This window comes from Streptomyces sp. NPDC026500, from assembly GCF_055567635.1.
Genome location: NZ_JBVHQB010000029.1, coordinates 1 through 56651 on the forward strand (window position 1 = coordinate 1; position 56651 = coordinate 56651).

A 56651-nucleotide genomic window follows, 5' to 3' on the forward strand; every position below is an offset into this window, starting at 1 on the left:
GTGGACCGGGGCACTCCGATCGAGGCCGCGTGCCGCATCGTCATCCTCGAGGACCAGCTCGAAGAGGCCCAGCAACTGAACGCCGCATACCGCCGTAAGGCCGACTCGGCGGACCCGACAACTGCGGTCTGAGCTGGGGCACTAGGCGTTCTGTTCGGAGTGATTTCCGTGGCGCGCCAGGGGCGGGTGGTGAACATCGGCCGCCTCCTTCACGTGGATGGCGTCAATGAAGATCACCGGATAGACGGGGCGGATTCCACTGGTCGTTGCGAATCAGCGGTAAGCGAGCTCTCTATACCAGCGTCTCATGGCCTCGGCCGGGGTGCGGTCTCCGAGGACACGGCGGGGGCGTTCGTTGAGCTGTTGTTCGACTTGTGTGAGGTCGCGGAGGCTGTAGTGGGCGAGGCTGGTGCCCTTGGGGAAGTACTCCCGCAGCAGCCCGTTCGTGTTCTCGTTGGTGCCGCGCTGCCAGGGTGAGTGCGGGTCGCAGAAGTAGATCCGGAAGCCGGTCAAGTCCTCAATTTCCTCGTGGTGGTAGAGCTCTCGACCCTGGTCCCAGGTGAGCGTGCGGCGCAGGGAAGCGGGCCAGTGGCCGGTCTGCTCCACGAGCGCGTCGCGGACCTGCGGAGCCTTCCAGCCGCCGGGCAGGTGGATGAGCCGGACGTAGCGGGTGGCTCGGTCGACCAGCGTCCCGATCGCGGGCCCCTGGCCCTTGCCGACGATCAGGTCCCCTTCCCAGTGCAGGTCCAGGCCGCGGCCGACGCGGCAGGCGAGAGCGACTGGGACATCGCGGTGGACTCCACCATCGTCCGCGCACATCAGCAAGCGGCCGGTGCCCGCACCGAACCACCGTCGGCACCTGCCTCAAAGGGGGGCGACGGGGTGGAACACCAGGACGAGACGCCGTGGCAGAGCCTCGTCGGCCGCCTGGCGGAGGTGGTGCTGGAGGTGAGGGCCTGGGTCGCTCGCGTGGCGGGTTCACCAGCAAGCTCCACCTGAGCGCGGATGGCCGATGCCGCTTACTGTCCGTGGTCGTCACGCCAGGTCAAGGGGCGGACTGCACCCATTTCAAGGTGGTCCTGGAGAAGATCCGAGTACCCAGACCCCGCCTGGGACGACCACGTAGGAAGCCAGACAGTCTCGCTGCCGATAAGGCCTACAGCAAGGGCCCCATCCGGAAGTACCTGCGCAGGAGGGGAATCCGTCACACCATCCCGGAGAAGACCGACAGCCAGGCCGCCCGCCTGCGCAAAGGCTCACGTGGCGGTCGGCCACCCGGCTTCGACGAAGATCGCTACAAGAAGCGCAACCCCATCGAACGAGCGATCAATCGCCTGAAACAGTGCCGAGCGGTCGCCACTCGCTATGACATGCGCGGCTACGTCTTCCTCGGCACCGCCACCGCAGCGGCCCTCGCCATCTGGATCCGAACGTGAACTCCTGTGCGACCCGGCGGTAAACGCCCCGGCGACGGGCGCTGCCGACGAGAGCGGCCCGGTCACTCACGATCGCGTCGGCGATCTCTGCGTCGATGATCTCGGCCTCCTCCGCCCGGAGTTGAACCCACGTAGCAGCCACGTCACGACCCGCCCCGCCCCGCCATGCGACAGCGCTGCCAGACCGGTGGCCGGACACGGCCCAGCGTCAGGACGCGACACCGGCCCGCAGGTCTTCAGCCGTCAGCAACGACAACAGGCTGATGCCCTCTGCCTTGAGGGCCCCGGCACCGCCCTGCTCCCGGTCGATCACACAAAGCGCCGCATCCACCTGCGCGCCCAGGTTCCGCAGGTCCGCGGTCGACAGCACGATCTGCCCACCGCTGGTCACGACGTCCTCGACGACCAGCACGTTCCGGCCCGCAACCTCCGCGCCCTCAGCCAGACGGCACGTGCCATACGGCTTGGCCTGCTTGCGCACGAACGCGCACGGAAGGCCCGTGTGTCGGCCGAGTGCGGTCACTACCGGGATGCCGCCCATCTCCAGGCCGGCCAGCACCTGCGTGTCTGACGGCACCAAAGGGGCCATCCGCCGGGCGATCTCATCCAGCAAGAAGGGATCCGCCTCGAACCGGTACTTGTCGAAGTACTCCGTGGCAGTACGTCCTGACCGGAGCGTGAACTGGCCGGTTAGATGAGAGGCGGCATGGATACGGAGAGTCAGATCAGAATGAGTCACAGGCAATCACTCTCCCAGCCACCTCGCCTGACCCGCACACCGGCTCCCCCTCCACGACTCCACTACAAGATCGCCCGGACACCGCCTAGCGGTGATCGCGCTGGTCAGCGCACCGGGCTATGAGTCCCAAGTCCATGACCTTGAGGCGCCGTCCGGGATCGAGCCCACCAGGGCCGAGCGGTTGTGTGGAACGTGCCGGGCAGCTGCCGCTTCGAAGTCCTCGGCCGCGCCGAGCCAGATCCGCCTCGGCGCGGGCTGGCCTCGTCCAACGCACCAAGAGTCCAGACGCCCACTCCATGCCCGGTGCGGCAGGCTTCCCGGCTGCGGACCTATCAGCACGCTTGCGTCAACAGTGCTCGCGCAATTCCGGCCTTTCCGGCTTGTCTTCGGGGGCTCCACCATTTCCTGTCGTGTCCTCACGGATCTGGAACGTCGACGCCGTCAGCAGGGCAAAACCGAGGGCGAAACCGAGCATCGTGAACACACCCCGAGGCCAGAAGATGTGACTGTCGAGAAACGACCAACAGGCGGCGAGCAGGACCACGGCCCCCGGCAGCACCCGGATCCCGTGCCGCCGTGCGAGGACGACGCACGTGGCGAGACACGCCACGGACAGCGCGTACACACCCGCGCGACCCAGTTCGCCGCCAGTCACGAACAGCCGGCCCGCAGCACCGCGGATGCCGTGGTCCACCACCGTGCCTGCAGAGATTCCCGCCACCGCATCGAGTCCGGAGTAATACGCCGCATAGACGAGGCAAGCAGCCCATGCGAGTACGGTCAGCGCTCCCTGGGCATCGCGACTCGGCCTGCCCCACAATGGCACCACCAGGCCGAGCACCAGGAACGGAAACACGGGCAGCAGAGCTATGTGCAGCCCCGCCCAGTCGCCAGCCGTCGCTGCCGTCAGATGCCGGGGATGCATTAGACCGGCGACAGCCAGTATCAAGGGGGCGGCCGTCACCACTGACGTCGTACGAAACGCACGCATGGATTTCATCCGTTCACGGTAAAAGGCCCCAGGTTCTTCTGTTCGCCTGCGAGGCAGGCGTAAGACACCTGTAAGACGGTGCGTCGTAGGACGTCCGGCCTCACCAGCGGCGTTCTCCATACCTTTGGATCCGGCGGGTCACGGCCCCCAGGAGCCCCTCCTCGAAGCGAGCACCGTCATTCGGCGCTGCCTCCATCGTCCTCTTCTCCTTCGGATCCCTTCTCGCGGTCCTCCATGACCGAGCTGCTGACCGACGGAGACCGCGCGAACGGATTCATCGAAGGCCCGGCTGCGCCGTTGGCCGCAGCGTGGCTCACCGGCCTTGCGAGTGGCAGCAAACAAGCGTCCCTGACCAACGGCACCACCCAGCGGTTCCACGACCTGCTACAGGACAGGACCCGCCGGGCTCGCGGCCGCAGCGCGGACCCCACCGCGGCCGTGGTGGACGAGCAGAGCTTGTCGGCGAACCTCGCCGAGACCAGCCAGGGCTTCGACGCTGGCAAGAAGATCAAAGGCCGCAAGTGGCACCCAGTCCCGCGAACTGAAACCCCCGGCTGAGGAGCGGCCCTGACGCCGGGTCCTTACCGGACCTGATGCGCTCGGCGGGTCGTGAGAGGCACCGACGAAATGCGCCTCGTGAGGTGACGGAATGCCTGCGTGGTGGGCTCAGGGGCCGGGCGGGTGTCACCGGGCTGGTGGCGCTCGTGCTGCAACGGGTTCCCACACGGACGGGGCTGAGCCCCAGCACGTGGGCCGCCCGCTCCCCGGCGAGGCGGCCGTCCCACTGGAGCGCGGCCACCGGCCGCTGATCCATGAGACTCAGTACGGAATCCGCCGATACACACGCCATGAAAGCAAGTTCCGCCCATTCCGTCGCCGTCCGGAGCCCATCTCGCGGACCGCGCCCCCAACATGGATGGCATCCACTTCGCCTCTTCCCTGACGCGCGTCAGCGTCGGCGGACCCGCGCCACGGAAGGAGCACCCTTTGATCCTCGACCCATGCATCTGCTTCCCCGGCCTGATCGACCGACCGTCGGTACCTCCAGGGCCGCCACCGGTTGCCTTGGAGCGGGCCTGCCGCGGTTCTCAGAGCACCTCGAGTTCGACGGCAGCCTGAGCGGGTCGGGGCTTGATCGACATGGACGAAGATTCGCACTCACAGGAGTCAGGATGAAGATCTCTCGGCTGGCCACAGCAACCGTTGCAGCCGGTGTCGTTGCCGCCATCGCTGCTGTGCCGGCAGTCGCCGCGGTCAACCAGCACCAGGACCGCATCGCGGCGGTCGCCCCGGCGAACTTCCACAGCGACGGCGTGCCGGCGGTCGCCCCGGCGAACTTCCACAGCGACGGCGTGCCGGCGGTCGCCCCGGCGAACTTCCACGCCGATGGCGTGCCGGCGGTCATCCCGGCCAACTTCTACACCGATGGCGTGCCGGCGGTCGCCCCGGCCAACTGGACCCCGAACGTCTGAAACCGGCGCTGAAGGCGTTCCGTACAGCCTTCCTGGTTACCGTCTTGCTCCCCTCGGCAACGCGGTGTCGGTCCGGCTGCAGAGACGCGCCGTCGTTGGTGACAACTATCGCCGCGAGGCACATTCGCCGGGAATCTCCACGCCTCAACGCGGGACCTACGCACGTCGTGAGCCACGTTTCAGCAGGTCAGCGAATTCCGTCGGTTCCTCCGTGACGGTTCGTCGGTGGGCGCTGACGAGCGGGCGACGGTGGTCACCTCGCGGGCCCCGAGGCGCAGGGCGGACAGCGTCGCGGCAGTCGCGTCCGCCCCGCACGTCGTCGCCTACGCGGCGGGGGTGAGTTGCGCGCGGCCGAACTGCAACGCGTAGCCGGATGGGAGCCGGCCCATGATGCGGGTGATGAGGTCGGGGCCGGCGTGGGCGGCGACGGCGGAGAAGACGGAGCCGGTGTCCCAGCGGGTGGTGGCCAGATCGCGCCGATGCGGACGCGGGAACTCGGAACGTGGGGCGGCTGGACCTGTCGGATGGAGGGGCGACGGAAGGCAGTTGGCCAGTGCGCAGTGCGGCCTGCTCGGTCTGACCCGCCAGGTCAGGCCGAGCAGCCGTGACGGTCACTCGTAGGAGAGGTGGATCTCTGAGAGATCTCCGGTGCCGAGGGTGCTGGGCGCGTTACCGATGGCGTTCCACACCTTTGCCTGGACGGTTCCGTTCTTGAGATCGCAGGCAGCTCCTGTGGCAGAGATCAGTGCGGCCCGTTCCGTGTAGTGCTCCCAGCCGGCTACGGGATCGGTGGCGAAGTAGCGATAGGTCTCGACCCGGTTCCAGCTGCCGTCGCCGGTGCAGTCGTAGGACAACTGCACCTGCGGGGCGTTGCCCACGGCGCTTCCGGCATCGACGGCCAGGTCGAAGGTCGGCGTGCCGCCGCTGTAGGTCAGGTTCAGGCCGGTGGCGGTGAAAGTTGCTGGATTGTAGGGAGTGCCGTCGTGGTTGGCGCCGTCGGCCGAGGGCACCGGGACACTTCCGGCCATGCCCTTGGAGGCGGTCAGCGTCCCGTCGCCGTCTACGTACAGGTCCGGCGAGGAGCTGCCGTTGCCGGGCGGCGGTGTGCTGGTGTCGGGTGGTGTCGGCGTGTCGGTGGGTGTGGGTGTGTCTGTCGGGGATGGACCGCCGCCGGTGGCGTTGCCGCCACTCCAGTTCTGCGCCCCGCTCGCCACGGTTTTGCCGCCGGGTACGTCGATGTCGGTGTCGTCGGAGTAGTGAACTGTCACATCCTGGGATGTTGCGTTGGCCGCAACGTAGGTCCGTTTGCCGTTCTTGACGAAGACGGAAGCCATCGGGCTGTCGGCCGTGATGGTGGTGTCGATGGTGCCGAGAGCGGCGAGGTTGCGGATCCAGTGGAAGGTGTGGGCCTTGCTCTCACCCTCCTCGGAGGTGAAGGAGTTGTCGGCCCGGAAGTCTGCGAGGGCGGTGTCCGGGTCGCCCAGGGCCAGGTACTCGTACCAGATGTCCGTCCAGATGGTGGGCCGCGTCTTGCCGCTCTGCTCGAGCATTTCCTGATAGTTGGCCTTGACGTAGTCCGGGTCGTGGCCGAGGTAGAAGTGGCCTCCGGTCACCGGCAGCAGGTTGATGCCCTGGATCTGCTCAGGCGCGCTCGAGAACCAGGTGGAGTAGGCACCGCCGTTGCTCCAGACCATGCCGACCTCCTTGTGCTTGAAGTCGTCGGGATAGGTCTGGTCGCGGGAATCGAACCAATAGTCCTGGACCGCGGCGGCCTGGGTTGTGTACATGTAGATACCGGCGTCCCGGACGCTCTTGTTGCCAGTGGTGATGCCCCATTGGATCAGGGCGTTGTCGAAGTTCATTCCCTCCGAGGAGGACTCCTGGTTGTTTCCGGCGAAGAAGGAGCCGTGACCGGAGGCCCAGTCATGACCGCTGTAGATGTCGAAGTCCCGCAGATAGGGGAAGCGTTTGTCGGTGCGGTCGTAGTTGTCGGCGTCACGGATCAGCAGGTCGACCATTCCGCCGTACTGACCGGAAGCAGCCCAGGCGGAATCGAATTTGGCCAGGGTCGCGGCGGCGGTGATGAAGTAGCCGTAGTGGAAATGGTGGTCGTTGAGTTCCTGGTCGGATCCGTAGGAGGCGGGGTATCCGATCAGGGTTCCCCAGTTCTTGTCGTAGTAGAACAGGTGGCCGGTCTCGTTCTGGGAGGCGGTGAACCAGTCGGTGAGCTTGCTCTTGATCGCGGCCAGAGCTGCGTCGCGCACCTCGGTATTGCCCGTCTGGTCGGCGATCTCCGCGATACGCGCCGCACGGCCCAACCCCTTGCCGGTCCAGTAGGTGTCGTCACTCTGCTGTCTGGTCGGATCGGACTTCTCGTTGTTCAGGTAACTCTGCAGGGTCGCTGCGTCGGTCCCGGAGTTGTCCGCGACCGCGGGGACCTCGGGCAGGACTCCGTGGAAGACCATCGATGTCGAGAACGACTGGAGGCCGGTCAGTACCTTCAGGGCACCCCGGGACGACACGTAGGCCTGCTGCAGGGGTTCGCCGGAGGCGAGGTGGCGCCACTGGTGGGGCAGGAGAGCGGCCACGGTAGCGGTCTGTGAGCCTTCCATGGCTTCGGTGGTGTAGTGGTAAGTCGTGGTGATCTTGCTGTCGCTCTCGTCATATTTGTAGGAGACGGTGGTGCCGGTGACGTGGGCGTGGGCGTACTTGGCGTACTCGTCGGCGAGGGCGGACCGGTCGGCGGCCGAGGTGGCGGAGGTGGTCGGCAGCACCGCCACGGAGAAGTAGTCCTTGCCTGCCAGCGATGAGGTGATCGTGGAGCCTTGGGCCGACCAGGTGGCTCCGGCCGGTGCGAACGCGACGTAGTCGTGCCCGTTGACCCGGTAGCCGATGATCGCGCCAGAGTTGGACCACACACTCACTTGCCCGCCGGAGGCGGCGGTGATCTGTGCGTCACCGCCGGTGGCCCGGAAGTAGGCGAAGGGCAGGCCCGATCCGATGGTCGACCGCAGCGAGTGCGCGCCGTCACTGAGGAGTGGGCTGACGGTCCAGTCGCTCCAATCGTCGACCTTCACCTCGGGCGCTGCGAGTCCCACCACACCGACGGTGAAGTCCTCCACGTAATTGAAGTGGTACTCGCCGACGCCCTTGGCGCTGCCGGAAATGGTCGGCGTGGTGCTGTAGGAGACGCCGAGGCCGCCGGACTTGGCGCGGAAGCCGAGAGGCTGCGCGTAGAGCGGTTCTCCGTAGGCGCAGTCGGTGCGCTTCCACAGAATGGAGGACCACCAGTCGTTGGTGGGTACAGCCCCTGACGGTGCGTTGGACGTCACCCAGTGCCGTGGGTTGGTCGAGATGTCCGCGCAGCCGGATGGCAAGGGTCCCGATTGCTGCTCGGTATAGCTGCCCTGGCCGACTGTGTCGGCGCTGGCGGTGTGCGAGGTGAGCACGGCCAGCAGCGCCGCGAGCATGGCCGCCACCACTCCGAACACCGCGATGCGCGAATGGCGTGCCGGCCCTCCGGCGCTTCTCCGGATGCAGGACCCTGCGCCGGCCGGCGCAGCGGCGTCCACCGCTCTGGGCGGTGGATGGCTTGCTGGGAGCATGGGGGAACTCCTAAGGCGAGGGCCGTCACGCAGGCCGCACGTGACAGCGAGTAGTGGATGTGCTCGTGCGCCGGGAACCTGCCCGTAAAGCGAGGATTCTCTGGTTCGTGACCGCTCGTTCGGATCGGGCCGCGTGCCGCGAATCAGTGTTTGAGAGCGCTCTCAATGGCTGAGAGGCTAGGGACGGCGGCCCGGCGGTGTCAACACTCCACGCAACGAAGGTTCACCGGTACGTAACGCTCGTGAAATCGTCGGATGCCGAACTTGGCGCATGAATGCGTCTATTTCGCGCTCTTGACTGCACGCCGTGACGGCGTACAGCGTCGGACGCGGCTGGGGGCGCTCCCACCAAGCCCGCGCGTGTCATGGCCTTTCGGAGCGCTCCTGATCCAGCCGCATCTTCGATCGCCGCCCCATGCTGAAATCCGTTGCCGGGCGTGCAGGCGTCTCACGGGTCGTCAACGGGGCTGAGGGGTACGCGACGTCCTGGTGGAGCGGCCCCTTCATGCAGCCGAGGAGCTTGGGGTAGCCGAACCGAACTGCTCGCACCCCGGTCCCGGCGCACAGGAGTGATCGCCGTCGTCGCCGAGCCGGAGACCAAGGTCGTCACCAACCACTTCCTCGCTGAGCAGTTGCTCGGGATCAACCGGGAACCGGCCGACCACGAACGCCGATTGGTTCCGCTCCTGACGAAGGCGGCAGGCGACTACGCGCGGGTAGGCCGCTACCTTGCCTGCGGTCACGTGGACGGTGCCGTGCTGTTCTGCCTCCACGACGAGGACCCCCTGGCGGAGATCGTGCGCCGGGTCGGTTACTGACCGTCTTCGGCGGCCGTCGGGGATGGCCAGGAGCGGAGGGGGACAGAGGTCTCCCGTGCGCAGACTCCGAGAGGCGCTGGCGCGTGTTCCGTGCCCGGGTTCGCGACGTGCAGAAAAACGCCCGCGCGTTGGCCGCGACCGCCGTGGCTTCGTCCAACTCGCCCCACACAGGGGGCGGGGGGTCCATTTCCAGCGCTTGCTGAAGACTGGCGACGAGTAGCTGGGTTCCCTGGCCGTACCTTTCCTCGGCGGCTTCGTCCGCGGGCACTTCAACGATGCCGAGGCGCGCCAAGAAGCGGTGCAGACGGGCGATGTCCTTGCCCTGAGCAGTGGCCGGGGTGGCCTTCAGGGCGAAAAGGGGAAGGTAAGTCATGACGCGCTCCTGGACCACACATGACGCCTCAACCAACTCCCAGCCGTCTCCGACGGCTGCCACCGCAGAGCTTCCTCGGGGGTCCCGCGGGCGCGGGGGCTGAGGTTCGGTTCCTGCTCGACTACACAACCCCGCCCGGTGGAGCGACCAACCTTGCCCCTCAGGCGGGTCCCAGAGCATCCAAGGCCGGAGGTGTCGGCGGACATTCGCGGAAGGCTGCGGAAGGTCCCGAGAGGCCGAGAAGGGCCGACCTGCCGCAGCGGCTCACGCGGATGCTACTCCGCTAAATTGGAGCTGAGATTGGACGACCTTCTTCCGCGTCCGCGAAGGTTTCCGGTGACGAGCAGCCCTGGCGTCCGCTGGCGGGTACGTACTTCAGTCGCGCGGCGCGGCCCCAACGTCTGGAGTCAGACATGAAGCCGAATCGCTCCATTCCGGCGTCGACGGTCATCCCCGTCCTGATCTACCCCGATGTGCGCGAGGCGGTCGCCTGGCTCGGCGCGGCCTTCGGGTTTGCCGAGCGGGTGCGGATCGGCGAGGACCACCGCGCACAGCTCAGTTTCGGCGACGGTGCCGTGATCGTCGGAGATGTGCGAAACGATCGCCGCCCGCCACGCCCCGGCGAGGTCACACACTCGATCACGGTGCGTGTGGAAGACGTCGGCGCCCACTACGACCGGTCCCGGGAGCATGGCGCACGCATCATCATGGAACCGACCGATTTCGAGTACGGCGAACGGCAGTACACCGCCGAGGACCTTGCGGGTCACCAGTGGACGTTCTCGCAGACGCTCGCAGACGTTGCCCCGGAGGAATGGGGCGGAACGTCCGTCACGACCGATTGACGCATCCTCAGCGTCGCTGCGTGGCGGTGTGGGTGGCGAGCCAGTGGGATCACAGCCACTCATCGATGGCCGCGACCAGAACGGTCGCTTCGCGTAGCGGACGGCGAGCTTGTCCTCTTGCGGTTGCGTATCGGGTCGGCCTTCTCCGGGATGGTGCAGCGGATGCCGCGTCGGCGCAGGTAGGCGCGGTTCGCGCGGGAGCCGTACGCCTTGCGCGGACCTTGTCCGGCCGGCTGCGCGGTCGGCCTGGGCCGGGGCGGGGCAGCCGGATGGGCTCCACGACAGACTGGAACTGCGGGCTGTCGTGCCGGTGACCAGCGGTGACGATCAGCGAGAGCGTTTTGTGCCCCTGCTCGACCGCCAGGTGCGGCTTGGTGGTCAGCCCGCCGCGTGAGCGCCGTACCGTTCCGATACGTCCCGCCACGGCGCACCGGTCCTGGTCCGCCACCGTATGCCGTCGACCAGTTGCCGCCGCGACCGCGTCGGCGGCCGGCCCGACTTCTCGCCCAGCGGCAAAACGGCTCAAGTCGAACGGCCGACCCACTCGCCGGTGCTCAACTGCCGGTTGCGTTCCCCTCAGTTCGTTTGAGGTCGTGCTCGTAGCGGCGGCGGTAGCAGCGCCGTGCGAGCGGCTGCAGGGGGAACAGGTGCCGCCCCATCCCCTCGGGGGCCGGGGCGGTCGGGAGCACAGCTAGCGCGCACCTTCGCTCCACCTGCTTCGCTGTGAGCCACGAGTCCGTCCGACAACACAAGAGTTCCTGTCATGCGAAGAGCGCCATATCGACGAGTGTGACGCGGGCGGCCGGACGGGAAGCCGTCGGCCCGCGCCGATCAGCCGACCTGCGGGCTGGGTGTCGGGGACGCGGTGTTCACGTTCAGGTCGGGCCGCGGGGTGAGGACGACGATCGGGGCGCCCGGCTGCGGCGGGGGCGGCGTGAGCTGGTCCTTGGGGAGCGTCGGCGGGGCGGACTGCTGGGCGAGGACCTGGTCGAAGTTGATGGTGCCGGTCTTCTCCATCATGGTGATGTGGTCGAGGACCGTGTCGTTGGCGAGGTCCGCGAGCGCGCGCACAAGGGAGTTCTGCGTCGTGGCGCGGACCTTGGAGATGACCGAGAATATCTGGCCGTGCGTGACCCGCATGATGTTGGCGGCGGTCGTGTCGAACTGCTTGCCGTTCTGGGCGACGGAGGTCGCCACGAACTGCTGTTGCTGCGGAGACGCCTGGTTCGGCAGAGTGATGTTCAGCTGTATGGCGATCTTGCGGTCCAGCTCGTCGAGGCGGGCGTGTCCCACGATCAGATGTTTGCCTGCCTCTCGCATCGCCGGTGTCGAGCCCTTCTTCAGCGCGATCTCACCCAAGGGGTACTCCCACAGCCCGGCCGCGCGGACCTTGACGACGAAGTCGCGGTCGGCCTCGGTGAGCGGGCCCCACTGGGTGTTCGCGATGACGCGGGTCTGGGCGCTGGACGTGGTCTGGAAGCCGAGCATGGTGGGGTAGGCGAGCGCGGCGAGAGTCAGAGCCACCGCGCCGCCCACGAAGACCGTTCCTGCCATGTTGCGTGAGACGGGCATGATGCCTCCTGACGTAATGATCGGATTTCGCAGGTGGTACGGCCGCCACGGCCCCATTGATCATCGCGCCGGGTAAAACTTCCACTCGCGCCCCTGTGTTGTGCGTCACAGGGAGGTGTGGCGTGTGTTTCTTGCCGTGGTGCCGCCTGTGCGGCGACAGGCGGCACCCCTGGACGGTGGCCGCGGACGGCGACTCCGGGCGTACGCGCCGTTGCCGGGGAGCGGGGGAGCGGGGAGCGCGGGCGGCCCGGCCGAGGCCGGTTTCCCTGCGGGCGGCGCGGCGATGGTCGGGCAGCTCGGCTCGGCCGAAGCCGACCGGGGGTGTTCGGCAGCCGAATTCGGTAGGTGTGTTCGGCGGGTGTGTTCGGCGGCCGCCGCGAGAGGCCCGGCGCGGTCGGCGGAGTCGGCGAGAGGCCGGGCGGGGTCGGCAGGGCTGTGAGAGGCCGGCCGGAGTCGTGGAAACAGTCTCCATCAATCGATTGATCGACGCCCTCCGGAGACGTATCCTCCCCGCCATGTCCGACTCGCCACCCGCCTCACCTGCCCCCGCGCCACCGCCCTCCGACGCCAGTCGTGAACGCATCATCGCGGCCGCCACCTCGCTCTTCGCCGAACACGGCTACGACGGCACCAGCACCCGTCGTATCGCCGCCGAGGCGGGGCTGAACATGGCCACCGTCGCCTACCACGTCGGTGGGAAGCCGGACCTCTACCGGGAGGTCATGCTCCGCGCCCACCTCGCCGAGCAGCGGGTGCTGACGGACGCGCTGGTCGCGTTCCGGGCGCTGGCGCCCACCGATCCGGTCGCGGCCGTCACCGGTCTGGTCGACCGGTACCTCGACTTCTGTCTCGACCAGTCGCACATCCCGGCCCTGTGGATGCGCCGCTGGCTCTCCGACGCCGCCGAGTTCGCGGATCTGGAGGCCACTTACGCGCGCCCGCTGATCGAATCGGTCCGCGATACCGTGCGCGAGGTCGTCCCGGCCGCGCTGCCGGCCGGATCCACCGCGCCCGCCGACATCGAGATGACCGTCTGGACGGTGCTGTGGAGCACCCACGGCTTCTGCCGCTCGGGCATCCGCGCCGAGGTCCCGCGCTTCCGCGCCCACCTGCGCGCCCTCGTCCTGCGCGATCTGGGGCTCAGTGCCCAGGAATCGTACGACCAGGAACCGCACGACCAGGGGCACGGATGACGACCGCCCTGGTGCCCCCGAGCACCGAGGACGACGAAATCACCCGGCGCCGCCTCTTCGTCTACGGCCTCGGCTCCGTCGGCACCGGCATCTTCTCCACCGTCCCCGGCCTGCTCCTGCTCTACTTCATGACCGACGCGCTGGGCGTCCCCGCCGGCATCGCCGGGCTCGTGGTCGCCCTGCCCAAGGCCTGGGACGCCGTGTTCAACCCCTTGGTGGGTGCCGCCAGCGACCGTGAGGCCGTCCGCACCGGCCGACGGACCCGGCTGCTGGTCGCCGGTGGGCTCGCGCTGCCCGCCGCGTTCGCGGCGATGTTCCTGTCTCCGATGACCGGCACGGGTGCGGCGGTCTGGGTGACCGTCACCTTCGTTCTGGCCGCGAGTGCCTTCTCGTTGTTCCAGGTGCCGTACGTCGCCCTGCCCGCCGAGATGTCGTCCGTATCGGCCGTCCGCACGCGGATCATGGTCTGGCGGATCGTCTTCCTGACCCTGGGCATCCTCGTCGCGGGCGGTGCGGCCCCGTTGGTGGTCAGTGCCGCCGGCGGAGGCCGCACGGGATACGGAGCGATGGGGCTGACTGTTGGCCTCGTCGTCGCCGGGGTCCTGCTGGTGCCCGCCCTCGGTACCCGCTGGGTGCGCTCACGACCCGGACCCGAACCTCTCGGCCTGGTCGCGGCCTTCCGCACCGCACGCGGCAACCGCGCGTTCTTCGCGCTGCTCGCCTCCTTCGTGCTGCAGGCCGCCGCCGTCGCGATCATGCTCGCCGCCGCACCGTACGTCGCCACCTACCGCCTCGGCGGCTACGGCCTGACCTCGATGCTCTTCGTCTGCCTGGTCGCGCCCAGCGCCGTCGCCGTTCCGCTCTGGGCCAAGGCCGCCGGACGCTGGGGGCGGCTGCGCTGCCTCACGTTCGCGACCTGTGGTTACGCCGTCGGCGCGGTGGCCCTGTTCCCGGCGGCCGGCCACGGCAGTGGCACCGGCGCGGTGGTCGCGACGCTCGCGCTCTGCGGGCTGCTCGGCGTCTGCTATGCCGCCCTGCAGGTCCTGCCGCTCGCCCTGCTGCCCGACACGGTGCACGCCGACAAGGCCAGGACCGGCCAGGTCCAGTCCGGCGCGTTCACCGGACTGTGGACGGCCGGTGAGACCGTCGGCCTCGCGGCCGGACCCGGCGCGTACTCGATAGCCCTGGCCGCCACCGGCTTCGTCTCCTCGACCCTGGACCACCCGGTCGCCCAGACCGCCACCGCGCGAACCGGCATCCTTCTGGGCTTCAGCCTCGTCCCCGCCCTGCTCATGCTGCTCTCGCTGCCTGCCCTGCGCGCCTACGGCCGCCGCCGCGCCGCGCAAGAAACGGAAACCACCCGATGACGACTCCTCAGCAGGCCACCGCCCCCGCGCAGTCCGCCCACCCCGGCCTGCCCGAGACCGGCCGCTCCGGCGCCGACCTTCTCGCCGAACTCGCCGTCCTCACCGCAGCCGACCTGCCCACCCGAGGCGGGCACACCACCGCCTACGTCTACGACAGCGGCCGTCCCGAGGTACGCGAAGCCGCCGAACGGGCCTACCTGACGATGATGGAGGTCAACGGCCTGGACCCGACCGCCTTCCCCAGCATCGTCGCGCTGGAACGCCAGGTCGTCGGCGCGACCGCCGCCCGCCTCGGCGGCGACGACGCCACCCCGGGCATCTTCACCAGCGGCGGAACCGAGTCGATCATTCTGGCGGTGAAGGCCGCCCGGGACGCCCGCCCGGACGTCATCGCCCCGGAGATCGTCGTCCCGGTCACCGCCCACGCCGCGTTCCACAAGGCAGGGAGCTACCTCCGGGTCACCGTACGGAGCGCACCCGTCGACCCCGAGACGTACCGGGCCGACCCGGCCGCAATGGCGGCGCTCTGCAACGAGAACACTGTCCTCGTCGTCGCCTCCGCCCCGTCCTACGCCCACGGCGTCATCGACCCCGTCGCGGAGATAGCCGCCGACGCCGCCGCCCGCGGCATCCCCTGCCACGTCGACGCCTGCGTCGGAGGCTGGCTGCTGCCCTGGCTCGCCGAGGCCGGTGCGCCCGTCCCGGCCTTCGACTTCTCCGTCCCCGGCGTCACCTCCCTCTCCTGCGACCTGCACAAGTTCGGGTACGCCCCCAAGGGCGCCTCCGTGCTGCTGTTCCGCGACGAGGCCCTGCGCCTCCACGCCTACTACGCCTGCGCCGCCTGGCCCGGCTACAGCGTCGTCAACTCCACGATCCAGAGCAGCAAGGGAGCCGGACCACTCGCCGGGGCGTGGGCCACGCTGCAGGCCCTCGGCGCCGACGGCTACCGCGAACTCGGCCGCGCCGCCCTGTCCGCGACCCGCACGCTGATCAGCGGCGTCGAGGCCATCGACGGCCTGACGGTCCTCGGCACCCCCGAAGCCACCCTCGTGGCCATCGGCGCGGACCCGACGGCCGAGACCCCGCTCGACCTCTTCGCCCTCGCCGACGAGACCCGCGCCCGGGGCTTCTTCCTCCAGCCCCAGCTCAGCCTCGACGGCCTCCCGGCCAACCTGCACCTGACCCTCTCCGGGGTCAGCGAGCACGGCGTCGAGGAACTGCTCGCCGTGCTGCGCGACTGCGTCGACATCATCCGTCCGCTCGGGCCCCCGACGCCCCCCGCGGACATCGTCGACCTGCTCCAGCAGGTGGACCTGACCGAACTCGACAACGCGTCCTTCGCGGCACTGCTCCCCGCCGCGGGCGTCGACCTGACCGGCGACAACGCGGCCCGGATGGCCCCGGTCAACCGCCTCCTGGATGCCCTCCCGGCGGCGACCCGCGAGGTCATCGTCACCCGCTTCCTGTCCGCGCTCTACAGCCCGTACCTGGGCGGGTGAGGACAACTCCGGTCACGCGGTGACGGTTTCGGCCCAGGGGCCGCCAGGGCCACGACGGCTGTGGCCGGGTACGACGAGGACGTACCCGGCCATGATCGATTTCGCCCCTGTACTGCCGGGCCGCCAGGAACGGACCGGGTCGTCCGGTGCCGGGCGTCCGGGCTCACCGGGCTGTGTGCTGCTTTCGTCCGCCGCGGCGGAAGCGCATGCCGGCGTAGGCGAGATCGGCGAGCAGGACGAGGCAGCCGATGATCAGCAGGAAGAACAGTCCGTGGGCGGCGAATCCGATGATGCCCAGGACGAGGGCTACAAGGATCAGGAACAGGAACAGGCTCATCGGTCTCTCCCGGCGGCTTTCGGGGATCATCAGCGACGGGCGAGCCGGCGCTCGCCCTTCACTCCCGGCGTGTATTCGAGTTCGTAGTGCGCGAAGACTCCCGGCTCGTCCGTGGCGGGCAGCACGCCGTCCGTGTCGATGGCCGGGGCCTTCTTCACCAGGTTCTTGTCGTGAGCGACCTTCAGGTAGCCCGGCCCGACGGTCGCGCCGTCAAGAGGTACGAACACCAGGCGACGGCGCGTGGGCAGTCCCACGGTCACGGTGGCGAAGGACGGACTGTCGGTCGCCGTGTCGACGTAGACGGATTCCAGAGTGCCGATCTTGTGGCCCCCCGGATCCACCACGTCGTGCCCACGCCATTCGCGGATGTCACCTGCCTCGAACATGTTGTACCTCCACAGGGGGGGTACCCCCGATCGTCGGCCTGATGCCCGGGTCGCCACGGTTGCCCTGCCGGGAAATCGGCGGCCGACGTACTGATCATGTTGCATCCGGTACGGGGCGGGCTGCCTCGTCGAACAAGTCGAACAAGTCGAATAAGATGATGCCTCTTGCGTTGTTGATCAAGGAAACATAGTTTCGTGGTGTGACCATGACACGAAGAGCGATCATCAAGGGAATGGCTGCCGCACCGTTCATCGGAGCCGCAAGCAGCCTTCTTTCCGCCTCCCCCGCTCAGGCGGCCACCATCGACGCCGGCCAGTTCACCCTCACCAGCAGGACCTCCAACAGTTACGGCGAGTTCGCCGACCTGTCCGCCGGTCTGGCGACCAAGCTGCCCAAGGTGGACGCGACCACCGTCATCGCCGACGTCAACCGCAGTGCCACCCATCTCACCAGCGCCCCCAGCACGGCCGAGGCCTTCGAGACCGGCTTCGCCTGGGACTCCGACGACCAGGCGGTCGACTACTGGATTCCCCAGGGCGTCACCACCAGCGCGGATGCCTATGGCAACGGCAACTATCCCGAAGGCGGAAGCAACCGCGTCGTCCTCGCCTCCTGGTACTTCGAGACCGATCCCGACGGTGACGGAGTCGACGAGTACGCGATCGACAAGGGTCTGCGGCTCACGTTCGTCAACTACAACAACGCGTCGACACCGAAGTACCGGCACGTCCTGCTGGTCGAGCCCGTCAAGACCTCCACGGGCGAGTTCTCGTTCAACCCCATCCGCAAGCATGCCGGCGGCATCATGTGGTACGGCAACCTCCTCTATGTGGTCGACACATACAAGGGACTGCGGGTATTCGATCTGAACACCCTCTTCAAGGTGCCTCTCACCGAGAAGGACGTGTGCGGTCTGCACACCGACGGGTCCTACTACGGGTACGGCTACCAGTACGTCCTGCCGCAGAGCCAGGCCTACGACAACGCGGGAACCTACCTGCGCTACACGGCCATCGGGCTGGACCGCGCGAGCACCCCCGACAGCCTCGTCGTGAGCGAGTACTCCCTGTCCGGCGCGGTCAGCTACACGGACGGCACCTTCAACGGCACCGGTGTCGGCACCACCACGCCCAAGGTGGTCCGCTGGAACCTCGACTACACCGACCGGCAACTCGGCTCGCTCACCGCGTCGGAGGCCGTCACCGTCAGCCAGCAGAAGATCCAGGGCGTGGTGTCCCGCAACAGCAAGCACTATCTCTCCGCCAGTGACGGCACCTCCACCAAGGGAACACTGCGCACCTTCACGTCCGGGGGCTCGACGGCCAGCACCGTGTGCGACCTGGTCATCGGGTGCGAAGACCTCAGCTACCACAGCAGCGGGGCTTCCGGCTGGGCCTTCAGCGAGTCCGTGATCTGGAACCTTGGCGAATACGTCAACAAGCGCTACGTGTACGCGGTGCACGCGGACGGTTCGTAGCAGCGGCGGGTGTCCGCGACGACGGCAGTCGGGCCTGGACCTGCGAAGGCGCACACGCATGACGCTCCGGAGCGGCGTTGCAACGGCGACCCAGCACCTCGCAGTCAGGGTCCGACCGCCGTCGGACCCTGGGCCCCGCGGGAGCACAGGATGATGTCGTCAACGAGTTGCTCCTCCAACGAGAGCAGTTCGGCAAGGACGAGTTGGGGTGGTTGCCGGCCGGAGGCGGCAGCGTGTGAGAGGAAGTGGTCGTCGAGCGCCAGGTGGTAGGTCTCGACGTAGTAGGCCAGGCTGGAGAACCAGAACCATGTCCCGTCGGTCTGCAGCGAGACTTCGTGGATCGCGGTTCCGTCGCCGCGCAGCACGTCGTAGTCCGTCGAGCCGGATACGGCCAGAACGGAGGCGGCACGGAGATGGGCGACCAACTCCGTTTCGTGCGAACGGGGTTCTGGGGTGGCGACGTCACGGATGCACGGTGCGTCGTCGTCGGCGGCCGGCTCGCGGAAGGCCCCAAGAATCTCGTTCCGCACCGTTGAGCGGTCTGCCCACGGCGATGTGGGGCGATGCCCGGCAGAGCGGGGAACCGGGATCCGGTGCAGGCTGCCGTCCTGCTTGTCCACGAAGCAGGAGCCGTTGCCGACCAAGGAGTGCCGGGTGTCCCGCGTGCGCAGGTAGTCCACGGACTGCCAGCCGACGATCCAGCCGAGCGCGTGCTCCTTGACATGGGAGACAGCCGCCCGGACGGAACTGCCGCACACCGTCAGCTCCGCGCGGTAGTCCCGCTCCAACTGTGCTTCGACCAGCAGAACAGCGAACTCGCGGGCGATCGTCTCGACAGCATCAGCGATTCTGCCAGTCCCCACGACCGAATTTCACGATCCCGGTGGCGAGCATCACCGGGCCCGTCCGGCGGCCGGCTCCCTGGTGTGTGCGTGGCCGCGGCTGTCGTGAACTGTGCCGAGAGCGCGGCACCGTGGCAGCGAGCGCGTTTTCTGATCGACAGGGACAACCAGCCCTGCAGGGGATGGCCGAAGCGACTCACCGACCGTGTGGCTCCACGCGCTCACTGACTATTCGGCCTCGCGCGTCCGAAGCCTGAAGATACTCCAGCGTCGCCGTCTGGGTGGGAGGGGAACGAGGACCGTCGAGGGGATGCCCAGTGCGGCCAGTCGGGAAAGAAGGGCTGTCTCCTGACTTTGAGTGACCGCGATACACAGGGAGGTTCCTGTGTCGTTCGCGCTGAATATCAAGCAGTCGCCCTGCCGGCCTTCCGCGTTGATCGTGTAAGGAGCCAGGTCCAGGAGCACGCCGAACTGCTCGTCGTCGCGCACATCGATGCCGATCCCCATGCCTGGGTCGTCCCGCCGGGAGCGAGTGCCGTCGGCGACCTGTTCACGGCCGAGGGACAACGTGCGTTCGTAGGAGTTCACTACGGCGGGCGGCCAAGGTTCGTCGCTGTAGGCGTCGAGGTCGGCTGAGTCGATGCCGGAGCGCAGGACACGAAGCGCCTCGCGGTGAACGTGCTCGATGTCGGCCGGACTCAATCCGTCCGCGATGACGAACTCGTTCCGCTGGACGTCCTGTTGGCTGATCATGAGGGACACCCTATTCGCGGCCTGGAGCTCGTCCGTCACGGTGAGCAGCGGCGAGGCGTATGCCCCATGCGCGCACGCGGCCCGCGCGGCCCCGTCAACGCATGCCTCGTCCGCGCGGCAGGCGGCCCAAGCCAATCGCCCGACGCGGACGGGTGCCGTCACTCCGCTCCGCGTGCTCCTCTGAGGTCGCGGCCGGTGACCATCTCGGATTCGATCCGCACGGACACCGCGTTCGGCAAGGGCATCCAGGATGTGGGGCCGACCTGCGCCAGCCGCTCGTGCTCGGCGGGGTCCGTCACGACGGTGGCCCGTCCGGTGACGACCACGCTCCAGCCGGACCGGGTCTCCGCGTCGAACTCGTCCGCCTCGAAGGCGACCACGACGCCGTCGATCGCGCGGACGAGATCCGAGTCCGACGAGGTGCGCAGCAGGACAGAGTTGTCCGTGTCCAGGGAGAAGTTGACGGGAAGGACCGCGGGCAGTGCCTGCCGGGTGTAGACCACGCGGCCGACCGCGACCTTGGCCAGCAGGCGGATGCACTCCTGCCGGTCGAGTTCGTGAAAGGCGTCGTACTGGGACATCGAACCATCGTCCCTCCCCGCGCCGGGCCCGTGTAGGGCCGGTCGGCCCTACATCGGGGCAGGCGAAGGACTGGGACCGTGTGACGCACCCGGGCCGTACCGACCGAGCCCCTGGGGCCGCCGGCCGGACGTCACCGCCCCTCTGAGCACCACCCGGCCGGACAGCGTGTACGGACCACCCGGCCCGCGCCGCCGTCGGTCACCACGACGCCTCAAGAGCCGCGGTCAGCCGGGAGACGGCTGACAGATCCGGGACGCCGCGCAACGAAGCAACGACCTGGTCGCTCGCGAACTCTCGCTGCGCTGCGGTCACGGTCGGATCGATGGCGCACTCGGCCTGTACGCGGATGAAGTTCAGGTCCGTCGCGAAAAGCATCGAGAACGACTGTGGCCCTTTGACAGTGGCAGGGCCTCCGGCGCTCCGGTAGCCCCGAGCCAATCGCCTGGCGGAATCCACTATGGTCCGGTTGCGGCCCGACCACACGTACAGGGCACGGGCGAGCTCTCGTTCCGCCGAAGCCGGACCGGCGTTGTCCCAGTCGAGGAGGACCGGACCGTCCGGGCCGACCAGAACGTTCTGCGGCTGCAGGTCGAGATGCGACGTCACCAGATCGTCGGGCTCGGACGGGGTCACCCATCGCGCCAGATCAGCCGCGGACGTGGCGACGAACCGGCCCAGCGCGTCGGACCACGGCAGGCCGGCGTGCTGAACCCGTGTGTGCAGATCCTTCCATTCGGCGTCCTGCGGGCACTGCTCGTACCAAGAGCCCGGCGTCTCACTCGCGCCCGCTCCCGCCGTGTGGAGGAGCGCCATGGTCCGCCCGAACCAGTCCAGGATGTCGGGATCGGACGCGTCAGCCGTCGGGCCGTCGATCCAGTCGTACAACTTGACGTGGGACCCGCCGGAAGAGGAGGCGAGACGGGAGACGAACGCGCCGTGGCGATCGGGAATGAGCCGAGGTGAGGCGATGCCCAGGTTCTCCGCGGCCTGCCGTAACGCGGCCTCCCGGCGGACCTGAGCTTCGTCGCAGCCGAAGAGGAGTTCCTTGACCGCCCACGAGGACCCGCTCCCGGACAACTTCCAGATCTGGCCCAGTGCGCCGCGGGTGACCGGTGTCAATGTCCAGGGCCCGGCACCGAGATCGTAGGTCTCCGCCATGTTTTCGGCTGTGTCGCGCATACAGGGACGCCTCCAGAAAGGGGTGGACGGTGCTGACCACGGATCAGCGCCATGGACCGGATACGGCTGCGACGGCGGGGTTGCGGACCATGAACACATCCACCGGATCCTCTGTCTCGACGGTGAACCCGTGCCGCTCGTAAAGACGTTGAGCCGGACTGCCCTGCAGTACGTTGAGTCGGATCAGGACACCGAGGCGATCGGCCTGCTTCAGCAACTCGCTCAGCACGCCCGAACCGATTCCGCTGCCCTGAAGACGTGGGGTCAGGTAGAAGTGCTCGAGCCAGTGGGCGTCTGCGGCCGGTCGCACGGCCACGCAGCCGGCGAATGCGCGACCGACCTCGATCAGCCAGGTGTGGGCCGGGTCGAAGCCGTCCCGCAGCCGCTGCCGCACCCGTTGCGCGTCGTACCGCCCGAGACGTTCCAGATCCGCCCGCAGCACCACGGCACGCAACTCGGCCACTGCCTCGACGTCTCGAAGAGACGCCGGCCGAAGATCCCACTCCGCCAAGGCCCTCATTACTCTCTGACCGCCACCGCCACCGCCACCGCCACCGCCACCGTTACCGCCTTCGTGGTCCGGCCGTAACGACCGCAGACGGGCCGATGCCCTCGGCCCACTCGAACAGCATCGCTCGCGACAAAATGTTCGTCACCACTAAACTGTGGGTCCAGAACGCAACTGCCGAGGTGAATACCCAGCGCGCCTTCGATTCTTCCTTGCGCAAGCTTGACCTGGACTCTCTCGACCTGTACCTGATGCGCGAGCACGGTGTCCGGGTTCAGTCGTGGGGCGGATTGGCCGAAGGAGAGACGGTCATGACCACGTTCCCCACCGCGCGATCCGTCCGGACAACCCCGGATGGCCTCCTGTGGGAGCCCAGCGAACGCTGGGTGCGCGGCCGCACCGGCGATGTCACCGTCGTCGACAGTCGGCATCCCGTTCTTGTATGGGAGCCCGAGGTTCCGGTGCCGCTGTACGCCTTCCCACGCGAGGAGGTTCGCGAGGACCTGCTCCGCCCTGCGAAGAACCCCCCGACGGGCACGCACACCGGATCACAGATCTTCTACGACCTCGAGCTCGGCGGTGAGCTGCTGGCGAACGCGGCCTGGACGTTCGCCACGGCCGATCTGGCCGAACACATCGCCTTCGAGTGGTTCCGGCGCGTAGGCCGAGGCCTGGACCACTGGTACGAGGAGGAGGAAGAGATCTTCATCCACCCTCGCGACCCGCACAAACGTGTGGACGCCATGCCCAGCAGCCGCCACGTCAGGGTCGAGATCGACGGCACACTCGTCGCCGACACCCACTGCCCGGTCCTGCTCTTCGAGACCGGCCTGCCGACGCGGTTCTACATCCCGCGCGAGGACGTCCGCCTGGACCTGTTCGTACCCACCGACCACAGCACCGGGTGTCCCTACAAAGGCACGGCCGAGTACTGGTCGAGGCAGGGTGGGGCCGGCGTCCCGCCGAACGTCGTATGGAGCTACCCGGAGCCACTGCCCGCCGTGGGCGCGATCAAAAATCTCCTCGCGTTCTACAACGAGGCGGTCGACATCACGACGGACGGCGAAGCCCTGGAGCGTCCCGTCACCCCGTTCACCAAAACGCTCGTGGAGCAGCCGCCGACATGACGGCGAGTGCGGCGACAGCGGGCGCCGCCGACACCGCCCCATGGTCCGACGAGGAACGGCAGCTCCTCAAAGAGCAGGCGCACACCAACTGAAAGCTCTGCGCCGTGAGTTGGGTGCGGGCTGCAACCGCTCGAACTGATTGATCCGCCTGCTTCAACCGATCAGGTGGCGACGGCCCCGCGTTCGTGCTCCGTCAGCGGCGGGCCTTCCAGAGAAGGTTGCTTCCGGCCGAGGTAGACAAGGGCGAGCATGTCGGGCATCAGCAGCCGGGCAGGCGGTTTTTCCATGCTCATTACATCCAGCAGGATGCGTAGGGCATGCGGGTTGCGCGAGCCGGCATCAACTGCCTTGTCGACGAACGCGGCGAGAGTTGTTTCGAGGCGGGTGGGAGGCTGGTCGCTGGCGCCCGGGTAGAACACATCCTGGCCCACGGCCAGGCTCCAGGCGTTCTCGACTGGGCGTGCCGCGGCTTTTTGGATACGCCGAGCGGTGCCGGGTGCGTCTATGGGCCGCTGCTGCAGGACGCGGCGCAGGGCGATGACGCTCTGTGCGGCGGCGCTCAGCCCGTGACCGTATACCGGGTTGTAGCCGGCGACGGCGTCACCGAGCACGGCGAAGCCATCGGGCCAGCGGAGGGACTTCTCGTAGTAGCGCCGTTTGTTGGCTGTGCTGCGGGTGGTGATGACGTCGGTCTCGGGTTGGGCACCGGCCAGCAGTTCGCCGATGATGGGGTGAGGCAGGCTCAGGGCGAAAGGCAGGAAGTCGTCGTTGTTGCTGCCGGGCTGCCCGCCGCGGGTTCCGGAGAGCGTCACGAGCCACCGGGCGTCTTCTATGGGAGTGATGATGCCACCACGGCTGGGGACTTGGCGGGGATCGGCCTGGACATTGACGATGGGGAAGCCGTGAGCGGTGCTGCCAGGTGCGCGGTATATCCGGCTGGCGTAGCCGATGCCGGAATCGACGGACCGCTCCTCGACCGCTGGGAGCCCGAGATCCTGTAGCCAATTGGGGGCACGGCTCGCCCGACCGCTCGCGTCGATCACCATGTCGGCCGGGACGGATTGTTCGGACCGGTCCGCCAGAATGCTGACGCCGGTCACCCGGTCCCCGTCGCCCCGCAGGGCGAGCAGTTCGGTCTGCTGGAGGAGGGTGATGCGCTCGTCCTGCAGAACTCTGGTGCGTATCACGGCGTCGAGGAGGTCGCGGCTGCACACCAGATTGGTGTGGCGGGCGTGGCTGAACCTGCGGAACCACTGGCCGGACGGGGCCTTGGACACCAAATCGGTCATGATGCGCGGTGTGTTGGCGCCGCAGGCGACGAGCTGCGCGATGCTGCCAGGCAGGAGGTCCTCGAGTGCCTTCACGCCGCCCGACCACAGCACGTGAGCGTGGCGGGCCTGCGGCAGTCCCTTGCGGGGCTGTGGGCCGTCGGGCAGCACATCGCGTTCAATGATCCGAACGTCTGCGAAGTCGGCGAGCACAGCTGCGGCGAGCATGCCCGTCATCCCCCCTCCGATCACCACCGCGGTGCGACGGGAGGCAGTTCTGGCAGACGATGGCATAGGGGGCACTCATTTCTCTTACAGGGAAAGGGCAGACGTCGGACGGTGCTCGGCCATGCGCGACAGCGGCATCCAGCGCGAGTCGGTCGTTCGAGGTGGCGCGTCGTGACGCAGTCTCAATTCCTTGGGTGCCGGGGTCGGACGTGCCCCGAAGCCGATACGGCGTCCCATTGTTCAGTGAGGGATGCGGAGTTGACCACCACTCGTTGAGCGTCATTCAACGGCGGGTGGATCAGGGGGCGTATCCGGTGGCCGCAGGCGGCGTGAGGAACACACCGTCCCGCAGTTGCGCTACTCCCGCCGGGTGGCCTGTGCGGCGGCGTGCCGCCGTGCCTTGGCCACGATCGGCGACGACGACAGCGCCCGCGAGAGACGCACCATCAGTTGCGGTCTCGAAAGGGACTGCAGCGCCCCCACTCTCGCCGGTACCTCGGTGCTGCCAGGGTGGAAAACGTGCACGCGGGCTGCGGCCAGCATCGCAGCCTCGGCCACCAGTGCGGCCTGATGGGCGACTTGCTCTGGCACGCCGTCAGTTGCGTGCCGCGTCGCAGTTTGCGGCGCTGCACTGAAGGGCTGCCTGACGACATCGGCTGTCGACTGCAGGAACGCTCGTACGCCGGAGGTACCGGCAGCGGCATATAACGCCACCGCCTCTGTGTACGCAGTCGTGCGCACCTGGTCATCAAGATAGGGCGAACAGGCCAAGAAGCCGTCCCAGATTGCGATCTCCTGCCGTGCCAGGCGTACGACCGGCGGATCCCACCAGCGGATGATCCCCGCTGTCGGCGCACGCAGCATCTGCATTTCCGCCCACAGCGGCTTCAGCAGCCGGTAGCGCCTCCAGGCGCGGAGATTGGCGACTGCCGGCGGCCCGATCCTGGGTACGGCGAAGCCGCAGGCGCAGGTGATTCCCGCGAGCATGACCAGCGGAGGGGAGACATCGGTGGAGAGGAAGTCCCAGTCGACGCCCGCCCAGCGGGCCGTCATGGCGGTGTACTTGGCGACTTGGTAGCCCGCGTCGAACGTCAGGCCGACCACGACCAGGACCAAGCCGGCGCGGGTCACGCCATGCACCTCCCGGAGCCAGCTCACGCTCATGGCCGCGAGGGCGATGGTGGCGGCTGTGTGCGCGACCATGTACAGCACGATCATTTCGCGCATGTAGGGCGTGGTGGCGTAGTAGGTGTCCAGGTCCTGGGCCCGTTCCACGGGCACGTCTGCCTGGACGAACAAGACCCAGATACCTGCGATCACCAGCCCGTACACGGCCAGTACGAGCCGGACGGCGTGCTGTCGGGTGTCCGGCGGCCCGCCCTTCCAATTGATCATCAGTGTGAGGTAGGCAGCGCTGAGCGCGGTCATGCCCGAGTAGACCAGCGGGGCGCTGAAGTTCGCCACGCCGGTTGCGTCATTGACGAACCGGATCGTGGGCGGGGCGGACAGGATGCACGCGGCGGAGCCGGCCAGAAGGATCGCGCTGCTCGATGCGATGAGTGAGTCCCGCCAGACTCCCGGGCCGGCCGACAGCTTCAGCCCGGCGGCGAGCAGGAGGAGGACGCCCGGAATGTAGAAGACGATGCCGCTGTCCACTAGCTCGCCGCTCCTTCGGGGGAGTTGGCCTGGTTTCCTTCGTCGACTTCGGCCGCAGCCGCGGCACGGGCCGCCGCGACGATGGGGGACGAACGCAAAGCACGTGCCACCCCCACCAAGGTGGTGCGCGTCGCGAGGTCGGCACAGTGGTCGATGGCGTCGGTAGGGGAGGAAGTGTCGTTGGACTGGGCGTGGACGGCAGCAGTGATCATCGCCGCGAGGCCGACGCGTGAGGCATCCTCGCTTCCGAGGCCCGCGGACCGGGCCGCTGACTGTGCGCGCCGGCGAACCCGGTGATCGAGATGAGGGCGGACGAGGTTCAGCCCGTCCTGGATGCCGGCCTCACGCTGGGTGAGCCGCACGGAGTACGAGGAATACCAAGGGATAGGGGCGACGAGCGGGCTGTTGGGGGAGGCGCTGCTGAGTTCGTGCCACAAGGGGCCAAGCCGCCACCAGGTGACCACGACGTGCCAGAGCCGGACCACCCGCGGGCCCAGCAGCGGAACCGTGAATCCGACGGTGGCAATCGTGGCGGCCAGGCCTACGAGGCCGGGGGCCAGGATGGTGCTCAGAACGTCCCAGTCGTTGCCGGCCCATCTCGCCGCCACCGCGATGATCTTCAGGGTGCTGAACGACAGGTTCAACAGCCAGGCTGCAACGAGGAGCCACAACCCGGCCCGTAGCCATCCGTGGACCTGCAGCGCCCAGCGCCAGCACATCGCCGTGGTTGTCACCGCGGCGGTCACATGGCCGAGCAGGTACAGCGCGATCATCTGCCCTATCCACGGCGTGGTGGCGTAGTAGGTGTCAAGATCTGTACGCCGCTCGACGGAGGCATCTCCCATGCTGAAGAGGACGACAAGCAGCGTGATCAGGATGGCGTAGCCGATCTGCCATCGTCGAGCCAGACGGCGCACATGGTTGGCCGGCCCTCCGCGCCAGTGAAGAATCAGCAACAGGCAGGAGGCGCTGTAGGCGCTGACGATGGCGTAGTCGAGGGGAGCGGCGAGATTCGGGATGCCGCTGGCGTGGTTCACGGCTGCGACAGTAGGTGGGGCGGCGAAAACGAATCCGGCGCCGCCCAGGAAGATCACCCAGCAAACCGACCGGACCAGCGGGTCGCGCCAGGTCCGCACCAGATCAGGCAGTTTTGCCGCGAGACCAGCCCACAGGGCAAGCGCGGGTATGTAGTAGGAGGCGTCCACCGGTCAGGCCTTGGACTGGCGGTGTCCCAGCGAGGCTCCGATCCGGCCCGCGACCTGGGTCCGGTCCGTGGAGGGGCTGCTGGGCTCCCCCTCCAGCCAGATCCGCAGATGCGTCACTGCCCGTAGCGCGAAGGTTTCGGCTTCCTGTTCCGAGCGCTCGTGGAACTCGGTACGTGCGGCCACGGCCCTCACCGCCTGATGCAGGTCGGCCCGACCGTTCAGCGCTCGTGCCGCAACGGAGACGCCCGTGGCGTGTTGGCCGCAGTCCTCCTTGACCATGTGCCAGATCTCGTGGCAGATGATCGCAAGCATGTGGACCGGCGCCGCACGTTTGTCTACGACGATGATGTCGTGCTCCGGCATGTCAAGCCATAAGCCCGTGGCGGTGCGGTGCGGGAACTCTTCCTTGAGGAGGATGACCCGACGGCCCCTGATCTCGGAGACCCTGTCGATCAGCGCTGCGAACAGAGTGTCCGGGGTGGTGGGAACGGGAAGTCTCAGTCCGTCGGTCAGTTGACCGATCAGGTCGCGCATCTCCTTGGCTTTGCCTGTACGCACTGCTCTCCCCGCGAAGCTCAGCATGAGCACCGTCGCACGGCGCCTGTCGTTCCCGCCTTGTCTGAACACCCGACTGAGGCGTTTTGGGCTCGTGTCGATGAGTCGATACCGGCGCAACCCCGCTGTCATCCGAACGGGACGGGCTCGAGCACGCCCCAACTCGGCTCACAAATATGTCAAACCAGGTACCCCCTCTGCCACACCATGTTCTGTGAAGCGTAGAAGCTGAGGGGGGCAGAAATGCCGATCAGACCGGAAATGGTCTGATCCGGACCCGGCGCATTGCGTGCCTAGCCCCTCAGATGCCCCAACACGGACCGCACCGCGCGTTCCACGGCGCGGCGCGCCCGCTCGGTGTGGTCGGTCGTCTCGAAACCGTGGTGGGCGAGTGGTACGTCGATCACCTCGACGTCGGCGTCGCACTCCTTGGCGGCGGCCAGGAACTCCTCGACCGTCACCGCGATCTCCGCGCGCTCCAGTTCCACCCGGGTCAACACGATCGGCAACCGTCCCGCGGTCCGTACCGCGACCGCCGGGCGGAACCTGGAATCCACAAGCGCCCAGTTCGGCAGCGGTGCGAGGATCGGATAGGTCGCCGCCACACACCGCAACCACGGCGGGGGTGCCGCGAGCCGATCCGCCGACAACAACCCGCCGGCGGAGAAGTACCACAGTGCCACGCGGTTTTCGTCGACGCGCGGATCGGCCCGTACGAGGTCGACCGCTTCGGCGATGTCCTCGGCGGCCCGTCCGTAGTCGGCGAGATCGTGCAGCCGATGGTCCAGCGTCACGCCGACCGCTCCCATACCCGCCACGTAGCGGGCGTAGCCCAGGAACCCCGGCCAGTCGCGAGGGGTCGGCCGCATGTCGGGGTGGACCGGGCCGCCGTGGACGAACACCACCGCCGGCCACGGACCGGCGGCTTCAGGGCGTTCGGCGGAGAGGTCATCGGGGAGGTGCAGATCGACCCGTCCGATCCGCTCGCGACGCCGCTCCGGTACGTCCATCAGGAACGGGCGAAGGTGCGCCGGCTGTCCGCTCACCGCGGCGGTCACCCGGTGTCCTTCTCCCGCTGCGGCCCGGAGCAGTACCTCGGCCACTTCGTGGGCGCGGGAGAGCATCGGCCAGTGCCCGGTGTCGAGTTCGAAGAAGCTCACCCGAGGCTCGGAGAGGACCTGGAAGCGGGGGTCCCCCGATCCCACCAACCCCTCCACCATCGCGATGCTCGAACCGTTGCCGGTGCACAGGACGCCCGTCGTCGGCAACACGGAGACCGCTCCCGACAGGCGGAGCGGCTGGGTGAGCGTGCCCACCGGCTGTGGGACGGCGTTCTCCGCCAGCCGGGTCAGGACGGCCGACGGGAGCCCGGTGACGCTGCCCCAGTTCTGCCACCCCTCAAGTGGCGGCGGAGGGAGCAGCCATTCGTTCTCAGCCGCACCGGCCCCGTGCAACAGCCGGTCGCGGACCCCCGCGTCGGGTACCAGGGTCAGGGCCCGGTCGCCATGCCGGGGCATGCCCGCATCCAGGTGGACGATCCGGGCGATCCGCTCCGGACGCCGGTCGGCCGCGCCGAGTACCGGGTAGATGCCGTAGCAGTGACCGACCATCACCACCTCCGTCGCGTCCACCTCGTCGATCAGCCGCAGCAGATCGTGGACATGCGTCTCCAGGTCCGTCTCGGGTCCCGCCGGAGCGCCGCGGTCGTCCATGCCGGTGAGCGTCACCGGATACGCGTCCGCCCCCGACTCCCGTAGCCGGGCGGCCACTTCCCGCCATATCCAGCCGCCGGTGTGGGCGCCCGCCACCAGGATGAATGCCGTCATCTCTGTCTCCTCGCACACGGTGGTCCGCGGGACCGGCCGTACCGGCGCTCCGCGCTCGCCGGTACCGTAGGAACTCCCCCTGAGGGAGGTTCAAGCCCGTGCCCGTGTCCCCTGACAGCATGTGGAGCATCGGAGAGCTCGCCGAGCGCGCGGGCGTCACCGTCAAGACCGTCCGCTTCTATTCGGACCGGGGTCTGTTGCCCGAAGGCGCCCGCAGCATCGGAGGCCATCGCCGGTACGGCCCCGAGGCACTCGACCGGCTCCACCTCATCCGCTCCCTGCGCACCCTCGACCTGCCGGTTCCCGAAGTAGAACGGATCCTCGACCAGGAGGACACGCTGGAGGACGTCGTCGCGGGGCAGCTGCGGCAGATCGGCTCGCGGCTCACCGCCCTGCGCTGGCAGGAGGCGGCCCTCCAACTGCTCCAGGACTGCCCACCGGAGGAGCGCGCCGCGCGGCTGCGGCTGATCGGCGCCGTGTCCGTTCCGCCCAGCACGGCACCACTGGCGCGGTTCTGGCGGCGCTGGCTGCCACCGAGGCTCCCGGCCCGCCTCGTCTCGGCCATCGTCGAACACTCCGTTCCGCAGCTTCCCGAAGGCCCGACGCCGGCCCAGGTGCTGGCCTTCACCCGGCTGCACGCCTTCGTCACCGCCCCCTGCCCCGGCACGGGCAACGGTCAGCCCGCGGCGCACCGGCCCGACGGGGGCCGCCCGGCTGTGCTCTACGACGGTCTCGTCGAGGCGTACGCACTGGCATCGCCGCAGCTGCGGGCGGAGCGGCCACCGCACGAGGGCGAGGCACTCGACTGCTTCGTCTCCGCCTACGCCCGCTCACGCGGTACGCGGGACACGCCCGCCTTTCGCCGCCGACTCGGCGGGGTACTGGCCGCGGACCCCCGTATCGACCACTACTGGAAACTCACCGCCGAGCTGACCGACTCGCCGGACCCGACCCCCGGCGCCACCCACGACTGGCTCTGCACCGCGCTGGACAACCAGATGGCCGGCACGGCGGACTGAACCGGGCGGTCTTCCCGGTGGCTTTCCCGGTGGCTTTTCCGATGGCATTTCCGGGGACGGGGAAGCCCACCAGGAGTCCTCCAGACCCCCAGTCTCAGAGAGCCTCGCTGCTCAGAACGCCCACCGCGTATGGGTGTAGACGCCGTCGTCGCGACCGAAGCCGTACGCGGTGGCCGGGGCCACCGCGAACACCATCACGTCCCCCTTTCGGAACGCGTCCCCGATCCCGTGGAAGGTGCCCTCCGGCGAGGTGATGTGCGCCCCGTACTTCGCCTCGTACGCCGCGATCACCTTCTCCAGCGTCGCCCGATCGGCAACGGGCTCCGCCTTGCCCTCGATCACGAGGTCGATCCCTTCGGTGAGCGAGTTCCCGCCGGTGGTCAGCGCGCAGTGGCCGTCATGAGCGAGGTTCTTGGCCTTCTGCTCCCCAGCGCCGGTGGAGAAGTACAGCACCCCGTCGTGCCAGGCGGCGATCACGGGAGTGACGTGCAGCCGACCGTCGGGCCGCACCGTGGACAGCCAGAAGATCTCGGCGGCCTCCAGCAGCCGCTGGGCCTCGGCCCACTCGGTGGCGGTGACGTCCGCGGCACCCGGGCGGGGATTCAGCGCGGAGCTGTAGCGGGCATCGAGCTCGGTGACGGGTTCTTTTGCGGGTTCCTGCGTCGGCATGGCGGATCTCCCTTTCTCTCCCTGATAACGACCGGTCGCCGGCCCCGAAATCATCGCCGCGCCTGTTTCTTCTTCTGTCCGCCCGCCCGGCCAGGATCACCGTTCGCACGGAACGCGGGGCCGCAGGCTGCCCGGTGCCACGCCCGTGAACCCGTGAGACGGTGGTGTCATGACCATCGCAGTGCGTCCGGCTTCGGTCTTCGAGGATGTCCGTACGCTGGTCGGCCCGAAGTCACCGACAGCCACCGTCTGTTGGTGCCTGAGCCACCGCATCCCCTCCAAGCTCAACAACGAGCTTCGCGGTCCGGCTCGTGGAGAGTACGTCGCCGAGCTGTGCCGGAAGGAACCTCCTCCGGGGGTGCTCGCGTACGACGGTGAGGAGCCGGTCGGCTGGGCCGCCGTGGCACCACGCTCGGACACCTCGTTCGCCCGCAGCCGTACGATCCCGCACATCGACGACCTCCCGGTGTGGTCGCTCTGGTGCATCCGCGTACGCCCCGGCCACCGGAAGAAGGGGATCTCGCACGCCCTGGTCACCGGTGCGGTCGACTTCGCCCGGGATCACGGCGCGCCGGCCGTCGAGGCGTACCCCCTGGACAACGGCGACGCCGAGGTGGACCTGACGATGGCGTACGCCGGGATGCGGAGGAACTTCGAACGCGCCGGGTTCGTCTACGCCGCCGACACCACCTCGGTGCTGGCCGGTCACCCGCGCATCCTGATGCGGCTCGACCTGCGCTGATGGGGGCCCGCTCCGGAATGTGCGTCCGGGACGGTCCGGGGCGAGGCGGGCCGGTGCCGTCAGCCCTACACAGCGACGTCCTTCACAAGGGCTTCCTTCACAGCGGCTTCGGGAGGGAGGGCCACGGTCGGATCAGGAAGCGACCATGGCGTTCAGCCCGTAGTCCAGCTCTGAGCCATCGACCAGCACCGCCTCGACCGTGCGCGAACGGGGGTCGATGTCGGCCACGATCCCGTCCCCGGCGTAGCGCGGGTAGCCCGTTTCGCCTGTCTCGCCGGTCGCTTCGACGACCGCCGATCGCACCGCCGAGTCCTGCGCGGAGGCCGCGTCCTTGTTCTCGAGGTATTCGGGGACCAGCAAGACGGTGAAACGCTGAGACTCGGTAGTCATGCTCCGGTATTTAAGTGCCTCACCCGGCGCCCGTTGCGCAGGCGCACGGTGGGTCTTCGCATACCGGTTCCGTCGGCCGGGAGTCACGGGCGCGTTCTGCAAGGATCGCCGACGGCTCGCGAGGTGCACCGAATGCCTCGAGCCCGGAGCCGCGCCGGTCCTATAGGCGCTCCTCGGAGCTGGCTCTGGTCGCGGTTGCGTGAACGACGTTATGGCTGACAGGGGGATCGGACGCCGTTTCGTACGCCGTCCGGTCAGATCAGCCGGATGCGTCTGGATCCGCGCGTCCCAGCATGTCGGCGAGGGGAATGCCGGTTCGGGCTGCTGCGATCCGACGTGCCCGAAGCTGGACTCGGGTACGGGGGCGGAACTTGGGTTCCTTGCCACAGCCGCACGGCTCACGGCCTTCGTAACGCAGCCCGGCGTCGAGGACTGCGGCCACGACCGTCCAGGCCTTGGTTTCTCGGCGCCGTGGTGCCGCGAAATCGTGGCCGGCGCAGGTCATGCGCTCTGAGCAGCGAGGACATCGGTGCTCGCCGGGCCTGTGATGCCGCTTGAACGCGATGCGGCAGGGCACGCACGCGTAATGCAGCTTGTAGGGCTTCAAGGCGTAGTAGCACACGAGCTGAACGTACCGGGCGGCGCAGCGGCCGGTGAAATGGTTTTCGTGAGGTCGGCGGTGACGGCGTCGAGGTCCTGGCGGAGGAAGTCCGGCGTCGGTACCGAAAAGGGGCTCGTCGGTGGGCGTCGGAGGAGTGCGGGCTCAGGAGCCGCACGGGAGCCGGGTCAACGTCCGCAGGATCGAGCGGGACGCCCGCCCCGCCCGTGCTGCCGGCACGCGGGTCGGCCGAGCGGGCGACGGCAGTGGGATGCGGCGCGACAAGGGGGAAGGCATCGATCATGCCGCCGACCTGGCCGCCGCCCGAACCCACGACGGCGCCTCCGCCTCCGGACGGGCGCGCGTCGTACCAGCGGCGCTGCCTCACGCCTGAGCGGCGGCAACCGTTTCCGCAGGCGGTTCGGCAACGCGCCGACCGTCGAGAACAGATGGGCGAATCGTGAAGCGCAGGACAACGGAATCACGAACGCGCGAGACTCCGACCCGTGATGGCCGCAGACGGAGCTGGGCCCGGCGGATTGCGGCTGCCGCAGGGGTCTTCGTGCTCTGTGCACTCCCTACTGGACCGGCGGGTGCGGCACAGGAGGATGGTCCCTCACCGGCCAGACCACCTCTGTTCGTGTCCGACTACGGCAACGACCGCGTGGTGAGACTGCCGGCGAACGGGGACGGTCAGACGACTGTTCCTCTCACCGGCGTAGTGCGTCCGACCGGTCTGGCGTGGGACACCGCCCGCGAGCTCTACGTCTCCGACACGGGCAACAACAGGGTGGTCAAGCTGGAGGCGAAGGGCGGGCCGCAGTCCACCGTCCCCACCGTCGGCCTGTCACGCCCGCTGGGCCTCGCCGTCGATGCCCACGGCAACCTCTACATCGCCGACAGTTTCAACGACCGCGTAGTGAAGGTCCCCTCCGACGGCAGCGGCCAGACGACCGTCCCGGCCACGGGACTGCTCCATCCCTGGGGCCTGGCCCTGGGCCCCGGCGGCGACCTGTACATCTCCGACTTCGTCAACAGCCGGGTGGTGAAGGTTGCCGCGGACGGTAGTGGTCAGACCACGGTCCCCACCGTTGGCCTGTCCCAGCCGACCGGGCTGGCGCTGAACGCCGCCGGGGACCTCTACATCTCGGACAGCGGCAACAACCGCGTGCTGAAGGTGTCCGCGGGCAGCAATACGCAGAGCACGGTGCCCACCACCGGCCTGAGCGATCCGCTGGGCATCGCCCTGGACGGCCACGGCTGCCTCTACGTGGCCGATGGACTCAACAATCGGGTGGTACGAGTCCGAGAGGCCGACGGTCGCCAGGACACACTTCCCGCTTCCGGCCTCAACACCCCGACTGGTGTCGCGTTCCCGCCGATCGACAATCGGCCCGGGGGGAACTGACCACCACTACGGGAAGGAGCGGGCTGCTGAGCCGTCGGGCCGGGTCGCGCTGGGATGGTGCGGGGTGGTGCGGGAGGGCGCAACCCGGCGGGCCCGAGCCGGCCGGGGGAGCGGTCGGGCTCGCCCCCCGCGCACCCTGGTGCCGAAGACGGCCGTTCCCCGCAACTCGGTGGGCGACGGAGGATGCAGCCAGGGGCGTTGACGCGGCCGCGTACGTCACGGTCCGTCCGGTACGGGGACGTTCAAGGGCTGGAGCGGCGTGGCGCCGGTGCAGGGATCGGGGGCGGATCCGCCGCGTAGTTCCGGCGTCTTCGCACCGACCCAGACGACCGCGAGCAGGCACAGGAGTCCGCCGCTGACCAGCGCGGTCGCCCCCGAGGCCCAGCCGGCGACGACGCCGCCGCGCAGGTTGCCGAGGTTGGGGCCGGCCTGGCCGACGATCTGCTCGGCCGCCGTCACCCGGCCCAGCAGGGCGTCCGGCGTGTGGGTCTGCACGATCGTGCTGCGCGAGATCACCGAGACGGCATCGGCGGCCCCGGCGAGGATGAGGAGTCCGAGTCCGGCCCACGGATCGCGGATCAGGCCGAAGGCCGCGAGCGCCGCTCCCCAGAGCCCCGCACCGCAGAGCATCACCGGCCCGGGACGCCCGAGCCGCGTGACCGTGCCGGACAGCGTGGACGCGGCGATGCCGCCGACGGCCATCGCGGACATGAAGAGCCCGAGGGTGCGCGGACTGCCGCCGAATCGTTCGGCGTTGACCAGCGGGAAGAGACTGGTCGGCATCGAGAGCACGGTGGCGGCCAGGTCGGTCATCAGGGCGCCACGGACCGCCCGGTGCCCGGTCAGGAAGCGGACGCCGTCCAACACCCCGTGCAGTCCGGCCCGCGACGGTTCACCCGCGGGCGGCAGAGCGGGCAGTCCGAACGCGCCGTAGAAGGCGAGCCCGAAGGACAGGGCGTCGACGAGGTAACAGGGGCCGATGCCCACCCAACCGAGCACGATGCCGCCGAGCGCCGGACCGGCGAGCATCATCGCCTGACCCGTGACCTGCTGGAGCGCCAGCCCGGCCGCCACCTGGTCCTTCGGCAGCAGCCTCGGCACGAACACGCCCGCCGCGGGACCTCCGACCGCCGAACAGCAGGACTGCGCGGCGACCAGGCCGAGCACGCCCACCACCGGTACGTGCCCGCTGAAGCCCTGCACCGCGAGCAGCAGGGAGACGGCCGCCTGACCGACGGTGGCGAACAGGAAGATGCGCCGACGGTCACCGCGGTCCGCCCATGAGCCGGCGAACAGCCCGAACACGACCATCGGCAATGCCTGTGCCAGCCCCACCGCGCCGGTCCAGACAGTGCTGTGTGTCATGTCCCAGACCTGGTACATGACGGTGACCATGGTCATGAAACTGCCCAGCACGGACACGGTCCGGCCGATCAGCAGACGCCTGAAGACCGGGGACGTACGAAGGGGCCGGACGTCGATCAGGGTTCGGGCGAGACTCATGAGGGACGGCGGCATGCGCTGGGGTGGTTCACGTCGCGCAGGGTAACGGGCGCCCTCTGGCCAGGGCGAATTGTTTTGAAGCCCACCTCGCCCCAAGAACCTGCGAACCCACGGACCCAAGGACCTACGGCGTCAGTTCATCTGTCGGCGGGCCCGCCTCACCTCGCGGTCGACGGCCCAGGCGTCGGCGACGGGCCCGAGGTGGCCGAGCTTGTCCGGGTTGATCACCGAACGGATGGCCTGGACCCGCCCGTCGAGGACATCGAGGGCCAGAATGTGCAGGATCTTGCCGTCCGGTGCGCGGAAGATCGCGCCGGGCTGCCCGTTGACCTCGTGCGGCTCGAACGTCACGTCGATCCGGGCCATCGCGGGGAAGACGGAGGCAAGGAGGCGGGCCACATTCTCCGCGCCGACGACGGCCCTGGCCAGGCGTGGGGCCTTGCCGCCGCCGTCCCCGACCATCTGTACGTCGGCGGCCAGCAGATTGCGCAGCGCACCCACATCACCGTCTCTCAACGCGTCGACGAACCGCGCCGCCAGCTCCCGCCGCTCCCGGCGGTCCGCTTCGAACCGCGGCCGTCCGGCCTCCATGTGCCGCCGTGCCCGCACCAGCAACTGCCGGCACGCCCCCTCCGAACGTCCCACTGCCGCGGCGATCTCGTCGAACCCGAAGGCGAACACCTCCCGCAGCACGAACACCGACCGCTCCAACGGGCTGAGTCGTTCCAGCAACAGCAGCGCCGCCATCGACACGGAGTCGGCCAGCTCCGCCGAGCGCTCCGGATCCTGATACGGATCACTCAGCAGCGGCTCGGGCAACCACGGGCCGGCGTACTCCTCCCGTCGTACGCGCGCGGAGCGCAGTACGTCGATCGAGACCCGCGTCACCGTGGCGGACAGAAAGGCCTTGGCCGACGTGGGTGTGGTCGTCGAGCGGTCGAAGCGGAGCCATGTCTCCTGCACCGCGTCCTCGGCCTCGCTCACGCTGCCCAGAATCCGGTAGGCGATCGAGAACAGCAGCGGTCGCAGCTCCTCGAACTCCTCAACCTTGTTCACGGTGATTCACCTTCCCAGGACTCCCGCCATGCCCCTGCCCCCGTCCCTGCGCTGCCGGCCCTGGCAGGCTCTGCCCCGCCCGGCTTTGCCCTGCCCTCGGTGCTGATGCCGTTCAGTGGAACTGTCCGGGCTCGTAGTCGCCGGCCGGCTGCCGCGCGATGATGTTCAGCCGGTTCACCGAGTTCATGAAGGAAACCAGGATCACCAGCGCGGTGAGCTGCTCCCCGTCGTAGTGCTTGACGGCCTGAGCCCACACTTCGTCGCTGACGCCCTTGGCCGCGTCCGCGACCCGGGTCCCCTCTTCCGCCAGCTCCAGCGCGGCGCGCTCGGCCTCGGTGAAGACCGTGGCCTCCCGCCACGCCGCGACCAGGTTCAGTCGTACCGAGGTCTCGCCGGCCACGGCGGCCTCCTTGGTGTGCATGTCGACGCAGACTGCGCATCCGTTGATCTGGCTCACGCGCAGCGCCACCAGCTCCTGGGTCGCGGCCGGGAGCGGTGAGTCCTTGAGTGCCTTGCCCGCCGACATGAAGTATTTGAGGGCCTTGCCGGCGGTCGGGTCGGCGAAGTAGTTCAGTCGGGGATCCATGGGGGGCTCCTTGTGGTCGTCAGTGGTTACACCCCTTGAGACGAGGTGGCCCGGCGTCCTGTGACATGAGCCCATGCGGCCCGCGTCTCCCGCCGTCGCCGGGTGTCAGCGACCGAGTCCATGCTGTCCTCGGAAGTTCGAGGGCGGGTACGACCGGGCAGAACTCGGCAGCACTCGCCATGAACGTCCGGCGGGTCAAGTCGACTTCGAGCAGCCGCAGTTGCCCCGCCGTCCGGGACAGCATTGTCAGTTCAGGGCCGCATACTGACGCCCATGCAGCTGACGAAGGACTCACTCAGACACGCCTGGCACCGGGCGGCCGCCGATTCCGACCTGCTCGACGACGCCATGCTTCCGGCCATCGGTACGTCACGCGACCAGTACGAACGGCTCGTGGGTGATCCGGGTGGCCTGTTCCTCGTTCTGGACGAGGACGGCACTGTGCGCGGCTACCGCAGTTCCCACCAGGAGATCTTCGCGACCCGGGATCTCGACCAGGTGCTGTACTTCGCCGCGGAGGAAGCGGTCCGTCATCTCGCCGAGTACATCGTGGCCCATTCCCCGGGCCACGGCCCGGTCACCAACCTCGTCACCGGGCAGGCCGAGATGCTCGACCGGATCAACCCCGCATGGGGACGTAGATTCCGCGGCGGCGGCACGGACGGTGCGCAGGCGCCACGGGCGTGCGGACGCGAACCGCTGGAACGCCTCGCCTGGATCGCAGGCACATGGCGGGACCAGGACCCGTACACCAACCTCGAATTCTTCCGGGGCGAGGGGATCAACGCCGAACAGATCGCCCTCCTGCACGGAGCCGACCCCGAACAGACCGCCACCGGGACACGCCTGTCGGACCTGCCCGGCGTGGACGACTCCGGCCGTGACCACTGGGAAACCGCCTGGGAGACCTTCTGCTTCGGGCAGGCAGGCGACTGGGTATTCCTGATGTACCACGACACACCACCCGGCGTCCGGGCCGACAGCGCGGCTCTCTCCCGGCTCGGGGTCACGGAGACGGTGCGGTTGAGCGCCTGCGCCGCGAAGGGCATCTACACCTTCGACTACACGCGCGACGGCTGCCGCGTCGACGACGACCGGGGTGTACTGGAACTGAGCTGGTACCACCGGGGCCGCGCCCCCTACTACCGGGGCGGCCGGCTCGACTTCCTCAACCAGGCCGTACGTCGCGCCGAACTGGACCACCCCGAAGTGACCAGCGAGTTCGCCCTCTACTTCCACGCTTTGGACGAGGCGCTCGGCCTTCAACTGCCCCAGCGGGACATCCAGGAAGGAACGGTACGGGCCGCACGGTGGGCCCGCCGCACCTGAGGTCGAGGATGAGGCCGAGGACGAGGTGGAGAAGGTCCGAGCGCGCGCGGTCCTGACCGTTGTAGGTACGGCTGGATACCCTGCCCGGATGTCATCGTTGTCGCTTTCCCCCTTCCGTTTCTCCCCGGAAGAGATCACCGGGGTAGTGGGCCTCTACGCGAGCAACCCGGAGTACTGCCGCGCTGCGGGCGAGTACGACCCTGAGCGTATTCCGGCCGACAGGGTCGAGGCCGATCTGCGGGAGGAAGCGGAGACCGAGGGCTGCGAGGTCCTGCTCGCCCGTGACGGGCAGGAGCGGATCGTCGGCCTGCTGTGCCTGCTCGACCGGCACCCCACCGACGGCCGACCGTGGATCGGGCTGCTGCTGGTGCACGGGAGCCTTCACCGCACGGGTGTCGGACGCCTCCTGGCCGACCTTGTCGAGGAACGGTTCCGACGCGAGGGCAGAGACGGCCTCCGGCTGGCCGTTCTGGAGAACAATCCGGCCTCCTTGGCCTTCTGGAGCGCCCTGGGCTGGCAGGAGATCGACCGGCGTACCGACCGCCGGCACGGCCGCCCCTGCATCGTCATGCACAAGCAACTGACCTGAGGCTTTGGAGAAGCACTTCCATGGAGAGGCATCCCGAGCGCCGAATGAGTACGGATACTCACGACGGAGGCCGGGGCGGCTCCTGGCATGGGCTCGATCTTGGAGCGGGGGACGCAGAGGTGCGGGAGGCAGGTGTGGGCAAGGGTGCGTTGGGCGCGGTCGGACAGTGCGGGTCCGGGTGGCGCGGCAGGGGTGCCGTGGCGGCGGCTCTGGTGGCCCTGGCCACGGTGTCGCTCGGGGCGTGCGGCACGGAGCGCGTGACGACGGGGGCGATCGGCGGGACCGCGGCCGATGCGGGGAACAGAGCCACCCCGAGCTCCCCCGTGGGGTCTCCCTACGTGGAACCGGGAGCCGGTGAAGGCGCGCCTCACTACCGCGAGAACAACGGCTTCCGGATCGCGGGCCAGATGTCCGCGACGAGTGCCAAGGACGCCCAGCGGGAGGCCGCCCGCATCGAACCTGTGCTCAAGCGGCTGTGGCAGCACAAGACGTGGGACCCGAAGACGGTCCGCGCTGCGATGCTCGAGCTCGGTTACCAGGAGGAGCGTTTCGACGCCAAGTGGAAGCTGCTCGGCGGGACACTGCAGGTCAAGCCGATGGACGCGCGTTTCGAGAACGGCCGGGAGGTCACGCACGAGGGCGCGCGGGTGGGCCTGCGCGTCCATGATGACGCCTGCGTCACCGCGTTCGTGCAGAAGACCAACTATCAGGTGTCGGCCAACGGTCCCTACCCGGAGACGGGTTGCTTCGAGCCGCCGGCCGGTCACTGAGAGCCGGCGGTTGAGCGCCTCGCTCGTCGCGGTGTCACCGCAGCGCGAACGCCGCCCGCTGCTGCCATTGCGATCCGTCATGGACGATGAGATCGACCGACGATACGCGGGCAGTGATGGGAAGTCGGCCGCGAAGGTCGGCCTCGACCTCGTCCAGGACGGCATCGTCCTGCCCCTGGACGATGGTCAGATGCGGGACGATGTCATCGAACTGCCCGCCGAACGGCGGGGTTTCGGGCCACCGATGCGCGATGGCCTCGGTGAGCCGGCGAAAGGGGGTGTCCGGTTCAGGGGCGAGATACAGAATCCCCGGAAACCGCCCGCAGCGCTCGAACCGGACCTCGAAGGGCTTATGACGCCCGATCACACCATCGATGGCAGCCAAGGTGTCGCTGTCGATGCGGCTCTCGTGGAGAAAGGGGAAGAGCACGGTGACATGCGCCGGGACGGCCTCACGGGCGGACGGGTCCAGCCGGTCCCGCCACGCTCGAACAGCAGGTTCCGCCTCGGGGACCCTCACCACCAGTCCCGACTGTCCTGCTTGAGTTTTGCTGGAGTCGTCACCTGTCATGGCCTATGTCTATCCGCGGATACAGAGGGCCGCGACCGATTTCCGAAGTCGGGCCCAGCGGGTTCGGTCCGAGGCTCCGGCCTGACAGCCGCCGGACAGTCGACGGCCGGGACGACATCGGCGGCGTCGCCTTCACCCGCTGGACCATCGTCTCCTGACCTCCTGACCTCCTGACCTCCTGACCTCCTGACCTCCTGGGCTCCGGGACTCCCGGGTGTGGTGGGGCAGGTGCTCATTTCGCTCGTCACGGCCGCAGACCCGCTCGCCTGAGTGTCACCTTGGACAGGTCGGCGATGACCTTCTGGTCTCCGCGCCGCCAGGCGTCGGCGAGGCCACCCGGCGGGGCGAAGACAGCCGCGAGATCCCGCTGCGGCCCGGTCAGTGCGCGCAGCGCGAGCAGGTCAGCGCCTCCGGGGGCGTCGAGGAGACGCCGGGTGGTGACGCTGCGCCGGATCCAGCGCAGGCGTGGTGGCAGCCACAACACCAGCACGAAGGCCACTGAGAGGACGATCAGGGCGACCGCGGCCAGTGTGGCCACGCGGCCCACCAAGTCCTCCAGCGACTGTCCGGCGTCGGAGAGACCGGTGGCGGCATCGGCGGCGGACTGGAGCGGCTTCTTCAAGGAGCCTCCGACGAGCGGCACCTTCGAAGCCGCGTCACCGGCGTCATCGAGGCCGCCGGCGAGACTGTCGCCCGCGCTCTGGGCCTTCCGCCCCGGCTCGGCCAGCAGCATGATCGCGTCGTGGACGGCCAGGGCGAACCACACCGCGACCGCGATCAGGGTCACCGCGATCAGGTCGGCAAACAGCTGACGGCTCCGACGCGCTGGGGTCTGGGCGTAAAGGCGCATGGGCGTGCTCCTGTTCCGGCGATGCCGTAGACCGGACCGGCCCAGCCACGTGAGGTGCGGCGGTCGTGATGCCGAGGCTCGGCCGGTCGCGTGCGTACGTGGGAGTGGAAGAGGGTCTCGAGGCACGGGTGTGCACGGTCCGTGAGCCGAGTCGAAGCGGTCGAGCGGTGTCGTGCCGGATGCCGTTGGGCTGTCACGGGGGCGGGTCGGAACCGTTCTCCGGGGCATGGTGACTTTCCGTCAGAGCGACTACCCGTCTTTCGTGAAGTTGTGCATGGCGCAGGCCAGGATGTGGGGGAGGAGCCCCCGGCCGTGGTGGGCGGCCTTCTGGTCACGGTGTGCGGCTCCGGTCAGTGACGTCCCGCTCGGGCCAGGGCATGGCCGGCCTCCGAGGCGAGAAGGGCGACAAGCTCGGCTGCGGGTGGCAGGTCGGTGACGAGATCGACGGCCTCGCCCGCCCACACCGGCAAGGCGGGCACATCGCCGCGTGCCAGGTCAGCCTGATAGGCCAGACGGGCTGCCGCGGGGTCCGCCGCGAGCGCCGCTTCCCGGCCTCTCCATCGGTCGAGGCAGGGGTGGCCCAGAGTGCGAGCTGTGTACCTCGACGGCCATCGGGAACTTCGGGCGATGTCGAGGATGCGGTTGCGCTCCGTGTCCTGCCCGCGGCCCTCGACGAGCGCCTTGGCGGTCGAGGGGTCGATGAGTGCCTCGGCCGTTGCCTGGAAGCGGGTGCCGATGAGCGCCCCGGCAGCGCCCAGGGCCAGAATGGCGGCCACACCCCGGCCGTCGGCGATCCCACCGGCCGCCAGCACCGGCACTCCATCGGCCAGGTCCACCACGACCGGTACGAAGGGGAGCGTGGATCGCCCGTGCCGGGCGCCGTGCCCGCCGCTCTCCGTGCCCTGCGCCACGATGACGTCGGCGCCCAGGTCCATCGCCTGCTTGGCCTCCTCCAGTTCGGTGACCTGGATGATCACTGCCGCACCGGCGTCACGGACCCGTTCGATGTACGGGCTCGGATCTCCGAAGGAGAACATCACAGCTCGGGGGCCGTGCTCCAGCGTCTGCTCGACCACGCCCATGTTGGTCGCCCATGCTTGGAACCCCACACCCCATGGCTTCCCGGCACCCGACACGATCGGCAACTCGCGCGCCAGCCAGTCCGGGTCGCCGCCTCCGGCGCCCACCAGGCCGAGCCCGCCGCCGCGCGAGACGGCGGCCGCCAACTCGCCGCCGGCCGATCCGCCCATCGGAGCCAAGACGATCGGGTGCTGGACACCGAACAACTTCGTGAACGCCGTCGACAAAGTCATGACTGCCATCGTCCCCCTACCCGGTACGCGAGGGGAAGTCCGCGCGGTGCTCCGGGCGCGACCGAGCGCATGGGCCGGCCACAGGCGTGCGGGGCGAGTGCGAAGCCCTCGTACGACCGCCTTCGCCTGGCCCTCACCTGCCGTGCGCCGAAGGTCGAGTGGGGCTGGTCGGTCAGAAGGTCCACGGCCGCCTGCCACCACCGCGTTCCCGGACAGCTCTCAGGGCAGCCCGCCGTGTCGCCGTCCGCCGACATGGGACAGGGTGGAGGCCATGCTTGCCGATCACCAGGAGTACGAGGTAGTTGTCACGGCCGTGGCTCCGGCGGGGGCCGCCGTCCACGCGGACGGGCACGACGGTTTCATCGACCAGGCCAAGCACCCCTCATGGCGGTCGGACACGCCTCATCCCGTGGTCGGTGACCGGATGCGTGCGGTGGTCCTGGACTCCTCCAGGACCCCACCACGCTTCAGCGCCCTGCCGGGCGACATACGGATCGCTCGGAGCCTGCGTCACACCGAACCGCTCACGCGCCTCTGCCCGCCGTCCGACGGCGGCCGATCCGTGAAGTGGGCAGCCGTGGAGGCGGAGTTGGGCGTCGCGCTGCCTGCCGACTACAAGCGGCTCGTCGAGATGTACGGGGGAGGGGTCTTCGCGGGGATGCTCTGGCTGCTGGAACCGGGCTGCCCGAATCCGATGTACGACATCCTCGCCCAGAGGGCGGAACGGGAGGAGATCCTCGCCGAACTCTGGGAAGCCAGCGAGGACAAGCCGTCAGAACTCCAGGAGGGCAACACCAGGTTGATGCCCTGGGGGTACGCGGAAGGCGGGGGCCACCACCTCTACTGGCTGGTCCGGCCCGGCGTCGAGCCCGAGGAGTGGACCGTCATCCTCAATGAGGGACGCGGCCCTCTCTGGGAGACGTATCCGATGTCGTGCAGCCAGTTCCTCCTCGAGGTGGTTGCGGCCACGACGACGTCGTTCTACTTCACCGACCTGGACGACATCGTCGCGCCGGACGACAGGAATCGTTTCCTGCCCAATGCTCGGCTCCTCGGCGGGTGACAAACCAACTCATGTGGCTGGGTGGGCCGTTCTCTGCGGCAGGTGCGTTCCGGGGCCCGACGCCGGACGAGCCGTGCGGCGGTCAGAGGCTGCTGAGCAAGTCGTCGAGCGGGGCGGGTACGCGGTCGGGGGCGAGGGCTTCGACGAGGACACGGCCGTAGTGGATCTTGCGTCCTTTCTTCGTGCCGAGGAAGCGCCGCAATTGCTGCTGCGCGGTGCGGCCCCGCTGTGCGGGCTGGCGCAGGAAGGTCCTCAGGGCTCGCAGGTCGCCCTCGGCCCGGACGAGCTCTTCCACGCGTGTCACGCCCAGCGCGCGGATGAGCTCGTCCTCCAGATCCGCCGCGCAGACGAAGAACTCCTGCTCGGCCGCACCGGCCCGCTCCAGGCCACGCGCGTAGTAGCCACGTTCCGCCTCGTCGCACAGTCCCGTGAGGCGCAGCCCCAGTCCGGGTGGCCCGAGCAGAGACGCGAAGCGGGCGACGCTCATCGCACCGCCCATCGCCAGGACACACACGCCTTCGGCCTCCAGATCACGGCCGCGCCTGTCGGCCAGCGCGCTGACCGCCGCCACATCGCTCGGCCCTTCGAGCAGGACCGCCACCCGGACGGACAGCCGCGCGGCCAGCTCGCGAGCGGGGTCACCGGGCGCACCGGCCGCCCACTCGGTGACCGCTTCCCGGAACGTCCCCATGTCAGTCACGCGACGAGTCTGAGCCCTTCCCGGTTGACACGGTAGCGAATTTCGCCTGCCTCGCTCCTGCGAAGGCAGCTCGGACATCACTCGCCAGAAGGACTGCAGGCCCGCGTGCGCAACGTCGTCGAGCGCGGCGGGAGGCTTCCCCGATCGCAGCCCGGCCAGTTCCCTGACCGGACCACTCACCGGAGGGGCGGTCCGCCGAGACCGCCCCTGATGCACCGCCCCTGATGCACCATCAGCCCATCATGCTCCGGACGATGGCTGTGACCACCCCGGACAGCGGACGCTGCTGGAGTACTGGCTAATGCCAACAGGTGGCCTGGTTGTCGTCGTTGTTGCCGTCGGGCGTCGTGCCGATCGACACCGTGTAGCCGATGCCCGTGCCCACCTCGGGTGCGGGCGAGTAGTCAGGGCTGCGGAAGTCGACGTTGAGCAGCAGATGACGGCCCTTTTCGGTCCTGGTCCAGCAGGCGCCTTCCACGGTGGCCGGCGTTGCCGCGGGGTCCGGGTCGTGCTCGAATTGCCAGCCGGCCGCCGCGGCTTCCTTGGTGTAGTGGGCGATGACGTCCTCGGCCTTGCCGGGGAAGGCGTAGAAGCGGTCCGCGTGCAGCCAGGGCTCTCCGCTGCTGCTGTCGTCGCCCTCGCACGCCGTGGTTATGCCCAGGCCTCGGTAGTTGGTGGGTGCCGCGGCACCGGCGGGCGCCGTGTCGAGCAGCGGTTGCGCGGCCAACCGCTTGAGTTCGTCCTTCGTGCCATGGCAGTTGTCGCCACCGATGACGGAACAGGCCCCGAGGAAAGTCGTCGGCAGCAGGAGGGCGGCCGCCAGCCCGGCGCGGGTGAAGGCGGACGATGCAGTGGAGAACAACGGTGCTCCTAGGAGTACGGCAGTTGATGACCGGGCGCGGTCCCCACTCAGGGAAGACCGCGCCCGGCTTGTCGATCGGTCAGATCACTTCGGTGTATCGACAGCGGCTACTTGAGATAGCGGTTCCTGTACAGCCAGTTGCCGATGTTGTAGAGGTACTGGAAGAGCTGTCCCCGGTTCAGCCAGTAGCGAGTCTGGCTGCGATTCCAGCTACTGCTCTCGAAGACCCGTGCCACTCGGTTGTTGTACTGGTCCCTGCCTGTGTCGCAGTGTCGCGGCGTGCACTTCTCCCCCCACTCGTGGGCGTCTCCCAGCCGTTTGGCCGCTCTCGCTCCGAAGAAGTACGTCAGGCTGGCCTGCCAGATGAAGTGGCGGACGGCGTTGCGCCGACCCTTATTCGTCGTGATGTTCCATGACAGGATGCCGGACAAGTACATGACGAACACGCAGTTCGAATAGCCCAGGCTCATACACGCCTTGGCCTCGTGACACTCCTTGTTGCACCGCCCGTCGAGGTCGTAGCTGTTGACGGGGTCGCCACTGCCGTATTCGTAGGCGTTGGCGCTGCCGCCGCGCACAGGATCCATGGAAAGGAAGCGGCCGGTGGTGGGGTCGTAGAGCCGCACTCCCATGAGGATGAGCCCGGTGACGGTCTCGCCGGAGCGCTGCTTGCCGCCGAGCCACGCGTACCGTGCGGTCGGCTGGCCCGCCCTGGGGTTGCCGTACTCGTCGGCGTCGAGGACAGTCGGCGCGACCGAGGTGTCGGCGGGCAGTTGCAGGGTGACGTCCCCGTGCAGGTTCGCCAGTTGCAGGACCACACCACCGGTCTTGGTGGTGGTGGCGGCGAGGTTGCCGTCGGCGCCTTCGATGTTGCGGGTGACGGCGCCGGTGGTGTCCTCGGTGATCCACCGGGGGCTGTCGTCGTCCGAGTCGTAGTGGTTGACCTTCGACCCGGTCTGGGTCCAGGTGCCCGAGGAGTTGCTCTCGGTGGTCCAGGACCGCAGGCGCATCGTGGCGTCCAGCGTCCAGGTCTGGCGCTGGCTGCCGGCGGTCTGCTGCTGGACCAGGTCGTTGGCGAAGTAGGCCAGTGTCGCGCCGGGCCGGCTGGTGGTGCGGCCGAAGGCGTCGTAGACGTAGCCGGTGTTCACCAGCCGGTCGGCGGTGTCGTAGGAGTAGCTCGTGGTGGTGCCGCCGGTCGTGGTGCAGTCGGCGCCCACCGCCCCTCCGGCCGTCACCAGGGTCTTGCGGTTGCTGTTCTTGTCGTAGGTGTAGGAGCGGGTGGTGCAATAGGCGTCGGTGCTCGTGTCCTGGACCTGGGTGAGCCGCCCGGCCGCGTCATAGGTGTACGCCTGGGAGGCGGTGATTCCGGGCGTGCCGGTGTGCGTGGCCCGCTGGCCGTGCACGGTCAGGGTGACGCTGTCGGAGACCAGGACCGTGCCGTCCGAGGTCCGGGTGTAGACCCGGCTGGTCGGCGCCCCCGTGGGGTCGGTGGTCTGCGCCAGGGTGTAACCGCCGGGCAGCCCCTGGCTGATGACGGCGCCGTCGGCGTCGTAGCGCGCGGTGAACGTGCCGCCCACGGAATCGGTGACCGAGGTGGCCAGGCCGCGCGGATCGATCGCGGTGTCGTAGGTGTAGGTGGTTGTGGACGGGGCGCTGTCGGTCACCGTCACAGGCCGGTCCAGCGCGTCGTACGACGTGGTGGTGGTGCCGCCGTCGGCGTCCGTGTAGGAGATCTCCCTGCCCAGCGTGTCGTAGGCCTTGGTGATGTTGCCGCCGGACGTCGAGGTGTCCGTGAGCGGCAGCCCGGTGGCGGAGTCGTACGTCGTGGTGCCCGCGGGTACCGCGGCGCCGAGGCCCCCGCTGGTGGTGACGGTGGTCGCCCGGCCCGCGGCGTCGAAGCCGGAGGTGGTGGTACGGGTGACACCGTTCGCCACCTCGGTCACCTTCGTGGCCTGGCCGTACAGGCCGTACTCGATGGTCTTGGTGGGAAGGCCGGTCGGATTGCTGCCGCCTCCGGTGATCGCGGCCGCGGGCGCGGTCTGACAGACCACGTCGGCCCATTCGGGCCGGTTGGCGCACGCCCCGGTGCCGCCCGAGGTGTAGTAGCTCGTCTTGATCGTGCCGGCGTCACTGCCGGTCGAGGCGGGCTGGGAGCCGGCCGCGACGCGGCTCTGGCTGTCGTACGCGGTTTCGGTGGTGATGTTGATGCCGCCCGGGTCCTGAGTGGTGGCGGTTGCCAGCCCCTTGGCCCAGTCGATGGTGTTGCTGGTGACGCGGGGGTCGGCCAGCAGCGCGGGCCAGAAGCGCGGCTGCGCGCCCTCGGTGACCTTGGTGACCTGGTCCTCGACGGTCGCCGAGCCGTCGGTGGGACGGCCGGTGTCGAATTCCCGGACGGCATGCGTGCGTGCGGCGAGCTGACTGCCGGCGCCGGCCAGCGTGGTGCTGCCGCTCACCAGGTTCGCCGTCAGGGTTATCTGGTGCAGCGGACCGTAGGTGTCGGTCTCACGGACACCGTCGGCGCCGTAGACCGAGACGGTGGACAGCAGCTGGGCGCGCTCGGCGGAGGAGAGGGCGTTGATGCCCAGGTCCGTGAGCCGAGTGCGCTGTGCCGCGGTGCCGCCGAGGGCCAGTTCCCGGTTGGCGGCGGTCAGGGCGCGGGTGGTGTTGCCGAACCCGTCGTACTCGGTCGTGCTGATGTGGTGGCCGGGGGTGGCCTCGTCGACCTCGCGACCGGAGGCGTCCAGGTAATGGATGGTCGCCCGCTGGTACTCCGTGGAGCCGAGGACCGGTCCCTCGTGGCTCGAGGGCACCTGGTCGGCAGGGAAGACGGCGGTGCCGTCGGTGGGTACGTCGCTCTGGCCCCAGGATGCGGTGGCCGACGCGGCGAGGTCCTCCGGCGCGGACCCACCGCTGAGCGGGACGCCGTAGACGACGTTCGTCTCGGCGGTGCCGTTGGTCTGGGAGGCGCTGCCGGGGGTGAGGGACGGGCGGGACGCCTTGAGCAGCATGCCGGCGCCGGCCGCCGGGTTGGAGCCCGCCTGGCCGTAGGTGAAGGTCCACGGCAACTGTCCAGGAGGCGTCTGCGTGGTGACACGTCCCGCGGAGTCGTAGCCGTAGGTGCTCTTCAGGGCGGGGGAGATCCGCGGGTCCCAGGACTCGACGAGACGTCCGGAACCGTCGTACTGATAGGCGGCCACACTGGTGGCGGTCGAGACGGACGCGCCGGGCGGAGTGGCCCACAGCCGGATCGACGACACCTGGTCCTTCACGTCACCGGGCGTCGACGAGGTCGCGGTGGTGGTGGAGGCGTAGATGAACTCAAGGAGTCGGCAGCCCTTGACCGAGGGGTCGGACTGGCAGGAGGCGGCCGGTACGGCGGAGGTATTGGCGATCAGGTACTTCGGGTGCGCGGTCTGTACACCGTCAACGGTGACCGGTGCCGAGACGGTCGTCGCGGTGGAGTCCGGGACCCCGTCGATGTACGAGGTGCTCGCCTGCCAGGTGTCGCTGGTCGACGTGGTGCGGACGAAGGTGGTGACCTCTCCGTCGCTCGTCCGGACGGTGAAGCCGCCGGAGAAGGAGCCGGTGAGCGTGTAGTCCTCGGAGCCCGGTTCGGGCACCCAGCCGTTACCGCCGGACGCCGCGGTGAAGTGCACCTGGGAGTCGTCGGAGGTCATGACGAGGGTCAGCGACTTGGCCGAGGTCTTGAGCAGGTAGGAGAACGGGGTGGTCACCTGGTCGGATGCCGCGCCGTACACCCATTCCTTGCCGAAGATGGGGGCCTGGTCGTTGTCGGAACCCGCGTGGGGAGAGCGGGAGGAAGCCGTCCGGCTCACGGTCATGCCGAAGAAGGAGGCATCGGTGGCCGCGAGGCCGTAGTCACCGGTGAGCAGGTTGAGCGAGCCGGGTCCGATGTCTGTGGTGGCGGCGCCGTCGGCGCCCCGGTCCACGACGATGCCGATCGGGTCGGACGAGGCGGGCCCACCGGAGCCGGTGAAGTCGGCGCGCAGCTGGATGTCACCGTCGGGGTTGACCGTCGAGGTCGCGTTCCAGGTGAGCTTGGCGCTCTTGCCGGCGGCGAGAGGTGCCGGCCAGGAGGCCACTGGCTGTCCGCCCACGGTCACGTCCGCGGCGGGGACCGGAGTCCACGCGTCGTCGTCACCGCGTCGCCAGTCGAAGGAGACGCCGTCGTACTTGCCGCTGTCCGCCTCGGCGGTCAGGGGTACCCGTGCGGCGGTGCGGGTGCCGTCGCGGGGGCTGGTGACACCGCCTGGTCCCACGTCAATGCCGTTGCTTGAACTCGTCAAGCAGTTCGCAGTGACGCCGGAGGAGCGCGGTCGTTGGGCCCGGCATGCATCCTTGGGTGGGGTTGTCCGATCATGTGCGACTGGGGGTGGTGACCCGGTGGGTGACTCCGGAACTGGTCGCCGAGGTGCTGGAGAAGTGCCGGGTCCGGGACAAGAAGCCTGGCGCGCTGCCGGCCGGGTTCATGGTCTACTTCACGCTAGCCCTGGCGCTGTTCCAGCAGGACTCCTATGACGATGTGGCGGAGCAACTGGTAGGCGGCAGTCGGGAGTTGAGTAGGAGCATCCCGAACAAGTCTTCGTTCACGCGGGCGCGCAGGCGTCTGGGACCGCTGGTACTGGAGGCCGTCTTCCGCGAGTTGGCCGACCCGTTGGCCCCCGTCGGTCTGGAGGGCTCCTTCTATCGCGGGATGCGGCTGGCCGCGGTGGACGGGTTCGTGCTGGACGCGCCGGACACACCAGCCAACCGGGCCGCGTTCGGTGGGCCGGTCAAGAACGGCCGGCCGGCGGGGTTCCCTCAAGTGCGGGTGGTGACACTGACCGAGTGTGGCACGCACGCGCAGATCGACGCGGCGGTGGGCGGATTCAGCGGCGGTGAGCGGGAGTTGGCGATCAGTCTGGCGACCTCGGCGAGCAAGATGCTCGTCATCATGGACCGGGGCTTTCCCGGGGTCGAGTTATGGAAGGCCTATCTCGGATTCGGGGCCCATCTGCTGATCCGGGCTCGCTCGCCGGTGGCGCACCGGCCGGTTGAGTATCTGTCCGACGGGACCTACCTGGGGAGGATGAATCTGGGTGGGCAGAAGGGCGCGCATCCTGGCGGGGTGCTGGTCCGGGTGGTCGAGTACCGCGTCGACGGCGGCGAGGTGGTCAGGCTGTTGACTGATCTGTTGGACCCGGTTGCGTATCCGGCGGCGGAGTTGGCAGGGCTCTACCATGCCAGGTGGGAGGCGGAGTCGGCGTTCCGGCAGATCAAGACTTTCCAGCGCGGGCCGGTCGAGGTCCTGCGCTCGGGAGACCCGGATCTGGTGCGGCAGGAGGTCTGGGCGCACCTGGTCGTGCACCACTGCCTCACGCGGGTCATCATGTGTCTGGCCGACGACAACGGCATCAACCCGGATCGGGTCTCGTTCGTCAAGGTCCTCAAGCACACGCGGCGCAGCGTGGTCCGACAGTGCGCGGATACGCCCAAGAAGATCAAGAAGTTCCTGGCCGTGCTGGCGGCGAAGGTGCGCCGGAAGCTCGACAACGGCGCCAGGCGCCTGCGCGAGGCGGACCGGCACCTTAAACGGCCGGACTCGAAGTACTCCTCGAAGCTCTCCTACCGGATCAACACCCGGGACCGGCAACCGACACGGCGGATCACAGCCAAGGCCATCACGTTGCACACCGCGATAGTCCAGTAATCAAGCAACGGCATTGGGTCCCACGTGGAAGGTGTAGGTGACGGGGTCGGACTTGTTCTCGGCCTTGTCGGTCGAACGCACCGCCAGGACGTTGGTGCCGGCGACGTCCGGCTTGATGGTGATCTTCACCGGGGTGGTCGTGCCGTTGGTGGGCACCGTGTTCCAGGTGACGCCGTCGAGTGACCACTCCACGCCGCTCTGGTCGCCGGAGGGCGGGGTCACGGTGAAGACGCCCCCCTGGCCGACGCCCTTGACCCACTGGGCGGTCGGATAGTCGGTGGAGGTCACCGACGTCGGTGCGGAGGGGGCGGAGGTGTCGACGGTGAAGGTCTCGTACGCGGACCACGCGTTGTTGTAGTGCGTGCCGTCATAGGGGTTGGTGCGGAACTTGTACGTCTTGCCGTTCTGCAGCACCCCGGCCGGCACGGTCACCGACGCCGGCTGCCCGCTGGGCACATAGGGCGAAACCAGGTAGTTGCCGACCTGCGTACCGGTGGCCGCGTCATCGATCTCGAAGGTGCCGTCGACGGTGTCGTTGTTGACGTCCGTGAAGGTGTCGCGGAGCGTGGGCGTGGTGGTGTCGACGTACCAGACCCCGTCGGTGCCCTTGAAGAAGGGCGAGCCGGCCTGCCGGTCGGTGCCGGTCTTGGGCCGGTAGTTGTACGTCACCGTCAGCTTGGGAGGGTTGGACGCGGCGTTGGCGGAGTTGACCCGCTTCCACTGCGCCAACACCGACTCACTGGCGGCGCGCAGGCCCATGGGGCCGCTGGTGGCCTTGGCCGAGGCCCACTCCTGCACCAGCGTGGTCACGTCCGCGTTGATCCAGCCGTCGGGCTGGGTGGAGCAGCCGGGGTTGCCGGTGGTCTCGGTCGAAGTGGCCTTCGTGGCGATCCAGGACGGCTGAGCGGTCCAGCGTGAGGAGGTGGAGGCGGCGCCGGCGGAGCCCACCTCCCACGGGTAGGCCTTGCAGTCGGTGTTGCCGGAGTGGAAGTTCCACAAGGACAGCTTCGCGTTGGAGACGAGTGCGTCCTGGATGGGCGTGGTGTTCCAGGAGATGAAGGACCGCGCATAGCGAGGGGTGCCGTCGGAGTTGGTGGTGCCCGGGTTGCCCAGGTCGAGTTCGGTGTCGGTGGACAGGTCCGCGGTCTCGCCCTGCTGCACATAGGTGTCGAAGACGTTCGACAGCGAGGAGGTGGACGGGTCGACGGTGACCGGGAAGGTGGTGTGCGGGTCGGAGAGGAACTTGGCGTCCGGGGTCACCACCAGGCTGACGGTGGAACCCTTCTGCTCGACCTTCAGGCCGACTCTGGCCTTGTGGGTGTGCTCACCGGACCGCTTGTCGACGGTGGCGTCCCACATCATCGGGGCGGGCATCACCGCCCGCTTCTTGTTCTTCTTGTCGGTGAACAGCACGCTGCCGTTGGCGAGTTGCTTCGCCTTCAGGCCCTTGGCCTTCAGCGGCAGTGTGTAGGAGTAACCGTCCGCGCCCGGGCGCTGCTTGATCGAGACGTACTGCTCGAAGCCGATACGGGTGGCCTCCACGACCAGGTCCGCGCCGGGAACCGCGTCGACGTAGTCGGCCCGCGTGCCGTGGAGTTCGGGCTTCGGCAGGCCGCCCTTCCACTGGAGGGTGATCTGCCGGTCGCCGCCGCCCAGCGTCACCAGGTCGGTGGATCGGGCCTTGCGCGCGGCCGCCCATGACGAGAGCGGGCTGCCGGTCCTGCCGGCCAGCCGCAGTCCGCGCGGATGCGCCTCGGGCTGGACCGTCCCGTCGGCCATCCGTACCAGTTTCAGGTCGACGTCGCGCCACCGTCCCGTGCCCTGGTCCCTGAACCGGACAGGTCCGGCGGTGAGTTCCGTGGTGAGGGAACCATTCTTGTTCACCCACGTCGTGGAGGTCTCCGTACGCTCGGAGAGAGCTTCCACCCGCTTGCCGGACAGCCGGGCCGCCACGCGTGCGGACGGTATGTCCGCGGCCTGCGTGGCCGCGGCCTTCTTCGGTGCCTTTGGGGCCAGGGGCGGAACGGCGGCCGAGGCGTACGCTCCGTCCAGCATCGTCAGAGTCAGGGCCACGGACAGAACACCGGCCGCCCACCGATTGGCCCCCGGTCCAGCCGCTAACCCAAGACGTCTGCGCCTTCGGGACGAAGGCACGCGCATCATCATAATTTTTCGCCCGCTTCAGTTTGTGGAGATGTGCCAACTGTGTGAATCGCCTGTGAAGCTACCCCGACCCAAAAGACGATGATCATCTGCAAGGGTCGGCAAAGTGGATCTTTCCCTCCGGTGGGGGTGGGAATCGTTATCCGTTCTTGACGTGCGAGTGAACGGCCTTTGGTGGCTTGCGAGTTGAGGCTTGCCCGGAATCCTGGACACGCGCATGCGGCTGGGCCCCGGGCAGTTGATGTCGTGTCAGGTGCTCTCTCCAGGCGATGGGCTGTGGTGTCCGAGCTGTTGTGCCGGCGTCGAGTGTTGTGCGGTGTCGCCGAGGGCGTCGGCCGATGCGTGCTTCGGGCTCGTCGGCGCGCGGGCCCACCGGCCCTGGAGCGCTTCCGGTTCGCGGATTGCGTTGAGGGGCACGGCGAGCGCGCTGTCCGCCGAGGCGCCGACGGCGCTCATGTTCGGGATTGACGCCCGCCCGGCGGCAGGTGTCCGCGAACGCATCGGCCTGGCAGCAAGGGCACGTCGCCACCAGGGCTCGGCCTGTGAACACGGTCGAGCCCCAAGCCCGGCCGTTCGAAAGTGAGATGCGCGTCGATCCGACGCACGCGTGCCGCCGATGCGCAGGCAGCAGACGACGAGGCCACGCGCAAGGCCCGCTGCACAACGGCGGGGCGGCGAACTGTCCCTATCCCATGCCGGTTTGCCGTGGTGTGCCTCTTGAAACCGGCTTTTGCAGCCTCAGGGACCAAATGACGGGCCCTGATCCGATACGTCGGCCAGGACCTAGGAATCCCTGACCTCGCCCGCAATCCGATGACTCAAAGGGCTGCTTGTACGGCCGAGTTCACCTGCCTATACTTCCAACGCATCTAATCCGTAAGGATTTTGACACCTCGACATGAAGTGCTGTATCGCAACGGCGAGTCCTTTCGGGACTGTTCGCCATGCGGCGATCTCGGCATTTTCCTCATGTTCCCGCCTTGAAGCGGCACAGCTCGCCCATCCGGCAGACAACGCCGCTCACTCTTTCCCGGCTGTTCTGGAGTACGGAAACACGTGAAGACGAAGAAGACAACGGTCAAGGCTTCTTGCATGCTTGTGTCACGGTATCGGCTGATGGGTCTGGCCGCCGCGAGTGTGCTGACCGCGGGAGCCTTGACCGCCGTGGTGCCGACGACCGCACAGGCCGGTACCGCCGCGCCGGCAGGGCCGAGCACACAGCAACACGCCTTCGCGGCGGCCGCTGCCAAGTACCGCATCCCCGCCGCGGTGTTGCTCGCCGTGGCGTATCAGGAGTCGGCGTGGGACGCCCACTCCGGCCAGATGAGCACCAGCGGCGGCTACGGCCCGATGCACCTCACCGATGTCACCCCCGCGATGCTGGCCGGCGGTCCGGCCGGGGCGGTGGGGCGGGCGGACCTCGCCGCGATGGCGAAGGACCCCGCCCTGCACACGCTGCAGGCGGCGGCGAAGCTCACCGGCCTCTCCCTCGCCGAGCTGCGTGACAACCCCGCCGCCAACATCGCGGGGGGTGCCGCGCTGCTCGCCTCGTACCAGCAGGCCGTGACCGGCGATCGGCCGTCGGACGCCGGCCAGTGGTACGGAGCGGTGGCCCGCTACAGCGGCTCGTCGCAGAAGCGGGGCGCCACGGCGTTCGCCAACCGCGTCTACGCCACCATCAGGAACGGTGCGGCGCGCACCACCCTCGACGGCCAGCGGGTGTCGATGAGCGGCGACCGGAAGGTCCGCCTCGCGACCGGGCAGTTGAGCAGGCTGGCCCTGACCCGCGTCGCGGCATCCGCGGCGACCGAGTGCCCGCCGGAGGTCTCGTGCACCTTCGTGCCGGCGGCGTCGTCCAACGGCCAGGTCTCCAACCGTCCGGCCAACGGCGTCAGGATCGACACCATCGTCATCCACGACACCGAGTCGTCGTACCAGTCGGCCATCTCGACGTTCCAGAACCCGGGCGGCAGTGCCGCGCACTATGTGATGCGCTCCTCGGACGGCGCCGTGACGCAGATGGTGCCCACCAAGGACGTCGCCTTCCACGCCGGCAACTATTCGACGAACCTGCACTCCATCGGGATCGAGCACGAGGGTTACGCCGCGCACGGAGGCACCTGGTACACCGAGGAGCAGTACGAGGCCACGGCCTCCCTGGTGCGGTACCTCTCGGACCGCTTCGGCATACCGCTGGACCGTGAGCACATCATCGGCCACGACAATGTCGCCGGCCCCAACTCCAGCCTCGTCGCGGGCATGCACTGGGACCCGGGCACCTCCTGGGACTGGGAGCACCTCATGAGCCTGCTCGGCGCTCCGGTGACGGGGGAGCACGGGGTCGGGCCGGTCGGCTCGGCGGTGACGATCACCCCCGGCTTCACCGAGAACCAGCAGACCGTGCAGATCTGCCCCGGCGACGACCCCACCGGCGCCACTCCCGCCTGCACCAGGCAGCAGCAGGCCTCCAACTTCGTCTTCCTGCGCACCGCGCCCGACGACACCGCCCCGCTCTTCGGTGACCAGGCCATTCACAAGGGCGGCGCGGGCACCGACCGGATCAGCGACTGGGGATCCACCGCCCAGGCGGGACAGCAGTTCGTGGTGGCCGACGTCGACGGCGACTGGACCGCCATCTGGTACAGCGGCGCGAAGGTCTGGTTCTACAACCCGGGCGGCATCAACACCACTCCCGCGTACGGCGTGACGCTGGTCTCGGCCGCGGCCACCACGCCGGTGGCCGTCTACGGCTCCAGCTACCCCGACCGGGCGGAGTACCCTGCCGGGCTGTCCCCCTCGACGCAGGCGCCCATCAGCTACTACACCGTCCCCGCGGGTCAGGCGTACGTCGCCACCCGGCCGCCGGCCAACACCGACGACTACTTCACGTCCGGGGCGGTCGTCATCGGCGCCAAGCAGA

The 56651-nt window shown here is 68.7% G+C and carries 47 protein-coding genes and 6 pseudogenes (1 of these 53 running past the window's edge); 22 read left to right on the top strand and 31 right to left on the bottom strand.

Features of this window, described 5'->3' with window-relative positions:
- Positions 1–132: pseudogene (locus ACZ4N5_RS36610) on the top strand (MerR family transcriptional regulator); the annotation flags it as partial.
- Positions 133–273: 141 nt separating this feature from the next.
- On the opposite strand, the pseudogene ACZ4N5_RS36615 reads toward ACZ4N5_RS36610, so the two are convergent.
- A pseudogene (locus tag ACZ4N5_RS36615) lies at positions 274–756 on the bottom strand (IS30 family transposase); the annotation flags it as partial.
- A gap of 149 nt (positions 757–905) precedes the next feature.
- On the opposite strand from ACZ4N5_RS36615, the gene ACZ4N5_RS36620 reads away from it, so the two are divergent.
- Positions 906–1436, top strand: coding sequence for an IS5 family transposase (locus tag ACZ4N5_RS36620; RefSeq protein WP_467761346.1), 531 nt, complete (start codon positions 906–908; stop codon positions 1434–1436).
- Positions 1437–1644: 208 nt separating this feature from the next.
- Here ACZ4N5_RS36620 and pyrE read toward each other — a convergent pair whose 3' ends face one another.
- Both pyrE and ACZ4N5_RS36630 read right to left on the bottom strand, forming a co-directional pair.
- Complete coding sequence (gene pyrE, locus ACZ4N5_RS36625; RefSeq protein ID WP_467761347.1) at positions 1645–2175, bottom strand: orotate phosphoribosyltransferase; 531 nt, start codon at positions 2173–2175, stop codon at positions 1645–1647.
- 346 nt (positions 2176–2521) lie between these two features.
- Complete coding sequence (locus tag ACZ4N5_RS36630; RefSeq protein ID WP_467761348.1) at positions 2522–3175, bottom strand: hypothetical protein; 654 nt, start codon at positions 3173–3175, stop codon at positions 2522–2524.
- A gap of 225 nt (positions 3176–3400) precedes the next feature.
- Here ACZ4N5_RS36630 and ACZ4N5_RS36635 point away from each other — a divergent pair, with 225 nt between their 5' ends.
- The 3 genes from ACZ4N5_RS36635 (at position 3401) to ACZ4N5_RS36645 (ending at position 5007) form a co-directional block, all read left to right on the top strand.
- On the top strand, positions 3401–3724 hold the full coding sequence (locus ACZ4N5_RS36635; RefSeq protein WP_467761349.1) for a hypothetical protein: 324 nt from the start codon (positions 3401–3403) through the stop codon (positions 3722–3724).
- Between the two features lie 443 nt (positions 3725–4167).
- Positions 4168–4638, top strand: coding sequence for a hypothetical protein (locus tag ACZ4N5_RS36640; RefSeq protein WP_467761350.1), 471 nt, complete (start codon positions 4168–4170; stop codon positions 4636–4638).
- 225 nt (positions 4639–4863) lie between these two features.
- Positions 4864–5007: a hypothetical protein gene (locus tag ACZ4N5_RS36645; RefSeq protein WP_467761351.1), complete on the top strand. Its 144-nt coding sequence runs from the start codon at positions 4864–4866 to the stop codon at positions 5005–5007.
- Here ACZ4N5_RS36645 and ACZ4N5_RS36650 read toward each other — a convergent pair.
- Positions 4962–5108 (bottom strand): annotated as a pseudogene (locus ACZ4N5_RS36650) (DUF2267 domain-containing protein); the annotation flags it as partial. The gene ACZ4N5_RS36645 and the pseudogene ACZ4N5_RS36650 sit on opposite strands and share 46 nt — an antisense overlap.
- A 141-nt stretch (positions 5109–5249) precedes the next feature.
- On the bottom strand, positions 5250–8108 hold the full coding sequence (locus ACZ4N5_RS36655; protein WP_467761352.1) for a glycosyl hydrolase: 2859 nt from the start codon (positions 8106–8108) through the stop codon (positions 5250–5252).
- A gap of 704 nt (positions 8109–8812) precedes the next feature.
- Between ACZ4N5_RS36655 and ACZ4N5_RS36660 the strand changes: the two genes are divergently transcribed.
- A complete protein-coding gene (locus tag ACZ4N5_RS36660) occupies positions 8813–9061 on the top strand; it encodes a hypothetical protein (RefSeq protein ID WP_467761353.1) in 249 nt (82 codons plus the stop codon).
- Between the two features lie 786 nt (positions 9062–9847).
- Positions 9848–10279, top strand: coding sequence for a VOC family protein (locus ACZ4N5_RS36665; protein ID WP_467761354.1), 432 nt, complete (start codon positions 9848–9850; stop codon positions 10277–10279).
- A 402-nt stretch (positions 10280–10681) separates the two neighbouring features.
- On the opposite strand, the pseudogene ACZ4N5_RS36670 reads toward ACZ4N5_RS36665, so the two are convergent.
- Both ACZ4N5_RS36670 and ACZ4N5_RS36675 read right to left on the bottom strand, forming a co-directional pair.
- A pseudogene (locus ACZ4N5_RS36670) lies at positions 10682–10783 on the bottom strand (transposase); the annotation flags it as partial.
- 327 nt (positions 10784–11110) lie between these two features.
- Complete coding sequence (locus tag ACZ4N5_RS36675) at positions 11111–11851, bottom strand: DUF4142 domain-containing protein (RefSeq protein ID WP_467761355.1); 741 nt, start codon at positions 11849–11851, stop codon at positions 11111–11113.
- 515 nt (positions 11852–12366) lie between these two features.
- On the opposite strand from ACZ4N5_RS36675, the gene ACZ4N5_RS36680 reads away from it, so the two are divergent.
- The 3 genes from ACZ4N5_RS36680 to ACZ4N5_RS36690 are packed head-to-tail and all read left to right on the top strand — an operon-like array spanning position 12367 to position 15910.
- Positions 12367–13044, top strand: a complete 678-nt coding sequence (locus ACZ4N5_RS36680; protein ID WP_467761356.1) for a TetR/AcrR family transcriptional regulator — start codon at positions 12367–12369, stop codon at positions 13042–13044.
- Positions 13041–14411 (top strand): MFS transporter, encoded by a 1371-nt coding sequence (locus tag ACZ4N5_RS36685; RefSeq protein ID WP_467761357.1) that lies wholly within the window; start codon positions 13041–13043, stop codon positions 14409–14411. The genes ACZ4N5_RS36680 and ACZ4N5_RS36685 overlap by 4 nt, the downstream gene beginning before the upstream one ends.
- Positions 14408–15910: a pyridoxal phosphate-dependent decarboxylase family protein gene (locus tag ACZ4N5_RS36690; RefSeq protein WP_467761358.1), complete on the top strand. Its 1503-nt coding sequence runs from the start codon at positions 14408–14410 to the stop codon at positions 15908–15910. Before ACZ4N5_RS36685 ends, ACZ4N5_RS36690 begins: the two co-directional genes overlap by 4 nt.
- 163 nt (positions 15911–16073) lie before the next feature.
- Here ACZ4N5_RS36690 and ACZ4N5_RS36695 read toward each other — a convergent pair whose 3' ends face one another.
- Entirely contained in the window at positions 16074–16247 is a 174-nt protein-coding gene (locus ACZ4N5_RS36695) for a hypothetical protein (RefSeq protein ID WP_467761359.1), read from the bottom strand.
- Between the two features lie 29 nt (positions 16248–16276).
- A complete protein-coding gene (locus ACZ4N5_RS36700) occupies positions 16277–16633 on the bottom strand; it encodes a PRC-barrel domain-containing protein (protein ID WP_467761360.1) in 357 nt (118 codons plus the stop codon).
- 233 nt (positions 16634–16866) lie between these two features.
- On the opposite strand from ACZ4N5_RS36700, the gene ACZ4N5_RS36705 reads away from it, so the two are divergent.
- Positions 16867–18111, top strand: a complete 1245-nt coding sequence (locus ACZ4N5_RS36705) for a hypothetical protein (protein ID WP_467761361.1) — start codon at positions 16867–16869, stop codon at positions 18109–18111.
- 104 nt (positions 18112–18215) lie between these two features.
- Here ACZ4N5_RS36705 and ACZ4N5_RS36710 read toward each other — a convergent pair whose 3' ends face one another.
- From ACZ4N5_RS36710 to ACZ4N5_RS36730, 5 genes are all read right to left on the bottom strand, one after another.
- Complete coding sequence (locus ACZ4N5_RS36710; RefSeq protein WP_467761362.1) at positions 18216–18974, bottom strand: YrhB domain-containing protein; 759 nt, start codon at positions 18972–18974, stop codon at positions 18216–18218.
- Positions 18975–19181: 207 nt separating this feature from the next.
- Entirely contained in the window at positions 19182–19745 is a 564-nt protein-coding gene (locus ACZ4N5_RS36715; RefSeq protein WP_467761363.1) for a hypothetical protein, read from the bottom strand.
- A gap of 119 nt (positions 19746–19864) precedes the next feature.
- Complete coding sequence (locus tag ACZ4N5_RS36720) at positions 19865–20287, bottom strand: pyridoxamine 5'-phosphate oxidase family protein (RefSeq protein WP_467761364.1); 423 nt, start codon at positions 20285–20287, stop codon at positions 19865–19867.
- Positions 20288–20486: 199 nt separating this feature from the next.
- Positions 20487–21467: a phosphotransferase enzyme family protein gene (locus ACZ4N5_RS36725; RefSeq protein WP_467761365.1), complete on the bottom strand. Its 981-nt coding sequence runs from the start codon at positions 21465–21467 to the stop codon at positions 20487–20489.
- A gap of 43 nt (positions 21468–21510) precedes the next feature.
- Positions 21511–21978, bottom strand: a complete 468-nt coding sequence (locus ACZ4N5_RS36730; protein ID WP_467761366.1) for a GNAT family N-acetyltransferase — start codon at positions 21976–21978, stop codon at positions 21511–21513.
- 308 nt (positions 21979–22286) lie between these two features.
- Between ACZ4N5_RS36730 and ACZ4N5_RS36735 the strand changes: the two genes are divergently transcribed.
- On the top strand, positions 22287–23102 hold the full coding sequence (locus ACZ4N5_RS36735; RefSeq protein ID WP_467761367.1) for a DUF427 domain-containing protein: 816 nt from the start codon (positions 22287–22289) through the stop codon (positions 23100–23102).
- A gap of 161 nt (positions 23103–23263) precedes the next feature.
- On the opposite strand, the gene ACZ4N5_RS36740 is transcribed toward ACZ4N5_RS36735, so the two are convergent.
- The 5 genes from ACZ4N5_RS36740 to ACZ4N5_RS36760 form a co-directional block, all read right to left on the bottom strand.
- Complete coding sequence (locus tag ACZ4N5_RS36740; RefSeq protein ID WP_467761368.1) at positions 23264–24664, bottom strand: FAD-dependent oxidoreductase; 1401 nt, start codon at positions 24662–24664, stop codon at positions 23264–23266.
- 291 nt (positions 24665–24955) lie between these two features.
- Positions 24956–26254, bottom strand: coding sequence for a hypothetical protein (locus ACZ4N5_RS36745; RefSeq protein WP_467761369.1), 1299 nt, complete (start codon positions 26252–26254; stop codon positions 24956–24958).
- The gene (locus tag ACZ4N5_RS36750; protein WP_467761370.1) at positions 26254–27459 is read right to left on the bottom strand and encodes an MAB_1171c family putative transporter; all 1206 of its coding nucleotides are present in this window, start codon (positions 27457–27459) and stop codon (positions 26254–26256) included. Before ACZ4N5_RS36750 ends, ACZ4N5_RS36745 begins: the two co-directional genes overlap by 1 nt.
- 3 nt (positions 27460–27462) lie before the next feature.
- Positions 27463–28017: a toxin-antitoxin system, toxin component gene (locus ACZ4N5_RS36755; protein ID WP_467761371.1), complete on the bottom strand. Its 555-nt coding sequence runs from the start codon at positions 28015–28017 to the stop codon at positions 27463–27465.
- A 290-nt stretch (positions 28018–28307) separates the two neighbouring features.
- Positions 28308–29840, bottom strand: coding sequence for an alpha/beta fold hydrolase (locus tag ACZ4N5_RS36760; protein WP_467761372.1), 1533 nt, complete (start codon positions 29838–29840; stop codon positions 28308–28310).
- Positions 29841–29959: 119 nt separating this feature from the next.
- Here ACZ4N5_RS36760 and ACZ4N5_RS36765 point away from each other — a divergent pair, with 119 nt between their 5' ends.
- On the top strand, positions 29960–30859 hold the full coding sequence (locus ACZ4N5_RS36765; RefSeq protein WP_467761373.1) for a helix-turn-helix domain-containing protein: 900 nt from the start codon (positions 29960–29962) through the stop codon (positions 30857–30859).
- A 111-nt stretch (positions 30860–30970) separates the two neighbouring features.
- Here ACZ4N5_RS36765 and ACZ4N5_RS36770 read toward each other — a convergent pair whose 3' ends face one another.
- Positions 30971–31528 carry a pyridoxamine 5'-phosphate oxidase family protein gene (locus ACZ4N5_RS36770; RefSeq protein WP_467761374.1) on the bottom strand — a complete coding sequence of 186 codons (558 nt, stop codon included), beginning with the start codon at positions 31526–31528 and terminating at the stop codon, positions 30971–30973.
- Between the two features lie 169 nt (positions 31529–31697).
- On the opposite strand from ACZ4N5_RS36770, the gene ACZ4N5_RS36775 reads away from it, so the two are divergent.
- A complete protein-coding gene (locus ACZ4N5_RS36775) occupies positions 31698–32270 on the top strand; it encodes a GNAT family N-acetyltransferase (protein ID WP_467761375.1) in 573 nt (190 codons plus the stop codon).
- A 132-nt stretch (positions 32271–32402) separates the two neighbouring features.
- Here ACZ4N5_RS36775 and ACZ4N5_RS36780 read toward each other — a convergent pair whose 3' ends face one another.
- On the bottom strand, positions 32403–32660 hold the full coding sequence (locus tag ACZ4N5_RS36780) for a hypothetical protein (RefSeq protein ID WP_467761376.1): 258 nt from the start codon (positions 32658–32660) through the stop codon (positions 32403–32405).
- A gap of 740 nt (positions 32661–33400) precedes the next feature.
- On the opposite strand from ACZ4N5_RS36780, the gene ACZ4N5_RS36785 reads away from it, so the two are divergent.
- Both ACZ4N5_RS36785 and ACZ4N5_RS36790 read left to right on the top strand, forming a co-directional pair.
- Complete coding sequence (locus tag ACZ4N5_RS36785) at positions 33401–33652, top strand: hypothetical protein (protein ID WP_467761377.1); 252 nt, start codon at positions 33401–33403, stop codon at positions 33650–33652.
- 246 nt (positions 33653–33898) lie between these two features.
- Positions 33899–34666 (top strand): virginiamycin B lyase family protein, encoded by a 768-nt coding sequence (locus ACZ4N5_RS36790; RefSeq protein WP_467761378.1) that lies wholly within the window; start codon positions 33899–33901, stop codon positions 34664–34666.
- 216 nt (positions 34667–34882) lie between these two features.
- Here ACZ4N5_RS36790 and ACZ4N5_RS36795 read toward each other — a convergent pair whose 3' ends face one another.
- The 3 genes from ACZ4N5_RS36795 to ACZ4N5_RS36805 form a co-directional block, all read right to left on the bottom strand.
- Entirely contained in the window at positions 34883–36169 is a 1287-nt protein-coding gene (locus ACZ4N5_RS36795; RefSeq protein ID WP_467761379.1) for an MFS transporter, read from the bottom strand.
- A gap of 132 nt (positions 36170–36301) precedes the next feature.
- Positions 36302–37225 carry an RNA polymerase sigma-70 factor gene (locus tag ACZ4N5_RS36800; RefSeq protein WP_467761380.1) on the bottom strand — a complete coding sequence of 308 codons (924 nt, stop codon included), beginning with the start codon at positions 37223–37225 and terminating at the stop codon, positions 36302–36304.
- Between the two features lie 112 nt (positions 37226–37337).
- Positions 37338–37811, bottom strand: a complete 474-nt coding sequence (locus ACZ4N5_RS36805) for a carboxymuconolactone decarboxylase family protein (RefSeq protein ID WP_467761381.1) — start codon at positions 37809–37811, stop codon at positions 37338–37340.
- A gap of 273 nt (positions 37812–38084) precedes the next feature.
- On the opposite strand from ACZ4N5_RS36805, the gene ACZ4N5_RS36810 reads away from it, so the two are divergent.
- From ACZ4N5_RS36810 to ACZ4N5_RS36820, 3 genes are all read left to right on the top strand, one after another.
- Entirely contained in the window at positions 38085–39140 is a 1056-nt protein-coding gene (locus ACZ4N5_RS36810; RefSeq protein WP_467761382.1) for a hypothetical protein, read from the top strand.
- An 88-nt stretch (positions 39141–39228) separates the two neighbouring features.
- The gene (locus ACZ4N5_RS36815; RefSeq protein WP_467761383.1) at positions 39229–39729 is read left to right on the top strand and encodes a GNAT family N-acetyltransferase; all 501 of its coding nucleotides are present in this window, start codon (positions 39229–39231) and stop codon (positions 39727–39729) included.
- 119 nt (positions 39730–39848) lie between these two features.
- A complete protein-coding gene (locus tag ACZ4N5_RS36820) occupies positions 39849–40499 on the top strand; it encodes a hypothetical protein (RefSeq protein WP_467761384.1) in 651 nt (216 codons plus the stop codon).
- A gap of 34 nt (positions 40500–40533) precedes the next feature.
- On the opposite strand, the gene ACZ4N5_RS36825 is transcribed toward ACZ4N5_RS36820, so the two are convergent.
- The 3 genes from ACZ4N5_RS36825 to ACZ4N5_RS36835 all read right to left on the bottom strand — a co-directional run bounded on the left by ACZ4N5_RS36825 (position 40534) and on the right by ACZ4N5_RS36835 (position 43233).
- Positions 40534–41070, bottom strand: a complete 537-nt coding sequence (locus ACZ4N5_RS36825; RefSeq protein WP_467761385.1) for a 2'-5' RNA ligase family protein — start codon at positions 41068–41070, stop codon at positions 40534–40536.
- Positions 41071–41314: 244 nt separating this feature from the next.
- Positions 41315–41920, bottom strand: a complete 606-nt coding sequence (locus ACZ4N5_RS36830; protein WP_467761386.1) for a hypothetical protein — start codon at positions 41918–41920, stop codon at positions 41315–41317.
- Between the two features lie 350 nt (positions 41921–42270).
- The gene (locus ACZ4N5_RS36835) at positions 42271–43233 is read right to left on the bottom strand and encodes an NAD(P)H-dependent flavin oxidoreductase (RefSeq protein WP_467761387.1); all 963 of its coding nucleotides are present in this window, start codon (positions 43231–43233) and stop codon (positions 42271–42273) included.
- A gap of 271 nt (positions 43234–43504) precedes the next feature.
- Between ACZ4N5_RS36835 and ACZ4N5_RS36840 the strand changes: the two genes are divergently transcribed.
- Positions 43505–44296, top strand: coding sequence for an SMI1/KNR4 family protein (locus ACZ4N5_RS36840; RefSeq protein ID WP_467761388.1), 792 nt, complete (start codon positions 43505–43507; stop codon positions 44294–44296).
- An 82-nt stretch (positions 44297–44378) separates the two neighbouring features.
- On the opposite strand, the gene ACZ4N5_RS36845 is transcribed toward ACZ4N5_RS36840, so the two are convergent.
- From ACZ4N5_RS36845 to ACZ4N5_RS36855, 3 genes and pseudogenes are all read right to left on the bottom strand, one after another.
- Positions 44379–44996 carry a TOPRIM nucleotidyl transferase/hydrolase domain-containing protein gene (locus tag ACZ4N5_RS36845; protein WP_467761389.1) on the bottom strand — a complete coding sequence of 206 codons (618 nt, stop codon included), beginning with the start codon at positions 44994–44996 and terminating at the stop codon, positions 44379–44381.
- Between the two features lie 298 nt (positions 44997–45294).
- On the bottom strand, positions 45295–45858 hold the full coding sequence (locus ACZ4N5_RS36850; protein ID WP_467761390.1) for a hypothetical protein: 564 nt from the start codon (positions 45856–45858) through the stop codon (positions 45295–45297).
- 503 nt (positions 45859–46361) lie between these two features.
- Positions 46362–48026 (bottom strand): annotated as a pseudogene (locus ACZ4N5_RS36855) (RHS repeat-associated core domain-containing protein); the annotation flags it as partial.
- 2183 nt (positions 48027–50209) lie between these two features.
- Between ACZ4N5_RS36855 and ACZ4N5_RS36860 the strand changes: the two are divergent.
- Positions 50210–51568 (top strand): IS4 family transposase, encoded by a 1359-nt coding sequence (locus ACZ4N5_RS36860; protein ID WP_467761391.1) that lies wholly within the window; start codon positions 50210–50212, stop codon positions 51566–51568.
- A 15-nt stretch (positions 51569–51583) separates the two neighbouring features.
- Here ACZ4N5_RS36860 and ACZ4N5_RS36865 read toward each other — a convergent pair.
- Positions 51584–53635 (bottom strand): annotated as a pseudogene (locus ACZ4N5_RS36865) (DNRLRE domain-containing protein); the annotation flags it as partial.
- A gap of 1188 nt (positions 53636–54823) precedes the next feature.
- On the opposite strand from ACZ4N5_RS36865, the gene ACZ4N5_RS36870 reads away from it, so the two are divergent.
- Positions 54824–56651, top strand: partial view of an N-acetylmuramoyl-L-alanine amidase gene (locus ACZ4N5_RS36870; protein ID WP_467761392.1) — the 5' portion only. It continues 71 nt past the right edge of the window; only the first 1828 of its 1899 coding nucleotides appear in the window; the start codon lies at positions 54824–54826; its stop codon lies beyond the right edge, outside the window.

What these genes read in the sequence shown, in the direction of transcription:
- ACZ4N5_RS36630 (WP_467761348.1), bottom strand. Translation starts at nt 3,175, where the DNA reads ATGAAATCCATGCGTGCGTTTCGTACGACGTCAGTGGTGACGGCCGCC.
- ACZ4N5_RS36635 (WP_467761349.1), top strand. Translation starts at nt 3,401, where the DNA reads ATGACCGAGCTGCTGACCGACGGAGACCGCGCGAACGGATTCATCGAA.
- ACZ4N5_RS36640 (WP_467761350.1), top strand. Translation starts at nt 4,168, where the DNA reads ATGCATCTGCTTCCCCGGCCTGATCGACCGACCGTCGGTACCTCCAGG.
- ACZ4N5_RS36655 (WP_467761352.1), bottom strand. Translation starts at nt 8,108, where the DNA reads ATGCTCGCGGCGCTGCTGGCCGTGCTCACCTCGCACACCGCCAGCGCC.
- ACZ4N5_RS36665 (WP_467761354.1), top strand. Translation starts at nt 9,848, where the DNA reads ATGAAGCCGAATCGCTCCATTCCGGCGTCGACGGTCATCCCCGTCCTG.
- ACZ4N5_RS36675 (WP_467761355.1), bottom strand. Translation starts at nt 11,851, where the DNA reads ATGCCCGTCTCACGCAACATGGCAGGAACGGTCTTCGTGGGCGGCGCG.
- ACZ4N5_RS36680 (WP_467761356.1), top strand. Translation starts at nt 12,367, where the DNA reads ATGTCCGACTCGCCACCCGCCTCACCTGCCCCCGCGCCACCGCCCTCC.
- ACZ4N5_RS36685 (WP_467761357.1), top strand. Translation starts at nt 13,041, where the DNA reads ATGACGACCGCCCTGGTGCCCCCGAGCACCGAGGACGACGAAATCACC.
- ACZ4N5_RS36690 (WP_467761358.1), top strand. Translation starts at nt 14,408, where the DNA reads ATGACGACTCCTCAGCAGGCCACCGCCCCCGCGCAGTCCGCCCACCCC.
- ACZ4N5_RS36695 (WP_467761359.1), bottom strand. Translation starts at nt 16,247, where the DNA reads ATGAGCCTGTTCCTGTTCCTGATCCTTGTAGCCCTCGTCCTGGGCATC.
- ACZ4N5_RS36700 (WP_467761360.1), bottom strand. Translation starts at nt 16,633, where the DNA reads ATGTTCGAGGCAGGTGACATCCGCGAATGGCGTGGGCACGACGTGGTG.
- ACZ4N5_RS36705 (WP_467761361.1), top strand. Translation starts at nt 16,867, where the DNA reads ATGGCTGCCGCACCGTTCATCGGAGCCGCAAGCAGCCTTCTTTCCGCC.
- ACZ4N5_RS36720 (WP_467761364.1), bottom strand. Translation starts at nt 20,287, where the DNA reads ATGTCCCAGTACGACGCCTTTCACGAACTCGACCGGCAGGAGTGCATC.
- ACZ4N5_RS36725 (WP_467761365.1), bottom strand. Translation starts at nt 21,467, where the DNA reads ATGCGCGACACAGCCGAAAACATGGCGGAGACCTACGATCTCGGTGCC.
- ACZ4N5_RS36735 (WP_467761367.1), top strand. Translation starts at nt 22,287, where the DNA reads ATGACCACGTTCCCCACCGCGCGATCCGTCCGGACAACCCCGGATGGC.
- ACZ4N5_RS36740 (WP_467761368.1), bottom strand. Translation starts at nt 24,664, where the DNA reads ATGCCATCGTCTGCCAGAACTGCCTCCCGTCGCACCGCGGTGGTGATC.
- ACZ4N5_RS36760 (WP_467761372.1), bottom strand. Translation starts at nt 29,840, where the DNA reads ATGACGGCATTCATCCTGGTGGCGGGCGCCCACACCGGCGGCTGGATA.
- ACZ4N5_RS36765 (WP_467761373.1), top strand. Translation starts at nt 29,960, where the DNA reads ATGTGGAGCATCGGAGAGCTCGCCGAGCGCGCGGGCGTCACCGTCAAG.
- ACZ4N5_RS36770 (WP_467761374.1), bottom strand. Translation starts at nt 31,528, where the DNA reads ATGCCGACGCAGGAACCCGCAAAAGAACCCGTCACCGAGCTCGATGCC.
- ACZ4N5_RS36775 (WP_467761375.1), top strand. Translation starts at nt 31,698, where the DNA reads ATGACCATCGCAGTGCGTCCGGCTTCGGTCTTCGAGGATGTCCGTACG.
- ACZ4N5_RS36780 (WP_467761376.1), bottom strand. Translation starts at nt 32,660, where the DNA reads ATGACTACCGAGTCTCAGCGTTTCACCGTCTTGCTGGTCCCCGAATAC.
- ACZ4N5_RS36795 (WP_467761379.1), bottom strand. Translation starts at nt 36,169, where the DNA reads ATGAGTCTCGCCCGAACCCTGATCGACGTCCGGCCCCTTCGTACGTCC.
- ACZ4N5_RS36805 (WP_467761381.1), bottom strand. Translation starts at nt 37,811, where the DNA reads ATGGATCCCCGACTGAACTACTTCGCCGACCCGACCGCCGGCAAGGCC.
- ACZ4N5_RS36810 (WP_467761382.1), top strand. Translation starts at nt 38,085, where the DNA reads ATGCAGCTGACGAAGGACTCACTCAGACACGCCTGGCACCGGGCGGCC.
- ACZ4N5_RS36815 (WP_467761383.1), top strand. Translation starts at nt 39,229, where the DNA reads ATGTCATCGTTGTCGCTTTCCCCCTTCCGTTTCTCCCCGGAAGAGATC.
- ACZ4N5_RS36825 (WP_467761385.1), bottom strand. Translation starts at nt 41,070, where the DNA reads ATGACAGGTGACGACTCCAGCAAAACTCAAGCAGGACAGTCGGGACTG.
- ACZ4N5_RS36830 (WP_467761386.1), bottom strand. Translation starts at nt 41,920, where the DNA reads ATGCGCCTTTACGCCCAGACCCCAGCGCGTCGGAGCCGTCAGCTGTTT.
- ACZ4N5_RS36835 (WP_467761387.1), bottom strand. Translation starts at nt 43,233, where the DNA reads ATGACTTTGTCGACGGCGTTCACGAAGTTGTTCGGTGTCCAGCACCCG.
- ACZ4N5_RS36840 (WP_467761388.1), top strand. Translation starts at nt 43,505, where the DNA reads ATGCTTGCCGATCACCAGGAGTACGAGGTAGTTGTCACGGCCGTGGCT.
- ACZ4N5_RS36860 (WP_467761391.1), top strand. Translation starts at nt 50,210, where the DNA reads ATGCATCCTTGGGTGGGGTTGTCCGATCATGTGCGACTGGGGGTGGTG.